General features: G+C 70.8%; 50 protein-coding genes, 2 pseudogenes and 1 riboswitch (1 of these 53 cut by a window edge). Of the genes and pseudogenes, 31 read left to right on the plus strand and 21 right to left on the minus strand.

Annotation, left to right across the window (positions count from 1 at the left end):
• From ABZ079_RS30465 to ABZ079_RS30495, 7 genes and pseudogenes are all read right to left on the minus strand, one after another.
• Positions 1-353, minus strand: a pseudogene (locus tag ABZ079_RS30465) (hypothetical protein); the annotation flags it as partial.
• Positions 350-858 (minus strand): annotated as a pseudogene (locus ABZ079_RS30470) (hypothetical protein). The pseudogenes ABZ079_RS30470 and ABZ079_RS30465, both read right to left, overlap by 4 nt.
• A gap of 200 nt (positions 859-1,058) precedes the next feature.
• Positions 1,059-1,580, minus strand: a complete 522-nt coding sequence (locus ABZ079_RS30475; RefSeq protein ID WP_356942659.1) for a DUF1990 domain-containing protein — start codon at positions 1,578-1,580, stop codon at positions 1,059-1,061.
• A gap of 71 nt (positions 1,581-1,651) precedes the next feature.
• Positions 1,652-3,313 carry a M4 family metallopeptidase gene (locus ABZ079_RS30480; protein WP_356942660.1) on the minus strand — a complete coding sequence of 554 codons (1,662 nt, stop codon included), beginning with the start codon at positions 3,311-3,313 and terminating at the stop codon, positions 1,652-1,654.
• Positions 3,314-3,564: 251 nt separating this feature from the next.
• Positions 3,565-5,604, minus strand: coding sequence for a M4 family metallopeptidase (locus ABZ079_RS30485; RefSeq protein WP_356942661.1), 2,040 nt, complete (start codon positions 5,602-5,604; stop codon positions 3,565-3,567).
• Positions 5,605-5,949: 345 nt separating this feature from the next.
• Positions 5,950-7,713 (minus strand): ABC transporter ATP-binding protein, encoded by a 1,764-nt coding sequence (locus ABZ079_RS30490; protein ID WP_356942662.1) that lies wholly within the window; start codon positions 7,711-7,713, stop codon positions 5,950-5,952.
• Positions 7,710-9,464, minus strand: coding sequence for an ABC transporter ATP-binding protein (locus tag ABZ079_RS30495; protein WP_356942750.1), 1,755 nt, complete (start codon positions 9,462-9,464; stop codon positions 7,710-7,712). Before ABZ079_RS30495 ends, ABZ079_RS30490 begins: the two co-directional genes overlap by 4 nt.
• Before the next feature lie 223 nt (positions 9,465-9,687).
• Here ABZ079_RS30495 and ABZ079_RS30500 point away from each other — a divergent pair, with 223 nt between their 5' ends.
• Both ABZ079_RS30500 and ABZ079_RS30505 read left to right on the plus strand, forming a co-directional pair.
• Positions 9,688-11,538 carry an ABC transporter ATP-binding protein gene (locus tag ABZ079_RS30500; RefSeq protein WP_356942663.1) on the plus strand — a complete coding sequence of 617 codons (1,851 nt, stop codon included), beginning with the start codon at positions 9,688-9,690 and terminating at the stop codon, positions 11,536-11,538.
• A complete protein-coding gene (locus tag ABZ079_RS30505; RefSeq protein WP_356942664.1) occupies positions 11,535-13,394 on the plus strand; it encodes an ABC transporter ATP-binding protein in 1,860 nt (619 codons plus the stop codon). The genes ABZ079_RS30500 and ABZ079_RS30505 overlap by 4 nt, the downstream gene beginning before the upstream one ends.
• A 140-nt stretch (positions 13,395-13,534) precedes the next feature.
• Here the strand turns inward: ABZ079_RS30505 and ABZ079_RS30510 are convergent, their stop codons facing one another.
• Positions 13,535-14,032: an RICIN domain-containing protein gene (locus ABZ079_RS30510; RefSeq protein WP_356942665.1), complete on the minus strand. Its 498-nt coding sequence runs from the start codon at positions 14,030-14,032 to the stop codon at positions 13,535-13,537.
• 608 nt (positions 14,033-14,640) lie between these two features.
• A complete protein-coding gene (gene glgX, locus ABZ079_RS30515; protein WP_356942666.1) occupies positions 14,641-16,884 on the minus strand; it encodes a glycogen debranching protein GlgX in 2,244 nt (747 codons plus the stop codon).
• Between the two features lie 274 nt (positions 16,885-17,158).
• On the opposite strand from glgX, the gene ABZ079_RS30520 reads away from it, so the two are divergent.
• The 6 genes from ABZ079_RS30520 (at position 17,159) to ABZ079_RS30545 (ending at position 23,545) form a co-directional block, all read left to right on the plus strand.
• Positions 17,159-18,328, plus strand: a complete 1,170-nt coding sequence (locus ABZ079_RS30520) for an Ig-like domain-containing protein (RefSeq protein ID WP_356942667.1) — start codon at positions 17,159-17,161, stop codon at positions 18,326-18,328.
• A 217-nt stretch (positions 18,329-18,545) separates the two neighbouring features.
• Positions 18,546-19,721, plus strand: a complete 1,176-nt coding sequence (locus ABZ079_RS30525; protein WP_356942751.1) for an Ig-like domain-containing protein — start codon at positions 18,546-18,548, stop codon at positions 19,719-19,721.
• Positions 19,722-19,800: 79 nt separating this feature from the next.
• Positions 19,801-20,568, plus strand: coding sequence for an enoyl-CoA hydratase-related protein (locus ABZ079_RS30530; protein WP_356942668.1), 768 nt, complete (start codon positions 19,801-19,803; stop codon positions 20,566-20,568).
• A gap of 297 nt (positions 20,569-20,865) precedes the next feature.
• Positions 20,866-21,369, plus strand: a complete 504-nt coding sequence (locus ABZ079_RS30535; protein ID WP_356942669.1) for an ATP-binding protein — start codon at positions 20,866-20,868, stop codon at positions 21,367-21,369.
• 170 nt (positions 21,370-21,539) lie between these two features.
• On the plus strand, positions 21,540-22,358 hold the full coding sequence (locus ABZ079_RS30540; protein ID WP_356942670.1) for a polysaccharide deacetylase family protein: 819 nt from the start codon (positions 21,540-21,542) through the stop codon (positions 22,356-22,358).
• Positions 22,358-23,545 (plus strand): hypothetical protein, encoded by a 1,188-nt coding sequence (locus tag ABZ079_RS30545; protein ID WP_356942671.1) that lies wholly within the window; start codon positions 22,358-22,360, stop codon positions 23,543-23,545. Before ABZ079_RS30540 ends, ABZ079_RS30545 begins: the two co-directional genes overlap by 1 nt.
• Before the next feature lie 7 nt (positions 23,546-23,552).
• On the opposite strand, the gene ABZ079_RS30550 is transcribed toward ABZ079_RS30545, so the two are convergent.
• Positions 23,553-24,191: a GNAT family N-acetyltransferase gene (locus tag ABZ079_RS30550; RefSeq protein ID WP_356942672.1), complete on the minus strand. Its 639-nt coding sequence runs from the start codon at positions 24,189-24,191 to the stop codon at positions 23,553-23,555.
• A gap of 47 nt (positions 24,192-24,238) precedes the next feature.
• Between ABZ079_RS30550 and ABZ079_RS30555 the strand changes: the two genes are divergently transcribed.
• The 3 genes from ABZ079_RS30555 to ABZ079_RS30565 all read left to right on the plus strand — a co-directional run bounded on the left by ABZ079_RS30555 (position 24,239) and on the right by ABZ079_RS30565 (position 25,798).
• Complete coding sequence (locus ABZ079_RS30555; RefSeq protein ID WP_356942673.1) at positions 24,239-24,466, plus strand: hypothetical protein; 228 nt, start codon at positions 24,239-24,241, stop codon at positions 24,464-24,466.
• Between the two features lie 161 nt (positions 24,467-24,627).
• Entirely contained in the window at positions 24,628-24,840 is a 213-nt protein-coding gene (locus ABZ079_RS30560) for an EF-hand domain-containing protein (protein ID WP_356942752.1), read from the plus strand.
• Between the two features lie 295 nt (positions 24,841-25,135).
• The gene (locus ABZ079_RS30565) at positions 25,136-25,798 is read left to right on the plus strand and encodes an NAD(P)-binding domain-containing protein (RefSeq protein ID WP_356942674.1); all 663 of its coding nucleotides are present in this window, start codon (positions 25,136-25,138) and stop codon (positions 25,796-25,798) included.
• A 61-nt stretch (positions 25,799-25,859) separates the two neighbouring features.
• Here the strand turns inward: ABZ079_RS30565 and ABZ079_RS30570 are convergent, their stop codons facing one another.
• The 6 genes from ABZ079_RS30570 to gcvT form a co-directional block, all read right to left on the minus strand.
• A complete protein-coding gene (locus ABZ079_RS30570; RefSeq protein WP_356942675.1) occupies positions 25,860-26,417 on the minus strand; it encodes a glycoside hydrolase family 25 protein in 558 nt (185 codons plus the stop codon).
• Between the two features lie 36 nt (positions 26,418-26,453).
• Complete coding sequence (locus tag ABZ079_RS30575; RefSeq protein WP_356942676.1) at positions 26,454-27,485, minus strand: phosphatidylinositol-specific phospholipase C domain-containing protein; 1,032 nt, start codon at positions 27,483-27,485, stop codon at positions 26,454-26,456.
• 519 nt (positions 27,486-28,004) lie between these two features.
• Positions 28,005-29,372, minus strand: coding sequence for an L-serine ammonia-lyase (locus ABZ079_RS30580; RefSeq protein WP_356942677.1), 1,368 nt, complete (start codon positions 29,370-29,372; stop codon positions 28,005-28,007).
• A 97-nt stretch (positions 29,373-29,469) separates the two neighbouring features.
• Positions 29,470-30,735 carry a serine hydroxymethyltransferase gene (gene glyA / locus ABZ079_RS30585; protein ID WP_356942678.1) on the minus strand — a complete coding sequence of 422 codons (1,266 nt, stop codon included), beginning with the start codon at positions 30,733-30,735 and terminating at the stop codon, positions 29,470-29,472.
• A 14-nt stretch (positions 30,736-30,749) separates the two neighbouring features.
• The gene (gene gcvH / locus ABZ079_RS30590; RefSeq protein ID WP_356942679.1) at positions 30,750-31,127 is read right to left on the minus strand and encodes a glycine cleavage system protein GcvH; all 378 of its coding nucleotides are present in this window, start codon (positions 31,125-31,127) and stop codon (positions 30,750-30,752) included.
• A gap of 117 nt (positions 31,128-31,244) precedes the next feature.
• Positions 31,245-32,363, minus strand: a complete 1,119-nt coding sequence (gcvT, locus tag ABZ079_RS30595; protein ID WP_356942680.1) for a glycine cleavage system aminomethyltransferase GcvT — start codon at positions 32,361-32,363, stop codon at positions 31,245-31,247.
• 185 nt (positions 32,364-32,548) lie between these two features.
• Positions 32,549-32,640, minus strand: a riboswitch (glycine riboswitch).
• 179 nt (positions 32,641-32,819) lie between these two features.
• On the opposite strand from gcvT, the gene ABZ079_RS30600 reads away from it, so the two are divergent.
• The 11 genes from ABZ079_RS30600 (at position 32,820) to ABZ079_RS30650 (ending at position 45,618) form a co-directional block, all read left to right on the plus strand.
• A complete protein-coding gene (locus ABZ079_RS30600; protein WP_356942681.1) occupies positions 32,820-33,500 on the plus strand; it encodes an AAA family ATPase in 681 nt (226 codons plus the stop codon).
• A 90-nt stretch (positions 33,501-33,590) separates the two neighbouring features.
• Positions 33,591-34,382, plus strand: a complete 792-nt coding sequence (locus ABZ079_RS30605) for an enhanced serine sensitivity protein SseB (protein WP_356942682.1) — start codon at positions 33,591-33,593, stop codon at positions 34,380-34,382.
• A gap of 164 nt (positions 34,383-34,546) precedes the next feature.
• Entirely contained in the window at positions 34,547-35,365 is an 819-nt protein-coding gene (locus tag ABZ079_RS30610) for an enhanced serine sensitivity protein SseB C-terminal domain-containing protein (RefSeq protein WP_356942683.1), read from the plus strand.
• 440 nt (positions 35,366-35,805) lie between these two features.
• Positions 35,806-36,801: an ABC transporter permease gene (locus tag ABZ079_RS30615; protein ID WP_356942684.1), complete on the plus strand. Its 996-nt coding sequence runs from the start codon at positions 35,806-35,808 to the stop codon at positions 36,799-36,801.
• Positions 36,802-36,893: 92 nt separating this feature from the next.
• Positions 36,894-38,663: an ABC transporter substrate-binding protein gene (locus ABZ079_RS30620; RefSeq protein ID WP_356942685.1), complete on the plus strand. Its 1,770-nt coding sequence runs from the start codon at positions 36,894-36,896 to the stop codon at positions 38,661-38,663.
• Between the two features lie 126 nt (positions 38,664-38,789).
• Entirely contained in the window at positions 38,790-39,791 is a 1,002-nt protein-coding gene (locus ABZ079_RS30625) for an ABC transporter permease (protein WP_356942753.1), read from the plus strand.
• A complete protein-coding gene (locus ABZ079_RS30630) occupies positions 39,788-40,885 on the plus strand; it encodes an ABC transporter ATP-binding protein (protein ID WP_356942686.1) in 1,098 nt (365 codons plus the stop codon). Before ABZ079_RS30625 ends, ABZ079_RS30630 begins: the two co-directional genes overlap by 4 nt.
• Positions 40,886-40,908: 23 nt before the next feature.
• A complete protein-coding gene (locus ABZ079_RS30635) occupies positions 40,909-42,435 on the plus strand; it encodes a dipeptide ABC transporter ATP-binding protein (RefSeq protein ID WP_356942687.1) in 1,527 nt (508 codons plus the stop codon).
• 100 nt (positions 42,436-42,535) lie between these two features.
• Positions 42,536-43,927, plus strand: coding sequence for a M1 family metallopeptidase (locus ABZ079_RS30640; protein ID WP_356942688.1), 1,392 nt, complete (start codon positions 42,536-42,538; stop codon positions 43,925-43,927).
• 47 nt (positions 43,928-43,974) lie between these two features.
• On the plus strand, positions 43,975-44,634 hold the full coding sequence (locus ABZ079_RS30645) for a trimeric intracellular cation channel family protein (RefSeq protein WP_356942689.1): 660 nt from the start codon (positions 43,975-43,977) through the stop codon (positions 44,632-44,634).
• Positions 44,635-44,721: 87 nt separating this feature from the next.
• Positions 44,722-45,618 carry a thioesterase family protein gene (locus tag ABZ079_RS30650; RefSeq protein WP_356942690.1) on the plus strand — a complete coding sequence of 299 codons (897 nt, stop codon included), beginning with the start codon at positions 44,722-44,724 and terminating at the stop codon, positions 45,616-45,618.
• Here the strand turns inward: ABZ079_RS30650 and ABZ079_RS30655 are convergent.
• Positions 45,605-46,204 (minus strand): TIGR03086 family metal-binding protein, encoded by a 600-nt coding sequence (locus tag ABZ079_RS30655; protein ID WP_356942691.1) that lies wholly within the window; start codon positions 46,202-46,204, stop codon positions 45,605-45,607. The two genes, ABZ079_RS30650 and ABZ079_RS30655, sit on opposite strands and share 14 nt — an antisense overlap.
• Positions 46,205-46,305: 101 nt before the next feature.
• Between ABZ079_RS30655 and ABZ079_RS30660 the strand changes: the two genes are divergently transcribed.
• Positions 46,306-47,283 carry a YafY family protein gene (locus ABZ079_RS30660; protein WP_356942692.1) on the plus strand — a complete coding sequence of 326 codons (978 nt, stop codon included), beginning with the start codon at positions 46,306-46,308 and terminating at the stop codon, positions 47,281-47,283.
• 366 nt (positions 47,284-47,649) lie between these two features.
• Here the strand turns inward: ABZ079_RS30660 and ABZ079_RS30665 are convergent, their stop codons facing one another.
• Entirely contained in the window at positions 47,650-48,276 is a 627-nt protein-coding gene (locus ABZ079_RS30665) for a TetR family transcriptional regulator (RefSeq protein WP_356942693.1), read from the minus strand.
• Between the two features lie 145 nt (positions 48,277-48,421).
• On the opposite strand from ABZ079_RS30665, the gene ABZ079_RS30670 reads away from it, so the two are divergent.
• The 3 genes from ABZ079_RS30670 to ABZ079_RS30680 all read left to right on the plus strand — a co-directional run bounded on the left by ABZ079_RS30670 (position 48,422) and on the right by ABZ079_RS30680 (position 50,488).
• Positions 48,422-48,589 carry a hypothetical protein gene (locus ABZ079_RS30670; RefSeq protein WP_356942694.1) on the plus strand — a complete coding sequence of 56 codons (168 nt, stop codon included), beginning with the start codon at positions 48,422-48,424 and terminating at the stop codon, positions 48,587-48,589.
• A 31-nt stretch (positions 48,590-48,620) separates the two neighbouring features.
• The gene (locus ABZ079_RS30675; RefSeq protein ID WP_356942695.1) at positions 48,621-48,905 is read left to right on the plus strand and encodes a DUF4190 domain-containing protein; all 285 of its coding nucleotides are present in this window, start codon (positions 48,621-48,623) and stop codon (positions 48,903-48,905) included.
• Between the two features lie 413 nt (positions 48,906-49,318).
• Positions 49,319-50,488 (plus strand): cysteine desulfurase family protein, encoded by a 1,170-nt coding sequence (locus ABZ079_RS30680; protein WP_356942696.1) that lies wholly within the window; start codon positions 49,319-49,321, stop codon positions 50,486-50,488.
• Positions 50,489-50,795: 307 nt separating this feature from the next.
• On the opposite strand, the gene ABZ079_RS30685 is transcribed toward ABZ079_RS30680, so the two are convergent.
• Entirely contained in the window at positions 50,796-51,476 is a 681-nt protein-coding gene (locus ABZ079_RS30685) for an N-acetylmuramoyl-L-alanine amidase (RefSeq protein ID WP_356942697.1), read from the minus strand.
• Between the two features lie 60 nt (positions 51,477-51,536).
• Between ABZ079_RS30685 and mnmA the strand changes: the two genes are divergently transcribed.
• Complete coding sequence (gene mnmA, locus ABZ079_RS30690; protein ID WP_356942698.1) at positions 51,537-52,667, plus strand: tRNA 2-thiouridine(34) synthase MnmA; 1,131 nt, start codon at positions 51,537-51,539, stop codon at positions 52,665-52,667.
• A 21-nt stretch (positions 52,668-52,688) separates the two neighbouring features.
• On the opposite strand, the gene ABZ079_RS30695 is transcribed toward mnmA, so the two are convergent.
• Positions 52,689-53,471, minus strand: coding sequence for an alpha/beta hydrolase (locus tag ABZ079_RS30695; protein ID WP_356942699.1), 783 nt, complete (start codon positions 53,469-53,471; stop codon positions 52,689-52,691).
• A 63-nt stretch (positions 53,472-53,534) separates the two neighbouring features.
• Positions 53,535-53,858, minus strand: a complete 324-nt coding sequence (locus ABZ079_RS30700; protein WP_356942700.1) for a DUF427 domain-containing protein — start codon at positions 53,856-53,858, stop codon at positions 53,535-53,537.
• A 65-nt stretch (positions 53,859-53,923) separates the two neighbouring features.
• Here ABZ079_RS30700 and ABZ079_RS30705 point away from each other — a divergent pair, with 65 nt between their 5' ends.
• The 4 genes in view from ABZ079_RS30705 to ligA are tightly spaced (at most 31 nt apart) and all read left to right on the plus strand, a layout consistent with a single transcriptional unit that may run on beyond the window.
• Positions 53,924-54,463 (plus strand): TIGR00730 family Rossman fold protein, encoded by a 540-nt coding sequence (locus ABZ079_RS30705; protein WP_356942701.1) that lies wholly within the window; start codon positions 53,924-53,926, stop codon positions 54,461-54,463.
• Positions 54,464-54,479: 16 nt separating this feature from the next.
• The gene (locus ABZ079_RS30710; RefSeq protein WP_356942702.1) at positions 54,480-55,169 is read left to right on the plus strand and encodes an SDR family oxidoreductase; all 690 of its coding nucleotides are present in this window, start codon (positions 54,480-54,482) and stop codon (positions 55,167-55,169) included.
• A 31-nt stretch (positions 55,170-55,200) separates the two neighbouring features.
• Entirely contained in the window at positions 55,201-56,208 is a 1,008-nt protein-coding gene (locus ABZ079_RS30715) for a methionine synthase (protein ID WP_356942703.1), read from the plus strand.
• Positions 56,209-56,223: 15 nt separating this feature from the next.
• On the plus strand, positions 56,224-56,995 hold the 5' portion of the coding sequence (ligA, locus tag ABZ079_RS30720; protein ID WP_356942704.1) for an NAD-dependent DNA ligase LigA. The gene runs 1,424 nt beyond the window's last position; only the first 772 of its 2,196 coding nucleotides appear in the window; the start codon lies at positions 56,224-56,226; its stop codon lies off the right edge, out of view.

Genomic DNA, 56,995 nt, shown 5'->3' on the forward strand with positions numbered 1-56,995 from the left:
GAGGCGTACGGATTGCCGATGGCCGCGTTCTCGACGACCTTGAAGGTGCCCTCGACGTACTGGTCGGTCTCGTAGTACGTGCCCGCCGCCAGGCCGGTCTTCTGGGCAAACCCGTTGCCCTCGTTGATCAGCGACCGCACCCCCCACTCCCAGCGCTCGCAGAACGACTTGAACTCGTCCGTCAGCCCCTCATGCCCCAGCTCCAGCCCGGACAGCGCGATGTCACCGAAACCGCGACCGGCCCCGGCCTCGCCGACCATGCCGAGTTCCTTCAGCTCCCCCAGCGCCTCGGTCAGGCCCTTGGCGATCAACCCGAGCCCGTCCGCCGTCAGATCCTTGCCGCCACCGCTCACTCCACGTCCCCCGTCCCCGCCTCGATGTCGACCGCCACCTCGCTCGGCACGATCCCGCGCACCGGTGGGAACAGCGCGCCCTCACCCTCGCTGCCCACGTCCAGGGCCACCCCGCACGGCACCCCCACGGCAGGAACCGCGGCCTCCAGCAGACGCGCCCCGAGCCACCGCTGATACGCCCACTCCCGATCACCTTCACCCCGCGCGAGCGCGAAACGGGCCAGCGCATGCTCGTTCGAGAAGGCGTAGATCCAGCGGACGCCGCCATAGTCGGCGGTCAGGAGGCCGACGTTCTCCGCGTCGAGGGGGAGAGTACGGCCGCACGCCGGAACTCGCCCAGCAGTACGGCGAACTCGCGGCGCCTGCGCTCGGCGGAGTCCGGGGGATCGGGAGGGGTCGCTGCATGCTCGAGCGAAGCGGTGCCCTCGGATGCCGCTGGTCCGGTCGTGTCCCGCTGGTCGGTGCGGGCCAGTCCCAGGTAGTCGTACAGCCGCGACCTGGGCATTCGAGCCGTCGAGTCGGCATCGCCCCCGTGGTCAGCCATGATTCAGATCATGACATCGGCCCTTTGCCGACTGCAACGAAGAACGCGGCCGACCGCTCGGATATGGCCGAACACCATCCCCGCACACACGGCAGAGCGCGGGTTCTCTCAGGCCGGCCGCGCGGTAGGGGGGACGGCGGGGGCCGGCAATGCCTGGTACGTCATGCCTCCGTCAGTCCCGCGCACAGCCTCCTCAGTACCACTCCGCACCGCCGCGCGTACGCGTGCTGCAAGCCCCGTGTCGCCGGGCCGCCGGCGCGGGCATACCACTTTGCCGCCCTGCTGAATGCGGCGACCGTCAGCCAGACCGTGCCGTCGCCCGTGCGGTCGACCACGAAGGCCTCCTCGCCGCACTCGGGGTGGCCTTCCAGGGTGCCGTAGGCCCAGCCGGCGCGGCGGGCTTCCTCGACCGTCCAGACGATCCGGCAGGGTGCCTTGACGAGGGCGGCCAGGGTGACCGTGACGTCGACACCGGGGGCCGCGCGGTCGGCCGTGGCGTCGATGCCGACGCCGAGCGCCCGGTGCATCTCCCAGGTCAGCACCGCCTCGGCGGCCCGCCGGAAGACCTCGTGGCCCTCGCCGAGGCGGGTGCGGACGAGCATGGGGTGGAAGCCGGGCGGGCAGAGCGTCAGGTCGTCGCGGGTCGCGCCGACCGGCTCGTAGGTGAAGGGCGCCGAGGACATGGGTCACAAGAGTAGGGCGGCACCCGGGACGCCTTGTTCCCGGGTGCCGCCCTGACACGGCTCACAAGCGGTTAGGCGACGTTGACCGCCGACCAGGCCGCCGCGACCGCCTTGTACTCGGTGCTGGTGGAGCCGTACAGCGCGGACGCCGCGTTCAGGGTCGCCGTGCGGGCGGCCTTGTAGTTGGTCGTCGACGTCATGTACGTCGTCAGCGCCTTGTACCAGATCTGCAGCGCCTTGGCGCGGCCGATGCCGGTGACCGTGGAGCCGTTGGAGGTCGGCGAGTTGTAGGTCACGCCGTTGATCGTCTTCGAACCGCTGCCCTCCGCGAGGAGGTAGAAGAAGTGGTTCGCGACGCCGGACGAGTAGTGCACGTCCTTGTTGCCGACCGTGGAGGACCAGTAGTCGGCGGAACCGCCGTCCTTGCTGGGCTTGTCCATGTAGCGCAGCGGGCTGCCGTCGCCGTTGATGTCGATCTCCTCGCCGATGAGGTAGTCACCGACGTCGGCGGAGTTGGCCGCGTAGAACTCCACACCCGTGCCGAAGATGTCCGAGGTGGCCTCGTTCAGACCGCCCGACTCGCCCGAGTAGTTCAGGCCCGCGGTGTTGGAGGTGACACCGTGGCTCATCTCGTGGCCGGCGACGTCCAGCGAGGTGAGGGGGTTCACGTTGCCCTCGCCGTCGCCGTACGTCATGCAGAAGCAGCCGTCGTCCCAGAACGCGTTGACGTACGCGTTGCCGTAGTGCACGCGGGTGTAGGCGCCGACGCCGTTGTTCTTGATGCCGCTGCGGCCGAAGGTGCTCTTGTAGAAGTCCCAGGTCTTCTGCGCACCGTAGGCGGCGTCGACGGCCGCGGTCTGGTCGGTGCTGGAGCTCGACGCCGCACCGGTGCCCCACACGTTGTCGGCGTCCGTGAACAGCGTGCCGGTGCCGGACGTCTTGTGGGCCAGGTTGTAGGTCTTGTGACCGCCCCGGGTGGTGTCGTACAGCTGGTACGTGGACCCCGACAGGTTGGTGGTGAGGCTGACGGTGCCGGAGTACAGGCTCTTGCCGGTGCCGGTCGCGTTCTCGATGCCCTGGTACGCGTAGAGCTTCTTGCCGGTGGCCGCGTCGGAGATGACGTGCAGCTGGTTCGGGGTGCCGTCGTCCTGCAGGCCGCCGACGATCGTCTCGTAGGCGAGGACGGGCTTGCCGGAGCCGGCCCAGATCACCTTGCGGGCACCGTCCGCGGTGGTCTTGGCGGAGCCGAGGGTCTTGGCGGCGGACACCGCCTGCTTCTCGGCCTTGGCCGCGCTGATCTGCGGCGTGAGCGAGGCCACCTTGATGGCCGACTTGGCCGCTCTGGTGACACCCTCGGTCTTGCCGGACTTGGCGGTGTGGACGATCAGGTCGCCGCCGAGCACCGGCAGGCCCGCGTAGGTGCGCTCGTAGCGGGTGTGCAGCGTGCCGTCGACGTCCTTGACGACGTCCTTGACGACCAGCTTCTCCTTCGCGCCGAGGCCTATCTGCCGGCCGGTCTCGGTCGCGTCGACCTGGGCCTGCTTGATCAGGGTGGTGCGGGCCGCGGCGGACAGCGTGGTCGGGGCGGCGGCCAAGGGCTTGGCGGCGGCGGACCCGGCCGGGGTCTGGGCGCTGGCACTGGTGGTCAGACCGGTGGAGATGAGGGCTCCGGCGGCGACGGCGGTGGCGATGGCCAGAGTGGTGCGCTTGTGACGCGCGTAGAGGGGGCTCACGCAAGCTCCTTCTCGTGGGGGAGTCCGGACAGTGTGGGGTTACTGGCCGGAGTGTGTGGCGTAGCGAAGTTGCTGTGCTGCTGCGGCGGGTGGAGAGAGAGTGACATCAGGGACGCGTACATGTCAGGACCCTGAAGTGATGTTGGCTGAAAGTCGACTGTCCGACAAACATTGCAGGAGTGTGAACGAGGGCCGCCCGAGGGTGTGGGACCCTCGGACGGCCCTGTGTTCTCAGGCCTGTGGCGCGCGGTTTACGGGAACGTCAGCTTCCAGCTGTTGATCGTTCCGGTGTCGTACGCGGCTTGATCCTGCACCTTCAACTTCCAGGTCCCATTGGCCGGTTCCGCCGAGGCGTTGACCGTGTAGGTCTCCTTCACGTTGTCCGCCGAGTCGGAGGAGCTGAAGTTCTTCAGGCGGTACGCGGTGCCCGACGGGCCGACGAGATCGATCACCAGGTCACCCCGCCAGGTGTGGGTGATGTCGACGCTCACCTGGAGGTTGCTCGGCGCGTTTCCGGTCCTGCCGGAGACGGTGATGCTCGAGGTGACGGCCGGCCCGTTGTCCGGGACGGACACCGGCGTGGTGCTCTCGTACGACGTACCGCCGCCACCCCCGCCGCCGGAGCGGGAGCCGACCCCGACGCCCGCCCAGGCGTCCTGCACCGCCTTGTACTCGGCGCTGGTGGTGCCGTACAGCTCACCGGCCGCCGCGAGGGTGCCGGTGCGGGCGCCCGCATAGTTGGTGGTGGACGTCCACTTGGTCGTCAGCGCCCGGTACCAGATCTGCAGCGCCTTGTCCCGGCCGATGCCGGTGACCGGAAGCCCGTCCGCGGTCGGCGAGTTGTAGCTGACGTTGTTGATCACCTTGGTGCCGCTGCCCTCGCTGAGCAGGTAGAAGAAGTGGTTCGCGGGGCCCGACGAGTAGTGCACGTCGACGCCGCCGATGCCCGAGTACCAGTTGTCCTTGGACGCGCCGTCCTTGCTGGGCTTGTCCATGTAGCGCAGCGGGCTGCCGTTGCCGTTGATGTCGATCTTCTCGCCGATGAGGTAGTCGCCGACATCGGAGGAGTTGTTCGCGTAGAACTCCACGCCGGTGCCGAAGATGTCCGAGGTGGCCTCGTTCAGACCGCCGGACTCACCGCTGTAGTTCAGGCCCGCGGTGTTGGAGGTGACGCCGTGGCTCATCTCGTGTCCCGCGACGTCGATCGAGGTCAGCGGCTTGGCGTTGCCGGAACCGTCGCCGTAGGTCATGCAGAAGCAGCTGTCGTCCCAGAACGCGTTCACGTACGCGTTGCCGTAGTGGACGCGGGAGTAGGCGCCGACGCCGTTGTTCTTGATGCCGCTGCGGCCGAAGGTGGTCTTGTAGAAGTCCCAGGTGACCGCGGCGCCGTAGTGGGCGTCCGCGCCGGCGGTCGCGGCGTTGGAGTTGCTGCCGTTGCCCCAGGTGTCGGAGGACTGGGAGAACAGGGTGCCGGTGCCCGAGGAGCCGTGGTTGAGGTTGTACGTCTTGTGGCCCCCGCGCGCCCCGTCGGTGAGCGTGTACGTGGAGCCCGACTGGGTCGTGGTCAGCGTGACCTGCCCGCTGTACTGGGTGTTGCCGATGCCGTTCTTGATGCCCTGGTACTCGTAGAGCTTCTTGCCGGTGGCCGCGTCGGTGATGACGTGCAGCTGGTTCGGGGTGCCGTCGTCCTGCAGACCGCCGATCACCGTCTCGTACGCCAGCACGGGCCTGCCGCTGGCCGCCCAGATCACCGTGCGCACGGAATCCGCGGCCGACTTGGTGCCGCCGAGGGCCTTGGCCCGCTGCACGGCCTGCTTCTCGGCCGCGGCCTTCGACACGGCCGGGGTGAGCGAGGCGACCTTCAGGGTGGCGTTGGTGGCCCTGACGACGTCCATGGTCTTGCCCGACTTGGCCGTGCCCACGACCAGGTCACCGCCGAGCACCGGCAGGCCGGCGTACGTCCGCTCGTAGCGGGTGTGCAGCGTGCCGTCGGCGTCCTTGACGACGTCCCGGACGACCAGCTTCTCCTTGCCGCCGAGGCCGATCGATCTGGCGGTGGTCGCCTTCGTGGCGTCGGCGTGGCGTATCAGCTCGGCGCGCTGCGAAGGGGTGAGCTTGAGAGCCACGTGGGCCGGGTTGACCTTGCCGGCCTGCGGCTTCGCCGGTGCGGCGGTGGCTGCGCCCGCCTGGACGGCGGCGGCGATCAGGGCGGCGACACCGGCGAGGGCGACGGTGGCGGTGCGGCGGTGCGGTATGTGGGAGGTGCGTCCGCGAGAGGAATTGCTTCTCAACACTGACTCCTTCTGCGTGACCGCGGGCTGCGCGGCCAGGGGAGACCGGACGGTGGGTTGGGACGTCCGGGCAGATCAGGGCGTTGCGCGGAACCACGTGCAGGTGCGGAGCCGGCTCACGCGAAGTGTGCAGAAGATGTGGGGTTGCTGTGAGTCGGCCAGGGAAGAGTGACAGGGGATCACCACACCTGTCAGGACCGCGTCACAAACTTGGCCGGAAATGCTCCGTTGACCGGATGTTCATGTTCGGTATGCGAACGGTTGGGGGTGGAGTCGCCGAGGGCGCGGGGACCTCCGCGACCAGCCCCCACGCACCTGCACCCGGCCGACGGCCTCACGCCGCGCTCAGTGTTCCGCGGCGTCCCCGTGCCACGTCCGCCACAGCGCCGCGTACGCCCCGCCGGCCGCCACCAGGTCCTCATGTGTGCCCAGTTCGGTGAGGCGGCCGTCCTCCATGACCGCCACCCGGTCCGCGTCGTGGGCGGTGTGGAGGCGGTGGGCGACGGCGATGACCGTGCGGCCCCGGAGGACCGCGGCCAGCGCGCGTTCGGTGTGACGGGCCGTGGCGGGATCCAGCAGGGCCGTCGCCTCGTCGAGGATCAGGGTGTGCGGGTCGGCCAGCACCACGCGGGCCAGCGCCAGCTGCTGGGCCTGGGAGCCGTCCGTCCGCCGGCCGGACGGGCCGAGGCGGGTGTCGAGGCCGTCCGGTAGCGCACGGACCCAGTCGTCGGCGCCCACCGCCGTGAGCGCCGCCCACAGGTCGGCGTCCGTGGCGGACGGTTCGGCGATCAGCAGGTTGTCCCGGACCGTGCCGAGGAAGACATGGTGTTCCTGGGTGACCAGCACCACCTGGCGGCGCAGCAGCTCCGGCTCCAGTTCGGCGACCGGCACACCGCCCACCGTCACCGTGCCGGCCCCGGGCCGGTCGATGCCCGCGAGCAGCCTGCTGAGGGTCGTCTTGCCGGCCCCGGAGGGGCCCACCACCGCGAGCCGCTCCCCGGGCCGTACCGTCAGATCCACCCCGCGCAGCACCTCGCCGCCACGCTCGTAGGAGTACCGGACACCGCGCACATCGATCCGGTCGTCCGCCGGCACCGGGGACCCGCCCCCGGCTTCGCCGCGCGGCGCCCGCGCCAGCCCCTCCACGCGCGCGAACGACGCGCCGCTGCTCTGCAGTTGCTCCACCCGCATCAGGATCTGGTCCAGCGGTTCGGTGAACTGCCGCAGATACAGCGCCGCAGCCACCACCGCGCCGACCCCGACCGCGCCCCGCGCGTGCAGCCACCCGCCGAGCAGCAGCACCCCCACCACGGGGACCGTGTACGTCACCTCGACCGCCGGGAAGAACACCGTCCGCAGGAACAGGGTGTGCAAGCGGGTCCGGCGGGACGTCTCCAGCGCGTCCCGGCTCGCCGCGATCCGGCGCCGCCGGAGCCGGAACGCCTCGACGGTCCGGGCCCCGGCCGCCGTCGAGGCGACGATCTCCGCGACCTCCGAGGTGGCCGCGCCCTCGGCGAGATAGCCGTCCCTGGCCCGCCGCAGATACCAGCGCAGCGCCAGCCAGATCGGTGTCAGCCCGAGCAGCCCGAACGCCCCGAGCAGCGGGTCGAGCGCGAACACCGCGCCGAGCACGAACAGCGCCTGCACGGTGTTGACCAGCAGCTCGGGGCCGACGTCCCGCAGCGTGGTACCGACGGTCGCCACGTCCGCCGTGCCGCGCGCCGTCAGATCGCCGGTGCCGGCCCGCTCCACCACCGACGCGGGCAGCGCCAGCACCCGTTCGACGTACTCCTCGCGCACCCGGGCCAGCGTCCGCTCCCCGAACCGGTGGCTCACGTAGCGCGCCCAGCGGGCCAGCACCAACTGCACGAGCGAGGACAGCAGGATCCACAGGGCCAGCCGGTCCACCGTGCCGACCCCGTGCCCGGCCCGCACCTCGTCGATGATCCGTCCGACCAGCCACGGCCCGACCAGCCCCGCCCCCGCCGCCAGCGCGTTCAGCAGCAGCGCGGCGGTGAACGCCCGCCCGTCGGCCCGCACCAGCCGCAGCGCGGCCCGCCGTACCTGAGCCCGGTCGGCGACCGGCAGCAGCCCCTCACCCGTCGTCACCGCACGGCCTCCCCGGCGTCCGTCGCCTCCACGGGCCTGTCCTGCGTGTCCTCGGAGTTCTCGAGGTCCCGTGCCACCAGCGCCCGGTAGCCCGGCTCCCGGGCCAGCAGCCGCCGGTGCGGGCCGCTCGCCGCCACCTTGCCGTCGACCAGGAAGACGACCGTGTCCGCGCGGTCCAGCACCAGCGGGGAGGTGGACGTCACCACCGTCGTACGGTCCTTCCGCGCCTCGCGCAGCCGCCCGGCGACCGTCGCCTCCGTGTGCGCGTCCAGGGCGGAGGCCGGCTCCACGGCCAGCAGCACCTCCGGGTCGGCCAGCAGCGCCCGCACCAGCCGCAGCCGCTGCCGCTGCCCGCCGGACAGACTGCGGCCCTGCCCGGCCACCAGTGCGTCCGGCCCGTCCGGCAGTCCGCGTACGACGTCCTCGGCGGCGGCCGCGTACAGGGCCCGGCCGAGGGCCGTGTCACCGGCCGGGCGCTCGGCGGCCACGACCTCTCGCAGCGGCCCCGCGAACAGGTCCGCCTCGTTGTCCGCGACCAGGACGCGTCCGCGTACGGCGTCCAGCGGGACCGCGTCGAGCCGTACCCCGCCCCAGGTGACGTCGGTCGGCCCGTACCGGCCGAGCCGGTCGACCACGGCCGCGGCCTCCGCGGGCCGGGCGGCGGCGAGCGCGGTCAGCCGGCCCGGCACCACCCGCACCCCGGACGCGGGATCGTGCAGCTCGGCCGGCCCGTCGGGCGGCGGCAGCGTGCCGATGTCCGGCTCCGGCTCAAGCCGCAGCAGCCGTACGACCCGGCGCGCGGCCACCACACCCCGGTTCAGGTCGTAGGCCATCTGCACGAAGAACGCCACCGGTCCGATCAGCACCGCCACATAGCCGTACACCGACACCAACTCGCCGACGGTCATCTCCCCCTGGGCCGCGAGGCGCGCCGCGAGCCAGGTCACCACCGCCAGGAACAGGGTGGGCAGGCCCACGCCGAACGCCTGCACCCAGCTGGCCACCGCGCCCACCCGGTAACCCTGCGCCCGCAGCCGCTGCGAGTCCCGCCGGAAGGCGTCCGCGAACAACCCCTTCCCGCCGAGGCCGTTGAGGACGCGCAGGCCGCCCGCGAGGTCGCCGATGCGCGCGGCGAGGACCCCCTGCCGCTCCCGGTACTCGCTCTCGGCGCCCTGCAGACGCAGCGTCAGTGGGCCGGTGAGCAGCGCGATCACCGGCACCCCGAGCAGCACGACCGCGGCGAGCGGTGCCGAGACGGTCAGCAACAGCCCGGCCACCACCGCGTAGACCACGATCGAGCCGACGCCCGGCCCGACCACGGTCAGCGCCTGCGCGAGGGTCTTGACGTCGCCGACCCCGATCGTCACCACCTCTCCGGCCCCGGCCCGGCGCGGCAGCGCCGCCCCGAGGCGCACCACATGCCCCACGACCACCTTGACCGTGCGGAAGTTGGCGTCCATCCGGACCCGGGTCATCGTCCGGTGCCGCAGGATGCTCAGCCAGGCGTTCACCGACCCGACCACGAACATCACCGCTGTCCACCCGGCCAGCACCCCCAGCCGCCCCGGCACCAGACCGTCGTCCACCGCCCGCGCCAGCATGTACGGCTGCGCGGCCAGCAGCACCATCCACGTACTGCCCAGCAGCGCTCCGGCCGCCGACCGGCCCGGCTGGCGCAGCACCAGCCACCACAGATAGCGCCAGCCGCCACGGGTGTCGGGCGTGCCCGGGTCCTCGTAGGCGTCGATCATCCATCCCCCGATCCGCTCGGCCTCGCCGGAAGCGCGCCCCGACACCAAACGTCGAACCTATCCAGGGAGGGGACAGCCGCTCCATGGAATAAAGAGGCCGGTCGACGCCGCGGCGCCCGCCTGGTCCGGCCCCTCGGACACGCAGGTCCCAGGACCGACGGCGGAGCGGGGCCAGGCCGAAAGTCGGTGGCGTTGTCAGTGCCGATCCGTAGGCTCGCGAGTGATGCCCACGACACGTGCAACCACCGAACACCGTTCCGCCGTACGCACCCTGCTGCGGCTGTGGCCGTACGTCCGCCCCGTCCGCGCCCGGCTGTTCACCGCCGCGTTCGTCGCGGTCGTCGCGTCCTGCACCGGGCTGGTGATCCCGCTCGTCCTGAAGTGGATGGTCGACGGCCCGGTCGCCGACCGGGACCCGGCGGGTGTCTGGCGCGGCGCGCTGTACCTTCTCCTGCTCGGCATCGCCGAGGCGGTCCTGTTCGGCATAAGGCGCTGGCTCGTGGCCCGGCCGCTGTCGCACGTCGAGGCGGAGATGCGCGCGGGGCTGTACCGCCATCTGCAACGGCTGCCCGTGGCCTTCCACGACCGCTGGGCGTCCGGCCAACTGCTCTCCCGGGGCACGACGGACCTGATGCTGCTGCGTATGTTCCTCGCCTTCCCGCTGACGTTCCTGCTCGTCAACGGGGTGACCATCCTCGTCGGCGTGGTGATCATGCTGCTGCAGGACTGGGTCCTGGGCCTGGTCATCCTCGGGCCCGCCATCCCCGTGATGTGGACCTGCGTGGTCTTCGAACGGCGGTACGCGGAGGTGGCGCGGCGCGCGCAGGACCAGGTCGGCGATCTGACGACGGTCGTCGAGGAGAGTGTGCTCGGCATCCGCATCATCAAGGGCTTCGGCCGCCACCGCAGCCAGGCGCGGGCGTTCCACCGGCTGTCCGGCACCCTGCGCGGCACCGAGCTGCGCAAGGCGCGGCTGCTGGCCGCCATCTGGGGTGTCATCGTGACACTGCCCGAGGTGGCGATCGGTGCGGCGCTGGTGCTGGGGGCGGTCCAGGTGGCCGACGGTGCCCTGTCGGCGGGCACGCTGGTCGCCTTCCTGAGTACGGCGCTCGCGCTGCGGTGGCCGGTGGACTCGATCGGTTTCCTGCTGGCGATGAGTCAGGAGGCGGCGACGGCGACCGAGCGGTACTTCGAGGTGATGGACGAGCAGCCGGAGGACGTCGTGGGCCGGGAGCCGGCCGCGCGGCCCGGCGCCGACGGGGTGCCGCACTTCTCCGGGACGGGTGCCGTCCCGCGCGGCACGACTGCCCGCGGCCTGTCGGGCTCCGATGGCCTCCGCTTCGAGAACGTCTCCTTCCGCTACCCGGACGCACCTCCCGACTCCCCGCCCCTCCTCACCCACATCGACCTGCACATCCGCCCCGGCGAGTCCATGGCCCTCGTCGGGGCCACCGGCAGCGGCAAGACGACACTCACCGCGCTCGTCCCGCGCCTGCACGAGGTCACCTCCGGCCGCATCACCCTCAACGGCACCGACATCACGGCGATGCCCCGCGCGGAACTCCGCGCGAAGGTCGCCGTGGCCTTCGAGGAACCCACGCTCTTCTCCACGAGCGTCGGCGAGAACGTCCTGATGGGAGCCGCGGACGGCGCCGAAAAGGCGGACCTCGACCGGGCCCTCGCGGTGGCGCAGGCCGAGTTCGCGCACGCGCTCCCGCAGGGCACCGACACCCGCGTCGGCGAGCAGGGCCTCAGCCTCTCCGGCGGCCAGCGGCAGCGTCTCGCCCTCGCCCGCGCGGTGGTCGGCCGGCCGGAGTTCCTGGTGCTGGACGACCCGCTGTCCGCCCTGGACGTGCACACGGAGGCCGCCGTCGAGGCGGCGCTGCGGCAGGTCCTCGCCGACACCACCGCCCTGATCGTGGCCCATCGCCCGTCCACGGTGCTGCTCGCCGACCGGGTCGCCCTGCTGTCCGGTGGCCGGATCGCCGCCGTCGGCACCCATCACGAACTGCTGCGCGGCAGCGCCGAGTACGCCCATCTGATGTCCGGGGAACAGCAGGAGGACTCCCGTTGACCACCACGACCACCTCCACCCCGGCCGTCGCCGAGGACGACGAACACGGCCACCCGCGGGACACGGGCGACCCCTTCGACCGCGACGTCCTGCCCACCCCGCCCGGCGCCACCTGGGCCCTGTTGCGTTCGCTGCTCGTGCCCATGAAGGCCCGGGCGGCACTCACCGCGCTCCTGCTCCTGCTGCAGCAGGCGGCCGTGCAGGCGGGCCCGCTGCTGGTGGCGTACGCCATCGACAAGGCCGTACCGGCGTTCCGGGACCACCGGCACGGCCCGCTGGTCGCGGTCGCCGCCGGCTATCTGCTGTGCGCCCTCGCCTCCGGTGTGCTGCAGTTCGCGTTCATCGAGACCTCCGCCCGGGTCAGCCAGGACGTGCTGCTGGATCTGCGCGGCCGGATCTTCCGGCACGCGCAGGCGCTGAGCGTCGACTTCCACGAGCGGTACACCTCGGGCCGGCTGATCTCCCGCTCCACCACGGACGTCGAGTCGCTGCGGGAACTCCTCAACGACGGGCTCCAGGAGCTGGTGACCGTCGTGCTGTCCTTCGTCTACATCTCGGCGATGCTGCTCTGGCTCGATCTCGGGCTCGGCGCGGTCGCGGTGGCCTCCTTCGTGCCGCTGTATCTGCTCGTCCGGGTCTACCAGCGGCGTGCGGGACGGGTGTACCGGGCGCGGTCCACGGCGATCGCCGCGGTGATCGTGAAGTTCGTGGAGACGATGAACGGCATCCGTCCCGTGCGTGCCTTCCGCCGGGAGGCCGCGAACGAGACCGGGTTCGCCGCCCTCAACCAGCGGCACGAGCGGACGAACGGGGACGCGCTGCTGGAGATGGCCCGCTATGTGGTCGGATCCCGGCTGGTGGCCAACACGGCGGTCGCGGGGATCGTGCTGTGGGGCGCCCACCGGGTGGCGTCGGGCTCGCTGGAGCTGGGTGTGCTGGCGGCGGCGGTGCTGTATCTGCGCCGGCTGTACGACCCGATCGACCGGCTCGGCATGTTCCTGAACTCCTACCAGTCGGCCGCCGCCTCCCTGGAGAAGATCGCCGGGCTGCTGGCGCAGACCCCGTCCGTGCCCGAGCCGACGGCTCCCCGCGAACTGCCGCCGCTGGAGGGCGGGTTCCCGGGCCGTGAGGTGGTCTTCGACGGCGTGCGCTTCGCCTACCGCACGGGCGGCGAGGTGCTGCCCCGCTTCGACCTGACCCTGCCGGCCGGGCAGACCGTCGCCGTCGTCGGCACCACCGGCGCGGGCAAGTCGACCCTGGCCAAGCTCCTCGCCCGGTTCTACGACCCTTCCGAGGGGCGCGTGCTGCTGGACGGGGTCGACCTGCGCGAGCTGCCCGTAACCGAACTGCGGCGCGGGGTCGTGATGGTGACCCAGGAGGCGTTCCTGTTCTCCGGTACGGTCGCGGACAACATCGCCATCGGCCGGCCCGACGCCACCCGGGAGGAGATCGAGCAGGCCGCGAAGGCGATCGGCGCGCACGAGTTCATCGACGCGCTGCCCGACGGCTACGACACCGACGTCCGCAAGCGCGGCGGCCGCATCTCGGCCGGGCAGCGCCAACTGGTGGCCTTCGCACGGGCGCTGCTGGCCGACCCGGCGGTGCTGATCCTGGACGAGGCGACCAGTTCTTTGGACATCCCGGGCGAGCGGGCGGTGCAGCGGGCGATGTCGACGGTGCTGCGGGGCCGTACGGCGGTGGTGATCGCGCACCGGCTGTCGACCGTGGAGATCGCGGACCGCGTGCTGGTGATGGAGCACGGCCGGATCGTCGAGGACGGCCGTCCGGACGAACTCATCGCCGGCACGGGCGGATTCGCCGACCTGCACAGGGCGTGGCGGGAGAGCCTCGCCTGACCCGGCCGGCCGGTTGCCTGGACGGGGAAGGGAGAGGGCCCCGGGGACATCGAATCCCCAGGGGCCCTCTTGATGTTCGCCTTCAGTTACTCACCGGTCCTGCGGCACTTCTCGCAGCGACTCCGGGCCGTTGTTGTTTACTATACCCAGTGCCACTTCTGGTCCTTATTGCCGTTGCAGCCCCACTGGATCGCATTGGTTCCCTTGCCGAAGCTGCCGGACCCGGCAAGGCACTTCTTGGAATTGCGGTTGATAATCTCGGCTCCGCTACCGGACTTCCAGTACCACTTCTGGTCGGGGTTTCCGTTGCAATCCCACACGGAGATCTTTGCGCCCTGCGACTTCGAGCCGCCGGAAATGCCCAGGCATTGGCCGTTGCCGTTGATTATCTGGTAGAAGCTCCCGAGGACGTCCTCGCCGACGTAATTGAAGGTCCAGACCTGATCGCGGTTACCGTTGCACGACCACATGTATCCAACAGTGCGATCTGCCCCGTTAAGGCTTCCCAGGCAATAGCCATAACCGTTCTTCAGGCTGTGACCGCCCGCCGCCGACGCCGTCGGCGCGACCCCGACAACCGTCACCATTGCGGCCGATATGGCACCTGCCGCGATCGACGCGCGCGCAAACTTGTTCATAGTCAAATTCCTTCCGGGAAGTGTCCGTGAGTGCATTTTCGCGATCAGGGCACGGGCAAGCCGCCCCAGGATCGGCCTTGGCCTGTAGGTCCCGGCGCCTCAGCGTGCTGAGCGCCTAGGCCGCACCCCCCATTCACGGGCGAACCTTCATCTCATCGGGCGTCACGCCCGATATCGAGATCATATACTACTGATCTTCAGGTGCCGCGTTAGGCGGCCGGGTCATGCCCGGTATAACCGGACTCGAGTCCTCCGGTAAATGAGCTGGTTGAACTGTGGCGGGGTGTGTGGCGACTGATTCATGAATCGGAGACGGGAGGGCGACCCAGGAGACGTGAGGAAGTCATGCTGGAGCCACCCCATTCATGACACGGAACTGGGCGGTGTTCTTCGGCGGCAAGACCCCTTTTGCCGCCGCTGTCACGCTCAGGCATGGGCGCAGCGGACCGTCACGAACGTGTCGTACTCACCGGCCCGAGCCTGTTCCGTCCCCACGGTCCCCGTTCTCGCCGGCTGTCCACACGAAGAGAAAGGCTCTGAACCGCGGAGGCGTTGCACTGGGCCGGCGTGATCCGCGTCACGCACGGCCGGTGCACAGCCCCAGGGATTCAGGCGACCCGCAGCAGCAGCACCGCCCGCGCCGGAACCGTGATCCGGGTCCCCGCCGGGTGGATCGTTCCCGGTGCCTCCGCCTGCTCCTCGGCGGAGGTGTCCACGACCACCTCGTACCGCTCCGCCCACGGCGGACCGGGCAGCACGAACCCCGTCGGCCGGTCGCCGGCGTGCAGCACCGCGAGGAAGCTGTCGTCCACGACCGGCGCGCCCCGCTCGTCCCGGCCCGGGATGTCCCGCCCGGACAGATACATGCCGAGCGTGGCCGCGGGCGCGTACCAGTCGCCCTCGGTCATCTCCGCGCCCCGCGAGGTGAACCAGGCGAGGTCCCGCAACCCGTCCGCGGTCTGGGACCGGCCGGAGAAGAAGGCCCGCCGGCGCAGCACCGGATGCCGATGACGCAGCGCGATCAGCCGGGAGGTCAGGTCGAACATCGCCCGCCAGCCGGGCTCCTGGAGCAGCGACCAGTCCAGCCAGCTGATCTCGTTGTCCTGGCAGTAGGCGTTGTTGTTGCCGCGCTGGGTGCGGCCCAGTTCGTCACCGGCGACCAGCATGGGCACGCCCGTGGAGAGCAGCAGGGTGGTGAGGAGGTTCCTGAGCTGCCGGCGCCGCAGCGCACGGACACGCTCGTCGTCGGTCTCGCCCTCCGCCCCGCAGTTCCAGGAGCGGTTGTCGTCGGTGCCGTCCCGGTTGTTCTCGCCGTTGGCCTCGTTGTGCTTGCGCTCGTACGACACCAGGTCGCGCAGGGTGAAACCGTCGTGCGCGGTGACGAAGTTGACGGAGGCGTAGGGGCGGCGGCCGCCCCAGGCGTACAGGTCGCTGGAGCCGGAGAGGCGGTAGCCCATCTCGCGCACGTCCGGCAGGGCGTGCCGCCAGAAGTCCCGGACCGCGTTGCGGTAGCGGTCGTTCCACTCCGTCCACAGCGGCGGGAAGGCACCGACCTGGTAGCCGCCCGAGCCGATGTCCCAGGGCTCGGCGATCAGCTTCACCCGGCGCAGCACCGGGTCCTGGGCGATGACCGCCAGGAACGGCGAGAGCATGTCCACGTCGTGCATGGAGCGGGCCAGCGCCGCCGCGAGGTCGAAGCGGAAGCCGTCGACGCCCATCTCCGTCACCCAGTAGCGCAGCGAGTCGGTGATCAGGCGCAGCACCTGGGGCTGGACGACGTGCAGGGTGTTGCCGCAGCCGGTGTAGTCGGCGTACCGGCGGGCGTCGCCCTGGAGCCGGTAGTAGCCGCGGTTGTCGATGCCCTTCAGGGACAACGTCGGCCCCAGCTCGCCCGCCTCCGCGGTGTGGTTGTAGACCACGTCGAGGATGACCTCGATGCCGGCCGCGTGCAGGGCCCGCACCATCCGCTTGAACTCGCCCACCTGCTGTCCGGTCGTGCCGGAGGCCGCGTAGGCCGCGTGCGGGGCGAAGTAGCCGATGGAGTTGTAGCCCCAGTAGTTCTTCAGGCTCCGGCGCAGCAGGTGGTCCTCGTGCGCGAACTGGTGCACGGGCAGCAGCTCGACGGCCGTGACGCCCAGCCGCACCAGGTGCTCGACCGCGGCCGGGTGCGCCAGTCCGGCGTAGGTGCCGCGCAGTTCCTCGGGGATGCCGGGGTGCAGCTTGGTGAAGCCCCGCACATGCAGCTCGTAGATCACCGAGTCCGCCCAGGGCGTCTTGGGGCGCCGGTCGTCGGACCAGTCGTCGTCATCGTGGACGACGACACCTTTCGGCACGTGCGGCGCCGAGTCCCGTTCGTCCCGCACCGTGTCCGCGACCTGCTGCTCCGGCCAGTCCCGGACGTGCCCGTATACCTCCTGCGGAAGCCGGAACTCGCCGTCCACCGCCCGGGCGTACGGGTCCAGCAGCAGCTTGGCCGGGTTCCAGCGGGCGCCGGTCCACGGGTCCCAGCGGCCGTCGACCCGGTAGCCGTAACGCTGTCCGGGCATCACGCCGGGCACGAAACCGTGCCAGATCTCGTGCGTCAGTTCGGTGAGCGGAACCTGCGTCTCCCGGCCCCGCTCATCGAACAGGCACACCCGGACCGCCTCCGCCCCGGCCGCCCACAGTGCGAAGTTGGTGCCCGCGACCCCGTCCGGGCCGACCCGGAACCGGGCCCCCAGCGGGGTCGGCGCACCCGGCCACACCGTCGGGGCGGGCGGTATGGCCCGACGGGCGCCGGTCACCGCCGCCGGTTGCCCGCTCCCGGCGGCCGGCTCCCCGGCCGGTGCCCGCTGCTCGGCTGCGCTCGTCACCTGTCGGCCCCTCTTTCAGTGGCTCGCCCCGGGGCGGCGCAGCAGGCCGCGCCTGAGAGCCGAGCGCGCCTGTCGGCAGACCCGGCCCCCGGCACGGCTGCGCCCCGACGGCTCCGACGCGGGCGCGGCGGCTCCCCACCGTGTCGTCCTTCCCTCTGTTCTGCCCAGTGCGTGCGTCGCACTCACGTTTCCCCGGAGCGGGCCGGTCGTTGAGCCCCGCGTGAGGCACGTACAAGGACGCGCGCGGCGCGCGCGGGCCGCGTTGGCGGCCGTAATGATCGGCACAGCACTGTTGGCCGGCTGCTCTCCGGACGGATCGGGACCGCTGGGCATGGGCGGGGCGCTGGGTAAACCCCGGGCCCCCGAGGACGTCATCCGCGTCACCCCCGAGGACGGCAGCAAGGCCGTACGCTCCGGTGACCGGCTGCGGGTACGGGTGCCCGGCGGGCGCCTGGAGAAGGTGACCGTGGTCAAGTCGCAGGACGCGCAGGACTCCCCGGTCCCCGGGCGTATCAGCGACGATGGCCTGACCTGGCGGCCCGACGAGGACCGGCTGGCGCTCGCTGCCAAGTACACCGTCGACGCGGTCGCGCTGGACTCCCGGGGCCGCCGCTCCGCCCGGCACACCACCTTCACCACCTACGTCCCCGACGAGCGGTTCATCGGCTACGTCACCCCCGAGAACCGTGCCACCGTCGGCACCGGAATGATCGTCTCCCTCTCCTTCAGCCGGGAGATCGACAACCGGGCCGCCGTCGAACGGGCCGTCCACGTCAGCGCACAGCCCCCCGCCGAGATCCGCCCGCACTGGTTCGGCAAGGGCCGCCTGGACTTCCGCCCCGAGCACTACTGGAAGCCCGGCACCGAGGTCACGGTCGACCTGGACCTGCGGGACGTCGAAGGCGCGCGCGGGGTCTACGGGCTGCAGGACAAGACGTTCGCCTTCACCGTCGGCCGCAGCCAGGTCTCCCTGGTCGACGCGGTCAAGCACACCATGGACGTACGGCGCGACGGAGAGCTCCTCGCCACCGTCCCCATCACGGCGGGCGCCCCCAAGCACCCCACCTACAACGGGAAGATGGTGGTGATGGACATGCTGGAGGTCACCCGCATGAACAGCCGCACCGTCGGCTTCGGCGGCGAGTACGACATCCCCGACGTCCCGCACGCCATGAAACTCACCGACTCCGGCACCTTCCTGCACGGCAACTACTGGGCCCCGGACGCCCCCGGCCAGGTCAACGTCAGCCACGGCTGCGTGGGCCTGAGGGACGTCAAGGGCGGCGGTTCGGACACCCCGGCGGGCTGGTTCTTCGACCGCAGCCTCATCGGTGACGTCGTCGAGGTCGTCCACAGTCAGGACAAAACGGTCGCGCCCGACAACGGCCTCGGAGGGTGGAACATGACCTGGAAGGAGTGGAAAGCGGGCAGTGCGGTGAAGTAACCAGGTGAGGGGCCATGTTGGGTGGCGAGGGTGCCCGGCGGAAGTTGCGACGGAACGGTGACCTTCGCCTGACTCCCTGCTCAGAACCCGGCGGTTAATATGCGCGCACCAGTGTGGTGGGGAGCGGGCCTGACCAGGCCCGGCGAGGGGAGACGACTTGAACGTGCGGCCTATACCTGGGGCGTCGACGGGGGGCTGGGGGCGAGGCCGTAAGGGGCTGGTGCTGATATCCGGCGCCCTGCTGGTGGCTGTCACCGCCTGCGCCGGGGGCGGCGACTCGGGGTCCGGCCCGGGCTCGGGCAAGGGCAAGGACGGCAACCAGCAGGGCGAGCAGTCGACGGCCGCCGTCAGCATCTCGCCCAAGTCCGGGGCCACGGGCGTCGACACCAGTGACGCCCTCAGGGTGAACGTCAGCCAGGGCAAGCTGACCCAGGTCACCGTCAAGGACGCCAAGGGCGCGAAGGTCGACGGCGCGATAACCGGCGGCGGCGCCTCATGGGCGCCGTCGACCCACCTGGCCGCCGGCACCAAGTACACGGTGCACGCGGTCGCCAAGGACTCCGAGGGCCGGGAGGCCGCCGAGGACTCCTCGTTCACCACGCTGACCCCGAAGAACACCTTCGTCGGCTACTTCACCCCCGAGGACGGCTCCACCGTCGGCGTCGGTATGCCGTTCTCCGTCCGGTTCACCCGGGGCATCACCCGCCCCGAGGACGTCGAGAAGGCCATCACGATCAGGACCGAGCCGGCCGTGGACGTCGAGGGCCACTGGTTCGGCAACGACCGCCTGGACTTCCGCCCCGAGAAGTACTGGAAGGAAGGCACGAAGGTCACCGTCGACCTCAACCTGGACGGTGTCGAGGGCCGCGACGGCGTCTACGGCGAGCAGCACAAGACCGTGAAGTTCACCATCGGCCGCGACCAGGTCTCCGTCGTGGACGCCAAGAAGCACACGATGAAGGTCACCCAGGACGGCAAGGTCATCAAGACCATCCCGGTCACCACCGGCAAGCCCGGCTACGAGACCTGGAACGGCCAGATGGTCATGAGCGAGAAGCTGACCGTCACCCGGATGAACGGCGAGACCGTCGGCTACGGCGGCGAGTACGACATCAAGGACGTCCCGCACGCCATCCGCCTCACCACCTCCGGCACCTTCATCCACGGCAACTACTGGGGCGGCGGCGCCTTCGGCAACTACAACGCCAGCCACGGCTGCGTCGGCCTGCGCGATGTGCGCGGCGGCTACGACAGCGGCGTCCCGGCGGCCTGGTTCTTCAACCACTCGATCGTCGGTGACGTGGTGGTCGTCAAGAACTCCCACGACCGCACGGTGGACCCGGGCAACGGCCTCAACGGCTGGAACATGTCCTGGGCCGACTGGAAGAAGTGACCCTCACCGATGTACGGGCCCGGTGCTGTGAGGAACGGCACCGGGCCCGTAGCCGTTAGTCCCCGTTAACCTGCTCTGCATGACCGTCACTCTCGAAGTCGCCGAAGGCGTCGGCACCCTGCGGCTCGACCGTCCGCCCATGAACGCGCTGGACATCGCCACCCAGGACCGGCTGAAGGAACTGGCCGAGGAGGCCACGCGCCGCGATGACGTGCGCGCCGTGGTGATCTACGGCGGCGAGCGGGTGTTCGCGGCGGGCGCGGACATCAAGGAGATGCAGAACATGGACCACGCCGGGATGGTCCTGCGCGCCCGCGCCCTGCAGGACTCCTTCACCGCCGTGGCCCGCATCCCCAAGCCCGTCGTCGCCGCCGTCACCGGCTACGCGCTCGGCGGAGGATGCGAGCTGGCCCTGTGCGCCGACTACCGCATCGCCGCAGACAACGCCAAGCTCGGCCAGCCCGAGATCCTGCTCGGCCTGATCCCGGGCGCCGGCGGCACCCAGCGGCTGTCCCGGCTGGTGGGCCCCTCCAAGGCCAAGGACCTGATCTTCACGGGCCGTCAGGTCAAGGCCGACGAGGCCCTCTCCCTCGGCCTGGTGGACCGGGTCGTCCCGGCCGCCGAGGTGTACGAGCAGGCGCACGCCTGGGCCGCGAAGCTTGCCCAGGGCCCGGCGATCGCGCTGCGCGCGGCGAAGGAGTCCATCGACACCGGTCTGGAGACCGACATCGACACCGGGCTCGCCGTCGAACGGAACTGGTTCGCGGGTCTGTTCGCCACCGAGGACCGCGAGCGGGGCATGCGCAGCTTCGTGGAGGAGGGGCCGGGCAAGGCCAAGTTCCTCTGAGTGTCAGCGGTGTGACCTTCCCGCAACTCCCTTGGTGTCACGTGCAGTTGACGCGTCGTCTCTTCCGGTTCCCTCGATGGGGCGGTTATGGGAGCCTTAAGGCAACCTTAAACCTGCCGTGTCGAGGGAGCTTGACGCTTGCCCGGAGGTGGGCTGTCGCCGCAGGTCAGACGGGCCGCATCGGGCGCCGGTATGCCCTCGGCATATGCCGATCGACGGGCGCGCGAAGGGGGCGCGCGGGGGGCGTATTCCTTCAGAACAGCCCCCGAGGCGGCTCCGCGCCGCCATCATGGGGGCATGGCGGGGCTGGAGGGCATCGAACAGCCGCGGGGACACAGCCGTGCGGCCGCGGCACGCTGGTCGCCCGCGGTCGAGGACGAGCAGGCGCTCAAGGCGCTCGAACTGTTCGGTAACCCGGCGGAGGCGGAGGTGCCGCTGCCGTCCCGCCCGGAGTCCGCGGCCACCGCACGCCGGCTCGCCCAGGTCGTCGTTCTGCGCACCTGGCGGCTGGGCCCCAAACTCACCGAGGACGCCGTCTTACTCGTGTCGGAGCTCGTCGGCAACGCCGTACGGCACACCGGCGCCCGGGTCTTCGGCCTCCGGATGCGCCGCCGTCCCGGCTGGATCCGCGTCGAGGTCCGCGATCCCTCACGCGGGCTGCCCTGTCTGATGCCGGTACAGGACATGGACGTCAGCGGCCGCGGACTGTTCCTCGTGGACAAGCTCTCCGACCGGTGGGGCGTGGATCTGCTCCCACGCGGCAAGACGACCTGGTTCGAGATGCGGGTCGCCGACCGCTGAGCGTCCCGAAGGGGCGCGGGGAACCGCGCGACCAGACAGGACGGGCGCGCGGCCGGGCGACGGCCGATCGCGGTGCTTCCCGCGAAGTGCCCGGGGTATTGCCGCCACCGCGACCCGAAATCGCCTCCCGATCGGGCTAATCGGCGGTTTTCTCCCTCATCGCCCCTTAAATGGTGCGGGTGACCACGACCAACCGACGCGGGATGCTGCGCGCGGGCGCCGGGCTCGCCGCCGGCGGCGCGCTCGCCGCCGGTTGCGGCTCCGGCCGGGCCGTACCGCCCGCCACCCCGGCATCCGCGTCCGCCCCCGCCTCCCCGTCCGCCGCCCGCACGTCCGGCCGGCCCGTGGCCACCACACAGGCCGCCCCCGGCCCCCGCGCCTACCCCGGGCAGCCCGTCCAGATCACCCACGGCCCGCGCACCCGCCCCCGGGTCGCGCTCACCTTCCACGGCCAGGGCGACCCCGCCCTCGCCCACTCCCTGCTGAGCGAGGCCGAGAAGCAGGGCGCCCGGCTGACCGTGCTCGCCGTCGGCACCTGGCTGGACGAACACCCCGGCGTCGCCCGGCGCATCCTCGACGGTGGCCACGACCTCGGCAACCACACCCAGCGGCACATCGCCGTCAACGCCCTCGCCGGGGCGGACGCCCGCAAGGAGATCACCGACTGCGCCGACCGGCTCGAGCGGCTCACCGGATCCATCGGCGCCTGGTTCCGCCCCTCCAGGGCGCCCACCGCCTCCCCGCTCGTCGCCCGGCTGGCCCGCGCCGCGGGCTACCCGCACGTGCTGTCGTACGACGTCGACTCGCTTGACTACACCCGCCCCGGCGCCGCCGCCGTCACCCGCAAGATCCTCGCCGACGTGACGAACGGATCGGTGGTGAGCCTGCACTTCGGATATCCGGACACGGTCGCCGCGCTGCCCGACGTCCTCCACGAACTCGACCGCCGTGGACTGCGCGCGGTCACCACCACGGAGCTGCTGAGCTGATGCGAACCACGAAAGCCACCCGCCTGCTGGCCGCCGGCGCCGCCCTCACCGCCCTGACGCTGCTGTCCGCGTGCGGCGGTGGGGGCCGCCACCCGGAGGACGAGGCCCTCGGAAGCAAGGCACCGGTCCAGCCGCAGGTGAAGAAGGCCCAGGTGCACGTGTTGCCCGGGATGCCGCCCGTGGAGGACCCGACCGACGTCTACGCCGCCGACCGACCCAACCGGCTCTCGCCGGTGGTCAGGGACTTCCCGTCCCGGGTGTACGTCCCCAACACCAACTCCGACACCGTCACCGTCATCGACCCCAAGACCTACCAGGTCGTCGAGACGATCCCGGTCGGCGACCAGCCCCAGCACGTCGTACCGTCCTGGGACCTCAAGACCCTCTGGGTCAACAACGACCTCGGCAACAGCCTCACCCCGATCGACCCGAGGACCGGCAGGGCCGGAAAGCCGGTCGACGTCCACGACCCCTACAACCTGTACTTCACGCCCGACGGCAAGTACGCCGTCGTCATGGCCTCCATGGACCGCCGGCTGGTCTTCCGCGACGCGCACACCATGAAGGTCGTCAAGTCCGTGCCGGTCAGCTGCCACGGCGTCAACCACGCCGACTTCTCGATCGACGGCCGCTACTTCATCGTCTCCTGCGAGTTCAGCGGTGAGATCCTCAAGGTCGACACCGCGAAGATGAAGGTCGTCGCCCAGGAGAAGCTGCCGTTCCAGGGCGCCATGCCGCAGGACGTCAAGATCTCCCCGGACGGCAAGCTGTTCTACATCGCCGACATGATGGCCGACGGGCTGTGGATCCTCGACGGGGACAAGTTCACCCGGCCCCGGTTCCTCGCCACCGGCAAGGGCGCCCACGGCCTCTACATCAGCCGGGACTCCCGCGAGATGTACATCTCCAACCGGGGCGAGGGCTCCATCTCGATCTTCGACTTCCACCGGAACCGGCTCACCAAGAAGTGGCATCTGCCCGGGGGCGGCAGCCCCGACATGGGGGGCGTCTCGGCCGACGGCAAGGTCCTGTGGCTGTCCGGCCGGTACAACGCCGAGGTGTACGCCATCGACACCCGCACCGGCGCCGAACTGGCCCGCATCAGGGTCGGCGGCGGCCCCCACGGCCTCGCCGTCTATCCGCAGCCGGGCCGCTACTCGCTCGGGCACACGGGGATCTTCCGCTGACGCGAGGTCAGCCGGCCGGGCCGAGCAGCAGCGCCTCCGCGCCCACCGGACGGTAACCCGCGGCCTGGAACGCCCGCAGACTGCGGGCGTTCCCCGGCGCGACCTGCGCCCACAGCGGCTCTGCGGCCAGACACCGGGCGGCGGTCACCAGCTGCCGCCCGAGGCCCCGGTGCCGTCCGTCCTCGTCCACCTCGACCGACACCTCCAGCCGCCCGGCGACCCCACGCCCCAGCACCAGCACCCCGCCGTCGGCCACCCAGGCGCGCACCTCGTCCCGGCGCCGCCGGGCGTAACGGATCCGGGAATGACCGGCGTCCTCGATCTCCCGCAGCGCGAGCGGCGGCTCACCCGGCAGCGGGGGACCCACGAGCACCGCGTCGATGGTCTCCGTCCGGTGTCCCGTCCGGTCCATGAGCGCGGTCAGAAAGCGCGGGTTCATCGTCGCCGCCAGCGGGTCGCAGTCCATACCGCGCAGTGCCTCCCGCACCCACTCCGGGTCCTCGTCGGTGAAGACCACCGAGTGCCCGGTGAAGGACAACACCCCAGCGTCCCGCGGCGACGGCTGCGGCACGACCGTCGTGCGGCCGTCCGCCGGCGGGAAGACACCCTGTGCCGCCGCGTCCAGAATGTCCCGCAAGGTCTCCAAGGCCGCCCCTTGAGTCTCCACCCACTGGAAGACCCAGACTCGCAGACATGATCGAGGACGGCACCGGACTCATCGCCACCGGCGGGCCGGCCCGTGCCACCGGACTGTCCGTGCGCACCATCCGCTACCGGTCCGACGAGGGCGTACGACCTCGGCCACGGTCCGCTCGCCGCCCGCCCGAGGCGGACGCCTTCCTGGCCGACCTGCTCGGGACCGGCGCCGACCGGGCCACCGTGCCGCGCCGCATCGACCTCGGCCAAGAGGTGGCCCGCTGACGGGAGTTGGCGGCGGTGATCAAGGTCGAGCAGGAGCCCTCGGGGTACCGGGAGGAGTTCGGCTGGGTGGCCGTGGCGCTGCGCGCCTGGCCGGGCCGTTAACCTGACCAGCGTCAGTACGCCAGCACGGCATGAGAAACACGAACAAAAGGGGCGGATCGGTGGCGGACATCGAGGAAGCACGTAAGCAGTTCCAGCGGATCGACGCGAACGGTGACGGATTCATCACTGCCGCGGAGTTCAAGTCCGCCCTGGCTCAGGCGGGTGACTGGAACGTCACCGAGACGGTGGCGGAGGCCATCATCAAGTCCCGCGACCTCGACGGCGACAAGGTCCTGTCGTTCGACGAGTTCTGGGCCTACCTGAGCAAGTGACGTGCTCGTAAGGGGGTGCCCGTCCCGTGCGGGGATGCCGCGGGGAGGGGCACCCCCTTCGGCATGCCCCCACGCCGCCCCGTCGGATCCGCACGCGCCGGCGGGCCTTGTCTCACCGGCGGCGCCCTGCCCGTCACCTGATGGAGCCGAACCGCGGTACCAGCGAGGATCGCCGTACGGCGCTGCCCCCGCCCACGCGATTGCCGCAGGGTCGGAATACACCCCCGCCCCGCCGGGTTGACGCCCACGTACAGACGCATGCACGTGCATGCATCAATGTCTCGGAGGGTGTGTCATGAAGATCGGCATCATCGGCGCGGGCAACATCGGCGGCAACCTCACCCGGCGGCTCACCGCCCTCGGCCACGACGTCTCCGTGGCCAACTCGCGCGGCCCCGAAACCCTCAGGGAACTGGCCGAGGAGACCGGCGCGACCCCGGTCCGCGTCGAGGACGCGGCCAAGGGCGCCCAGGTCGTGGTCGTCACCGTCCCCCTGAAAGCGGTACCGGACCTCCCCTCCGGCCTGCTGGACGGCGCGGCCGAGGGCGTCGCGGTGATCGACACCGGCAACTACTACCCGCAGCAGCGGGACGGCCGGATCGCGGCCATCGAGGACGAGGGCCTCACCGAGAGCCGCTGGACCGAACAGCATCTCGGTCACCCGGTGATCAAGGCCTTCAACGGCACCTACGCCCAGGACATCCTGGAGCGCCCCCGCCCCGCGGGCGACCCCGAGCGCATCGCCCTCCCCGTCGCCGGCGACGACGAGGCGGCCAAGCGGGTCGTGCGCGACCTGATCGACGAGCTGGGCTTCGACACCGTCGACGCCGGCGGCATCGACGACTCCTGGCACCAGCAGCCCGGCACCCCGGTCTACGGCCTCCGGGCAGGCACGGAGGCCGTCGAGAAGGCCCTCACGGAAGCCTCCCCCGAACGCCCGGCGGACTTCCGGGGATGACCTGGGCGACCTGACGGAACGACCGGGGCGGATGCGGCGGTCCGTCGGACGAACGAGCGTGTCAGGCGGCGCGGGCCCACTCCTTGAGTGCGGCCTTGCTCGCGAAGTTCGCCACGTCCTTGTCATGGGGCTCGGACGTGTACTGGTGGAACCGCCACTTCGCCTTGATGCGGGGCTTGCCCGCGGTGACGTAGTCGGCGATCCACAGGCCGTCGCCGGCGTAGGAGGTCGTGTCCACGGTCAGCCAGAAGTTCCGGTTCGCATACAGAAGGACCCGGTTGTCCGGTCGCAGCTGCTTCAGTTTGCGGATGAAGCGGTCCTTCTCCGCGTTGCTCGCGTGGGTGCCGTCACCGGTCGTCTCCCAGTCGACGGCGAGGAGGTCGCCCGGGTGGTCCGGAGCGTGACGGACGAAGTACTCGGCCTGGGCGGTGAGATCGCCCGGCCACAGGAAGTGGTAGAAGCCGACGACCAGTCCGGCATCGCGGGCGGTCTTCGTCTGGGCGGTGAGTCGGGGGTTGACGTACGAACGGCCCTCCGTCGCCTTGATGAAGACGAAGGAGAGGCCGTCCGTGTCGTACGCGGAGGACTGGAAGGCGCTTACGTCGATGCCGTGCAGCATGCTGGAGTTGTGCCCCCTCCGGCCGCATCCGGAACCTCAGCTCCGGGTGGTCACCGAACTCAGAACGGACGCCGGCTTCGCGGCCCAGTCCGAAGTGATGAGACTCGCGTGGTCCTTGGCCAGCAGGGCCGTTCGAGAGGCGATCTCGGCGTCCGTCGGGTCGGTGGAGGAGATGGCGGGGGACACGTTGTGTGCGCCCGTCGCGATCAGGATGTAGTGGTTCGTGGAGTACCACGAGGTGTCGTAGCCGTTGCCGACGTAGGTGGCCGCGTCACCGTCGAAGAACACGAACCAGGGCCGGATGGAGGCGTCGTAGCGACGGGTGCGCGGATCGCCGTTCTCGGCGCCGAGCACGGCGGGGAAGGCCTGGGCGGCCGAGATGTTCCCGGCCGCGTGCTGGTCGCGCAGATGGTCCCCGTACTCCTCGTCCGTCCAGTAGTGGTCGAACGGGTTGGACTGCTCCACCGTGCCGGGGATCAGCTCGAAGAGGAACTTGCCCTTCAGGGAGTCGCGGGCGGGCCAGGCGTTCGCCCTGGCGGCGGCGTCGAGGGAGGGATGAGTCCCGCCCAGCAGGTCGGCCGGCTTGTACACGCTGCTGCCCAGCCTCCGCGAGACGAGCGTGTCGAACTCGTCCGGTCCGAGGCCGGCGCGGTCGTTGAAGCCCAGCTTCATCTCGACCTTGATGACGATCGGCGCGTGGTCGGGGTGGAGCTGGTTCCAGGCGGCGATGTTGTCCAGGCAGCTGCCGAGATCCTGGTTGCGTCTGCTGCCGTACAGCTCGCCCGGGGTCCTGGCGGCTTCGCAGTTGTTGTCGTTGCCCAGCGGGTTGCCGTGGCTGACCCGCCAGCGGTGGCTGAGGGCGTCGGCGTACACGTCCAGCTCCAGCAGCGAGGCGCCGGAGTCCAACGCCTGCGCGAAGTAGGGGTACTTGGCCTTCTCGTACGCGTTGTGCGTGCCGATCGCCGTCGTCTCGGAGAACTTCGCCGGCGTCGCGTGGGCGTTGCCCGGCACCACCGTAAGCAGAGTGGCGGCGCCCACGAGCGCCGCCAGCCGTCTGATCACCCGCATGCTCGAACTCCCTTTCGTTGCCGCTGGGTTGGCGGCAGCGTAGGGGTGAGCGGTTACTGTGCGGTAGCCCCTGGGGGAACATCGGCCTCAGCGCGGGGCGCACGCCGGTACAGGCGCGCCGTCTCAGGGTCGAGGGCGAGCGCGGTGACCTGCTGGGTGCCGGCGTCGAACGGGCGTCCCGGGGACCGCGGGCGGGCGGGTGCCGTAACATCCCGCAGCAGCTCGCCGGCGCTGCCGGCGAGCTGCTGCGTGTGCGGTACTGGGGAGCACGGGGCGGACCGGGCGGCCAGGCCGAATCCGCTCAGGCCCCCGCGCTTTGGACGTGCCGGGACCAGCGCGGGCGTCTTCCGTCCCTTGTCCGGGCCGGAGTCCGGCGGCGGCACCTCGTGCCCGGTGACCACCAGGGCCTCACCGGCTCGACGGCGGGGCGGTGAGGGGGCCACGGCAACAGCCCCCGCGGGTGGCCGCCGCGCTCGGGGCGCTGCGGCCTTCTGCAGTGGAACCGGTGCCGGCCGCCGGTCAGCACTCGATGATGTTCACCGCAAGGCCGCCCCGCGCCGTCTCCTTGTACTTCACCGACATGTCCGCGCCTGTGTCCTTCATGGTCTTGATGACCTTGTCCAGGGACACCTTGTGGGAGCCGTCGCCGCGCATCGCCATCTTCGCGGCCGTGACCGCCTTCACCGCGGCCATGCCGTTGCGCTCGATGCAGGGGATCTGGACGAGGCCGCCGACCGGGTCGCAGGTCAGTCCCAGGTTGTGCTCCATGCCGATCTCGGCCGCGTTCTCGACCTGCTCCGGGGAGCCGCCCAGGACCTCCGCCAGCGCGCCGGCCGCCATGGAGCAGGCGGAGCCGACCTCGCCCTGGCAGCCGACCTCGGCACCGGAGATGGAGGCGTTCTCCTTGAAGAGCATGCCGATGGCGCCCGCGGCGAGCAGGAAGCGGACGACACCGTCCTCGTCGGCGCCGGGCACGAAGTTGATGTAGTAGTGCAGGACCGCCGGGATGATGCCCGCCGCGCCGTTCGTGGGTGCGGTGACGACTCGGCCGCCGGCCGCGTTCTCCTCGTTCACCGCCATCGCGTAGAGCGTGATCCACTCCATCGCATGCGCCAGCGGATCACCTTCGGCGCGCAGCTGGCGGGCCGAGACGGCCGCGCGGCGGCGGACCTTCAGGCCGCCGGGCAGGATGCCCTCGCGGGACATGCCGCGCCGCACGCACTCGCGCATCACGCGCCAGATCTCCAGCAGGCCCGCCCGGATCTCCTCCTCCGTGCGCCAGGCCCGCTCGTTCTCCAGCATGAGGGAGGAGATCGACAGGCCCGTCTCCTTCGTGAGACGCAGCAGCTCGTCGCCCGTGCGGAACGGGTACTTCAGGACCGTGTCGTCCAGCTTGATGCGGTCCGCGCCCACCGCGTCCTCGTCGACGACGAAGCCGCCGCCGACCGAGTAGTAGGTCTTCGAAAGAAGCTCGGCGCCCTGAGCGTCGTACGCCCAGATCGTCATGCCGTTGGCGTGGTACGGCAAAGCCTTGCGACGGTGCAGGATCAGGTCGTCGTCGAAGGAGAAGGGGATCTCGTGCTCGCCGAGGACCTTCAGACGCCCCGCCTGCTTGATCGTCTCCACCCGCTCGTCGGCCGTCTCCACGTCCACCGTGCGCGGGGAAGTGCCCTCCAGGCCGAGGAGGACCGCCTTCGGGGTGCCGTGGCCGTGGCCGGTCGCGCCGAGCGAGCCGTACAGCTCGCAGCGCAGGGACGCGACGGAACCGAGCAGGTCCTCGTTGCGCAGCCGGCGGGCGAACATGCGCGCCGCGCGCATCGGGCCGACCGTGTGGGAGCTGGACGGGCCGATGCCGATCGAGAACAGGTCGAAGACCGAGATGGCCACGGGTGACTCCTCAATACGGGGTGGTGCAGGGCGGTGCAGGGGTGGGGCACCGCGCGCACTGTTCTTCCAGTGTGCGCGGTGCCCCGCAAAAGGTGACTTACTTGTTCAGACCCGGGTACAGCGGGTGCTTGTCGGCCAGGGCCTTCACCCGGGCCTTCAGGGCATCCGCGTCGTAGGACGGCTTCAGCGCCTCCGCGATCACGTCCGCGACCTCGGCGAAGTCGTCGGCCGTGAAGCCGCGGGTCGCCAGGGCGGGCGTGCCGATGCGCAGGCCCGAGGTGACCATCGGCGGGCGCGGGTCGTTCGGGACGGCGTTGCGGTTGACCGTGATGCCCACCTCGTGGAGGCGGTCCTCGGCCTGCTGCCCGTCCAGCTCGGACTCACGCAGGTCGACCAGGATCAGGTGTACGTCGGTGCCGCCGGAGAGCACGTTCACGCCGGCCTCGCGGGCGTCGGCCGCCGTGAGCCGCTCGGCGAGGATGCGCGCACCCTCCACCGTACGGCGCTGACGCTCCCGGAACTCCTCCGAGGCGGCGACCTTGAAGGAGACCGCCTTGGCCGCGATCACGTGCTCCAGGGGACCGCCCTGGAAGCCCGGGAAGACGGACGAGTTCAGTTTCTTCGCGAAGTCCTTCTTCGCGAGGATGATGCCGCCGCGCGGGCCGCCGAGGGTCTTGTGGGTCGTGGAGGTGACCACGTCCGCGTACTCGACCGGGTTCGGGTGCAGACCGGCGGCGACCAGGCCCGCGAAGTGCGCCATGTCGACCCACAGGTACGCGTCGACCTCGTCGGCGATCCGGCGGAACTCGGCGAAGTCCAGCTGGCGCGGGTACGCCGACCAGCCCGCGATGATCACCTTGGGGCGGTGCTCCTTGGCGAGCTTCTCGACCTCGGCCATGTCGACCAGGCCGGTCGCGGCGTCCACGTGGTAGGCGACCACGTCGAACTGCTTGCCGGAGAAGTTCAGCCGCATCCCGTGGGTCAGGTGGCCGCCGTGCGCGAGGTCCAGGCCGAGGATGGTGTCCCCGGGCTGGGCCAGCGCGAACAGCGCGGCCTGGTTCGCGGAGGCACCGGAGTGGGGCTGCACGTTGGCGTACTCGGCGCCGAACAGCTCCTTGAGCCGGTCGATGGCGATCTGCTCGGCGACGTCGACGTGCTCACAGCCGCCGTAGTAGCGGCGGCCCGGGTAGCCCTCGGCGTACTTGTTGGTGAGGACCGAGCCCTGCGCCTCCATCACCGCGAGCGGCGCGAAGTTCTCGGAGGCGATCATCTCCAGGGTCGACTGCTGGCGGTCCAGCTCGGCGTCGACCGCGGCGGCGATCTCCGGGTCCAGCTCGTGCAGGGACGTGTTCAGGACGGTCATGGGACTACGACTCCTCAGCCGGCGGTGTGGGCGGCGTACTCGTCGGCGGAGAGCAGGTCGGCCGGCTCCTCCGTGACGCGTACCTTGAACAGCCAGCCACCCTCGAGGGGGGCGGAGTTGACCAGCGACGGGTCGTTGACGACGTCCTCGTTGATCTCGGTGACCTCACCGCTGACCGGCGAGTAGAGGTCGGACACCGACTTGGTCGACTCCAGCTCACCGCAGGTCTCGCCCGCCTCCACGGTGGAACCGACCTCGGGGAGCTGGGCGTAGACCACATCGCCGAGCGCGTTGGCCGCGAACTCGGTGATGCCGACCGTCGCGACGCCGTCCTCGGCGGCCGACAGCCACTCGTGCTCCTTGCTGTAGCGCAGCTGCTGGGGGTTGCTCATGGCCTGAATTCTCCTGTACGCGCGGGAGTGCTGGTGAAGGGGGGACTGCTGGAGCTGCTCGTGAGCAGGGGGGGATGTGCGCAGGGTCACGTCATCTGGACGCTCCGCGCCCAGTGTCTACTTCTGGCGCTTGTAGAACGGCAGCGCCACGACCTCGTACGGCTCGTGGCTGCCCCGGATGTCCACGCCGACGCCCTCGCTGCCCGGCGCCGCGTGCGCCGCGTCGACGTACGCCATGGCGATCGGCTTGCCCAGGGTGGGGGAGGGGGCGCCGGAGGTGACCTCGCCGATCACCCGGCCGCCCGCGACGACGGCGTACCCGGCGCGCGGCACCCGGCGGCCCTCGGCGACCAGGCCGACCAGGACCCGGGGAGGCTCGGAAGCGGCGCGCTCAGCGGCCTCCGCGAGCGCCTCGCGTCCCACGAAGTCGCCCTCCTTCTCGAACTTGACCACCCGGCCGAGCCCGGCGTCGAAGGGGGTCAGCTCCGTGGTCAGCTCGTGCCCGTACAGCGGCATGCCCGCCTCCAGGCGCAGCGTGTCCCGGCAGGACAGACCGCACGGGACCAGGCCGACGCCCTCGCCCGCCTTGGTCAGCGCCTGCCACAGCTCCACCGCGTGCTCCGGCTTCACGAACAGCTCGAAGCCGTCCTCGCCGGTGTAGCCGGTGCGGGCGATCAGCGCCGGGACACCGGCGACCGTGCCGGGCAGGCCGGCGTAGTACTTCAGGCCGTCCAGGTCGGCGTCGGTGAGGGACTTCAGGATGCCGGGGGACTCCGGGCCCTGGACGGCGATCAGCGCGTAGGCGTCCCGGTCGTCGCGTACCTCGGCGTCGAAGCCGGCGGCGCGCTCGGTCAGCGCCTCCAGCACCACCTGGGCGTTGGAGGCGTTGGCCACGACCATGTACTCGGTCTCGGCCAGCCGGTAGACGATCAGGTCGTCCAGGATGCCGCCGCCGGCCTGGCAGATCATGGTGTAGCGGGCGCGGCCGACGCCGACGGAGGCGATGTTGCCGACCAGGGCGAAGTTCAGGAAGGCGGCCGCCTCGGCGCCGGTGACGGTGATCTCGCCCATGTGGGAGAGGTCGAACAGGCCGGCCCTGGTCCGCACCGCGAGGTGCTCGTCGCGCTCGGAGCCGTAGCGCAGGGGCATGTCCCAGCCGGCGAAGTCGGTCATCGTCGCACCGAGCGAGCGATGCAGCGCATCCAGCGCGGTGTGGCGGAGTTCGGTACTGCTCATCGGTCGGTCGTCTCCCAAGGCGATGGGGTCCCCCGCGCGAGCGCAGCCGAGCGCGGGGAAGGCGAGGAACGTTCCTCCCCATCTGTCATCGGAACCTGAGAGGTTCGCCACGACCGCCACAGGGACGATCACGGCTTGCACCTTGGGTGGAGCCACTGTCACAGCGACCCGCTTTTCAGATGTGCCTCGCCCGCGCGGTAACGGTGCCTGAGAGATTCAAGGGAGGGACTTGCTCCTTCGGCGCCCCAGTGACTGGGGACTCTCCCGCGCGGATTCAAACGGCCGGTATGCAGTTGGCGGGCACATCATTGCACGCCGCGCCCCCGCCCGTCAGGGCCCGCATCTGTAACCGACCTGTGGCACTACGCGCACCGAACCACCGACCGTCCCCCATTACCTTCTCTTTACATACAGCGGGCATGGGTATGACCGAGCCCACAGGGGAGGACGTTCACGGTGAACAGGACCACGGCGTACGCCGCCGCCACCGCCGCCACGACCGGCGTCGCGATGCCGAAGCAGCCCTCCGCCCCCGCTCGCGAGCGCTGCGCGGAGCGCCCCGTCCCGGTCGTCCGCGATCTGCGCGACCGCGACGGCCGCAGCCCCCACGCCCTGGTCTTCGACCCCCATGACGTCGTCGTGATCACCGGCCTGCCCGGCAGCGGCAAGTCCACGCTGATGCGCCGCGCGGTCTCCGGCCGCCGCATCGACTCCCAGGACACCCGCGACCACTTCGCGGCCCGCGTCCCCCGGGGCCTGCCGTACGCGCTCTACCGCCCCCTGGTCCGCCTCGCCCACTACGCCGGACTGCGGCGCGCGCTGCGCACCGGGGAGGGCGTCGTCGTGCACGACTGCGGCACCCAGCCCTGGGTGCGCGCGTGGCTCGCCCGCGAGGCCCGCCGCCGCGGCGGCACCCTGCACCTGCTGCTCCTCGACGTCGCACCCGGGACCGCCCGCGAAGGGCAGCGCGAGCGCGGCCGGGGCGTGTCCCGCTACGCCTTCCGCCGTCACCGCCGTGCGACCGCCCGGCTGCTCGGCGCGGTCGAGCGCGGCGAACTGCCGGTGGGCTGCGGCTCGGCGGTGCTGCTGGACCGGGCCGCGGCGGACACCCTGCGCCGCGTGGGTTTCACCGGCTGAGCACGTCACCGCGCACGGGCACCGGCCGCTGTCCCCGCCACCCGCTAGCCTTCTTGCTCACAGCAGTGGTTCCCGGCAGACGGTAGGCAGATGGACTTCCCGGCGGACATTCCCGCGGACTTCCCGGCACAGGCGCACCCCCACCCGCACGGCGGTTGGCCCGGCAACGAACTGGAGGAGGTGCTCTCGGCCTCCCTCGGCATCCCCTCCGCGGGCGGCCGGATCATCGAGGTCCTCGGCCGGAGCTTCCTGTGGATCCCCCTGCCCAACGGCGGGGGCCCGCACAGCGGCCCGCTGGACCTGCCCACGATGGACATCGACGGCCAGGCGTACGTCCCGGTGTTCAGCTCCGAGGAACAGCTCCGCCAGGTGACCGGCCCCCATATGTCGTACACCATCGCCCCCGCCGTGGAGTTCGCGCAGGGCCTGCCCCCGCAGGCGGGCATAGCCGTGAACCCCGGAGGAGTGGTCGGCATGCCGCTGCCGCCCGAGGCGGTCGCCGAACTGTGCCGCGCGGGCCGCACCCCGCTCGACGGCCCCGGCACCGGCGGCCGGGTCCGCCTCTTCGAGCCCGACTGGCAGGACGACCCGGTCGACTTCCTCGCCGCCGCGTCCGCCGAGTTCGCCGGGACCGGAGTGGTCCTCGCCGCCCGCCGCTGCCTCGCCGCCGTCGAGACGGCCGACCCGGTGATGTTCGTGGGCGTGGAACTCTCCCAGTGGGAGGGCGACCTGCGGGCACTTCCCCTGGAGGCCCTCGGCCGCGCCCTGGGCAAGGTCCCGGTCCGGTGGCCGGTCAACCTCGTCCTCCTCGACGTGGCCGACGACCCGGTGGCCGACTGGCTGAAGACGAACGTGCGGCCCTTCTACCAATACGGTCACTGACGTAGCTCGAAGGGGCGCGGAGCCGGGTCCGGTACGCGGCTCCGCCGCGGGGCGCGAGCGGCCGCCGACCACCCGCACCCGCGCACGGACCCAGAGCCGCACCCCGGTGGGCGCTTAAGCTGTCTCCACACGCGGGGCACTCCACAGAAGGGCCGGTACGACAGGTGAGCGCGAGCCACAGCGGCAGCGTCGAGCACACGCTGCGCCAGGTCACGCCCGGACGCTACGACGCCTACGAGGCCCTGCTGCGCGCCCTCGCCACCCCGTCCTCCGGCCAGATCTGGATGCTCCTGTGGCACGGCCAGGCCGGCTCCCCGGACGCCCAGTACGGGAACATGGAGGTCGACGGCTTCCACTACGCCCCCTGCGTGACCTCCGCCCAGGAGCTGTCGGCCAGCGGCTGGAACCGTTCCTACGAGGTCGTCGACGGACTGGACGTGGCCCGCACCCTCTACCCGGACCACTACGGTCTCTGGCTCAACCCGCACGCCCCGGGCGGCGGCGTCGGCATTCCCTGGCTGGATCTGCGCCGCATCGCCACCGGCCTGGACCGCCAGCCCGCCGGCCCGCTCCGGCTCGCGGAACCCGGTATCGAGATCCCGCAGTTCTACGCCCTGCTCGCGCAGAACGCCCACCGCACCCCGGCCCTGCGTTCCCTGCGCCGCGCCTGGGTGCAGCCGGCGCTCGGGGCGCCGTATCTCGCCCTCGGCCTGGACGTGTACGACACCTCGCCCGCCGCGGTCGACTCGGTGCGCGCGATGATGCAGCAGTCGGTCGGGGCGGTCCCGGAGGGGCTGCCGGTGTCGACGGTCGCGATGACCGACGACCACGACCCGGTGGTGATGTGGATGCGGGCCCACGCACGCCCGTTCTACGACCGCGAGGCCCACGCGGCCCCGCCCCAGCCCCCGCTTCAGGCACCGTCCCCGCCGCAGGCCCCCGCCGCCGGATACGGCTATCCGCCGGTGCCCGGCGGCTACTGACAGTTCTGTGCCCGCCTCTCGCTCGAGAGGCGGGCACAGTCATGTCGCTCGACACTGACACCCACGGTGGAATCCCGGCGAAACGGCTTGTGCTGCCGCAGAGCGGGACAAGCCGACATGTGGTGTGGTGCTCGTCACACGGGTGGCCGGCCGGCCGCGGGTGAGACTTCACCTGCACGGATAGTACGGAATCTCCACTGATGACCAAGATGCTCGGGTTGTAGGTATCCGGTGTCGCCAACTCGCCGTCCGGATAACGGAATCCCCAGCGCAGCATCACGGTTAGGCATCCATTCACCGCCAAGTCTGGTAAGTGATCGCCGCGCCGTTGAAGACTCCCCGCAACAAGGGGTCGCCACCTCTTGCGTATGACGGATGATCAGGCCGCCACAGCGGCAAGCGCGGGCCGGCCACCGCCGGTCGAGAGGGGTCCCTGCCAGATGACGGCGCCACTGCATGACACGACTGCGGAAGCGACCCCGACCGCACCGCCGGAGACGGAGGGCGGCAGGAAGATCGAGGGCCGGTCTCTCAAGCAGATCGCCTGGCACCGCCTGAAGCAGGACAAACTGGCTCTCGCAGGCGGGTGCACCGTTCTTTTCCTCGTACTGGTCGCGATCTTCGCCCCGCTGATCGTCTCTCTGCTCGGCCACCCGCCGAACGCGTTTCACCAGGAGGAACTGGACGAACTGACCAACCTCCCCAAGGGCACGTGGGGCGGCGTGAGCGGCGACTTCCTCTTCGGTGTCGAACCCAACAAGGGCCGGGATGTCTTCAGCCGGATCGTCTACGGCGCCCGCATCTCCCTGCTCGTGGCGTTCCTGGCCGCTGTGGTGGCGGTGGCCTTCGGCACGTTGTTCGGGATCATGGCCGGATACTTCGGCGGCTGGGTCGACTCGCTGATCAGCCGCACGATGGACGTGCTGCTGTCCTTCCCGCAGCTGCTGTTCATCATCTCCCTCGTCTCGGTCCTGCCCGACGACCTGCTGGGCCTGACCGGCACGGGCGTGCGCATCGCGGTCCTCGTCCTCGTCATCGGATTCTTCGGCTGGCCGTACGTCGGCCGTATCGTCCGTGGGCAGACGCTCAGCCTCAGGGAACGCGAGTACATCGAAGCCGCCCGAAGCCTGGGCGGCGGCAGCCGGCACATCCTGTTCAAGGAGCTGCTGCCCAACCTGGTCGCCCCGATCCTGGTCTACGCGACGCTCATGATCCCGACCAACATCCTCACCGAGGCCGCCCTCAGCTTCCTCGGCGCGGGTGTCCGGCCGCCGACCGCGTCGTGGGGCGGCATGCTGCGCGACGCGCTGCAGACCTATGAGCACGACCCGATGTTCATGGTCTTCCCGGGCGCCACGATCTTCATCACCGTCCTCGCCTTCAACCTCTTCGGGGACGGCCTGCGTGACGCGCTGGACCCCAAGGGGACCCGCTGACCCACGACTTGCCCCTGCCGCACTGTCAGGTGGCTCTCTCCATGGTTCTCCGGCTAAGGCCCGGGACCGCGAATCTCGGAGGTTACGAGAAAATGCCCACAGGTTTCCCGAAGCGGCGGCTCGCTGCTGGCGCGGCCCTCGTTGTCGCGGCGCTGGTGAGCACCACTGCGTGCGGCGGCGGTGACGATGACGGCGACGGCAAGGACAAGGGCGCCGGCTACAACGCCGCGCTGAACAAGGTCGTCAACGCGTCCACCAAGAAGGGCGGGACGCTGAGGTTCGTCGGCAAGCAGGACTTCGACTCCCTCGACCCGCAGCGCACCTACTACGGCATGACCTGGGACTTCATGCGGTTCTTCACCCGCACCCTGGTCACCTACGACACGAAGCCGGGCGCGGCCTCCAACAAGCTGGTCGGCGACCTCGCCACCGGCCCCGCGCAGGTCTCGGCCGACGGCAAGACCTACACCTACAAGCTGCGTGACGGAGTGACCTGGGAGGACGGCTCCAAGCTGACCTCCAAGGACGTCAAGTACGGCATCGAGCGCATCTGGGCGACGGATGTGATCACCGGTGGTCCGGCCTACATCAAGCAGACGCTCGACCCCAAGGGCGAGTACAAGGGTCCCTACAAGGACAAGTCCAAGGACAAGCTGGGCCTGAAGGCGATCGAGACGCCGGACGACCAGACCATCGTCTTCAAGCTGCCCAAGCCCAACGGTGACTTCGAGCAGTTCCTCGCCATGCCCACCGGCGCGCCGGTGAAGGCCGACAAGGACACGGGCGCCAAGTACACCCAGCACCCGCTCTCCTCCGGCCCGTACAAGGTGCAGTCGTACAACGCCGGCAAGAGCCTGGTTCTGGTGCGCAACGCCGCCTGGAAGAAGGCTTCGGACCCGATCCGCCCCGCTCTGCCGAACAAGATCACGGTGACGATCTCCGCCAACCTGGAGGAGAACGACAAGAGGCTGATGGAAGGCGACTACGACGTAGACGTCAACGGCACCGGCATGACCCAGTCGGGCCGCGTCACCGCCGTCCAGGACCACAGGGCGGACATCGACAACATCCAGACGTCCTTCGTCCGTTACGTGGCCCTGGTGCACTCGGCGAAGCCGCTGGACAACGTCCACTGCCGCAAGGCCGTCTTCTACGCCACCGACTTCAAGGGCCTGCAGCAGACCCGCGGTGGTGAGATCGCCGGTGGTGAGATCGCCAACTCGGTCTTCCCGAAGTCCATCCCGGGCTACAACGACTACGACCCGTACGGCGTCCTCGCCCGCAAGGGCAAGCCGGACCTGGCCAAGGCCAGGGACGAGCTGAAGCAGTGCGGCAAGCCCGGCGGCTTCTCCACCAAGATCACCGCTCGTACGAACAACCCCGGTGAGGTGGATGCCGCGGAGGCGCTGCAGGAGCAGCTCGCCAAGGCCGGCATCAAGATCGAGGTGGACTCGATCGACGGTGCCCAGTCCTCCAGCATCAGCGGCTCGCCGAAGGTCGTGAAGGAGCGCCGCTACGGCATGACGATGAGCGGCTGGGGTCCGGACTTCCCGACCGGTCAGGGCTACGCCCAGCCGCTGTTCGACAGCCGGTTCATCTTCGACAACGGCAACTACAACGAGTCGCAGATCAAGGACCCGAAGATCGACAAGATCTTCGACGACGCGATCGCCACGACCGACAAGGCCAAGTCCAAGTCGCTGTACGAGCAGATGAACAAGCAGCTGATCGACAACGCCGACTGGATGCCGTTCATCTACGAGAAGAACATCTCGTGGCGCGGCCCGCGTCTGACGAACGTCTACTCGTCCGCCGCCTACAACGGCCGCTACGACTACGTGTCCCTGGGCGTCGTCAAGTAGTCGCCGCACACCCGAAGTGATCGAACCCTTGCCGCCGAAACCCGCCAGTCCGAAGGGCAGGTGATGGCCCGGGCGGCGGCCGGGACCTCCCACAAGGAGGCCCTGGCCGCCGCCGGGCCGCGCACAGTGCTTGCTTACCTCATCCGGCGCCTGTTCGCCGTACTCATCATGGTGCTGGTCGTCCTGCTCGCGACCTTCACCGTCTTCTACATGCTGCCCAAGTGGGCGGGCCAGGACATCGCCGTCCTCTTCGCCGGCAAGGCCACCGGAGCGGAACAGATCGAGGGCATCCGCACCAAGCTCGGCCTCGACCAGCCGCTGCTCGTGCAGTTCTGGGACTTCGTCAAGGGCATTCCGCTGGGACGTGACTACGCCAACGGCAACGACGTCACACACTGCCCCGCCCCCTGCTTCGGCTACTCCTTCGTCACCGAGAAGCCGGTGTGGGACACCCTCAAGGAGGCCATGCCGGTGACCGGCGCCCTTGCCGCCGGCGCCTGTGTGCTGTGGCTCGCGGCCGGTGTCGCCGCCGGTATCGTCTCCGCTCTCAAGCGGGGCTCGATCTGGGACCGCGCCGCGATGATCGGCGCGCTCGGCGGTGTCTCGCTGCCGGTCTTCTTCACCGGCATGGTGGCGATGGGCCTCTTCGTCCACAACCTCGGCTGGATCCACATCGAGGACGGTCTGAACACGGACGACTCCATCGACGTCTGGTTCGAGACGCTGCTGCTGCCATGGATCGTGCTCGCCCTGCTGAACGCCGCGATGTACGCCCGTCTCACCCGGGCCACCATGCTGGATGTGCTCGGCGAGGACTACATTCGCACCGCCCGCGCCAAGGGCCTCGGGGAACGCGCGGTCATCACCCGGCACGCGCTGCGCTCCGCGATGACCCCGATCCTCACGGTCTTCGGCCTGGACCTGGGCGCGCTGCTCGGCGGCGCCGTGCTGACCGAGTCCACCTTCAACCTCCCCGGCCTCGGCCTCGCCGCGGTGCAGGCGATCAGCAGCCACGACCTGCCTGTCATCCTCGGTGTGACCCTGTTCGCCGCGCTGGCGATCGCCGTCGCCAATCTCGCCGTCGACCTTCTGTACGCCGTCATCGACCCGCGAGTGAGGCTGGGATGACCGACCTGAACAAGACCGGAGCCGCCGTCGGGGAACCCGTCGCCGCATCGGCCGCCCCCACCGCCTTCCTCGAAGTGCGCGACCTGAAGGTCCACTTCCCCACCGACGACGGCCTGGTCAAGTCCGTCGACGGCCTCAGCTTCCAGCTGGAGAAGGGCAAGACCCTCGGCATCGTGGGCGAGTCGGGCTCCGGCAAGTCGGTCACCTCGCTCGGCATCATGGGCCTGCACACCACGGGCCAGTACGGCAAGCGCAAGGCGCAGCTCTCCGGCGAGATCTGGCTGAACGGCACCGAGCTGCTCTCGGCCGACCCCGCCGAGGTGCGCAGGCTGCGCGGCCGCGAGATGGCCATGATCTTCCAGGACCCGCTGTCCGCGCTGCACCCGTACTACACGATCGGCAGCCAGATCGTGGAGGCGTACCGGATCCACCACGACGTCGACAAGAAGACCGCCCGCAGGCGGGCGGTCGAGATGCTCGACCGGGTGGGCATCCCGCAGCCGGACAAGCGGGTGGACAACTACCCGCACGAGTTCTCCGGCGGTATGCGCCAGCGCGCCATGATCGCCATGTCGCTGGTCAACAACCCCGAGCTGCTCATCGCGGACGAGCCGACGACCGCCCTCGACGTGACCGTCCAGGCGCAGATCCTCGACCTGATCCGTGATCTGCAGAAGGAGTTCGGCTCCGCGGTCATCATCATCACCCACGACCTGGGTGTCGTCGCCGAACTCGCCGACGACATCCTGGTGATGTACGGCGGCCGATGCGTGGAACGCGGCCCGACCGAGAAGGTGTTCTATGAGCCCCGCCACCCCTACACGTGGGGCCTCCTCGGTTCGATGCCGCGTCTGGACCGCGAACAGCAGGAGCGCCTGATCCCGGTCAAGGGCTCCCCGCCCTCGCTGATCAACATCCCGTCCGGCTGCGCCTTCAACCCGCGCTGTCCGTACGCCGACGTCCCGAAGGACAACGTCACCCGCACGGTCCGCCCGGAACTGACCGAGGTCGGCAGCCGGCACTGGGCCGCCTGCCACATGTCGCAGGAGCAGCGGGAGCGGATCTGGACCGAAGAGATTGCGCCGAAGCTGTGAGTGAGAACGCCAAGGACAAGGCAGTGAAGATCCCTGCCCAGAGCGACGGCGCGGAGCCCGCGTCCGCGGGTGCGGAGCTGGGAACCTCTGGCGCGGCCACCCTTGACAAGGCCGTCGCCCCCGGCGAGATCCTGCTCAAGGTCACCGGCCTGCAGAAGCACTTCCCCATCCGCAAGGGACTGTTGCAGCGGCAGAGCGGCGCGGTGCGCGCGGTCGACGGCATCGACTTCGAGGTGCGCTCCGGCGAGACGCTCGGCGTCGTGGGTGAGTCCGGCTGCGGCAAGTCGACGATGGGCCGGCTGATCACCCGGCTGCTGGAGCCGACCGCGGGGACGATCGAGTTCGAGGGCAAGAACATCACCCACCTCGGGGTGAGCGGGATGCGCCCGCTGCGCCGTGATGTGCAGATGATCTTCCAGGACCCGTACTCCTCGCTGAACCCGCGCCACACCATCGGCACGATCGTCGGTGCTCCCTTCCGGCTCCAGGGCGTCACGCCCGAGGGCGGCATCAAGAAGGAGGTGCAGCGGCTCCTGTCGGTCGTGGGTCTCAACCCCGAGCACTACAACCGCTACCCGCACGAGTTCTCCGGCGGTCAGCGCCAGCGCATCGGCATCGCCCGCGCGCTCGCCCTGAAGCCGAAGCTCGTGGTGGCCGACGAGCCGGTGTCCGCGCTGGACGTGTCGATCCAGGCGCAGGTGGTCAACCTCATGGACGACCTCCAGGAGGAGCTGGGCCTGACCTACGTGATCATCGCGCACGACCTCTCCGTCGTCCGGCACGTCTCGGACCGGATCGCGGTGATGTACCTCGGCAAGATCGTCGAACTGGCCGACCGCACCTCGCTGTACGAGACGCCGATGCACCCGTACACCAAGGCGCTGATGTCGGCCGTGCCGGTGCCGGACCCGAAGCGCCGGGGTCAGAAGAGCGAGCGCATCCTGCTCCGCGGTGACGTGCCCTCGCCCATCGCCCCGCCCTCCGGCTGCCGCTTCCACACCCGGTGCTGGAAGGCGACGCAGATCTGCAAGACGACCGAGCCGCAGCTCGTGGAGCTGAGGCCGGGGCAGCGGGTCGCCTGTCACCACCCGGAGAACTTCGCCGACCAGGCCCCGCAGGACACGGTCCTGCTGTCGGCGGCGAAGAAGGCGTCGGAACTGGTGCCGGACGCGGTAGCCGCCGGCGGCTCGACGGAGAAGGAGCCCGTTGCCGAGGAGGTGGCGGCTGCTGGGGGTGCTGCGGCTTCCGAAGCGGCGAACGCCTCCGTGGAGACCGAGGCCGCCGCGGCCGAGGAGACCGCCGTCGAGGCGGCGCGTTCCGGCGCGAAGACCGGTCCCGGTGCGAGGGTTTCGACCGAGATGGCCGCGGCCGAGGCCGACGAGCCCGCCACCGCCACCGGTGCCGCCGCCGACGCTCCCGCAGAGGGCTCCGGGGACACCGAGGCCGTCGCCGAGGAGACCGGCCGCGCGGCCGAGGCGGAGCGGGAAGCCGATGCCGGGACCGCCGGCGAGGCGCCCGCAGCCGACTCCCAGGAGTCAACCGACAAGTAGCACATGACAACTGGGCAAAGTCATGTACATGCCTGAACGGGGGAGTGCAGAGTCGTCCGTGTCCGACCACTGATCGGCACACGCGCGAAAGGGACGACTCATGGCACTCTCCCGTTCGGCACGTCTCGGCTCGCTCGCCACCGCGGCAGCCTCCTTACTCGCCATCGCGGCCTCCCCCGCCCCGGCCCCCGGCGACCCCGGCATCGGCGACCCCTACTTCCCGCAGCTGGGCAACGGCGGTTTCGACGCCCGCCATTACGACCTGGACATCGACTACGCCCCCGACACCGGCCGCCTGAACGGCCGCGCGACCCTCACGGCCCGCGCCACCCGGAAGCTCTCCTCCTTCGACCTCGACCTGCAGCAGCTGGAGATCACCAAGGTCGAGGTCAACGGCAGACACGCCCGGTTCACGCGTAACGGCGACGAGGTCACCGTCACCCCGAAGCAACGGCTGCGCGGGGGGCGGGACTTCACCGTGAGCGTCACCTACGGCGGCATACCGGAGCCCCTCGGCGGCCCCATCGTGTTCGGCTCCAAGTACGGCTGGATGAAGACCGGCGACGGCGTTTTCGTCGTCTGCGAGCCCAACGCCGCCTCCACCTGGTTCCCGTCCAGCGACCACCCCTCCGACAAGGCCACCTACGACATCCGGATCAAGGCGCCGCGGGGCCTGACCGCCGTCTCCAACGGCCGGCTCGTGTCGACGTACGACAAGGGCGGCTCGACGTACACCCACTGGCGGGAGAGCAGGCCCATGGCCACGTACCTCGCGACCGCCACCATCGGGAAGTTCGACGTGCGCACCGGGCGGACCCCCGGCGGCATCCCGATCTACGTCGCCATCGACCCCGTACTGAAGAACGGCAACAGCGTCGACGTGTACGCCGTCACCGCCGCCGCCACCGACTACTGGTCGCAGGTCTTCGGCCCGTATCCCTTCGAGGAGACCGGCGCGATCGTCGACGACATGCCCGAGGCCGGATTCTCGCTGGAGGTGCAGAGCAAGCCCGCCTACTCGGCCGTGCGCAACGAGACGACCATCGTGCACGAGCTGGCCCACCAGTGGTTCGGCGACTCGGTGAGCGTGGCCCGGTGGAACGACATCTGGCTCAACGAGGGCTTCGCCACCTACGCCCAGTGGCTGTGGGCGGAACACCAGGGCACCCGCTCGGCCCACGACTCCTTCCTGGCCGGCTACCACTCCCGCCCCGCCGACTCCTCCTTCTGGCAGATCAAGGTGGCCGACCCGCAGCGTGACACGATGTTCGCCTCCGCCGTCTACCAGCGCGGCGCGATGACCCTCCAGGCGCTGCGTGAGCGGATCGGCGACACCGCCTTCTTCAAGCTGCTGCCCGCCTGGACGAAGCTTCACCGGTACGGCAACGCGGACACGGCCGACTTCATCCGCCTCGCCGAGCACGTCAGCGGGCGGCAGCTGGACGATCTCTTCGACGCCTGGCTGTTCACCACAGGGAAACCCGCCCTGTGAGCCTGGCTTTGTAAGGTTCAGGCGTTCCATCGGGTAAGAATGTCAGGGTGCAGCTCCAGCAACTCTTCAGTCCCTCCGTCCAGCACGTGCTCGATGTCATCGGCATCTTCGTGTTCGCGATCTCCGGCGCGCTGCTGGCCGTCCGGAAGAACTTCGACGTCTTCGGCATCGCCGTCCTCGCCGAGGTCACCGCGCTGGGCGGAGGACTGTTCCGCGATCTGATCATCGGAGCGGTGCCCCCGGCCGCCTTCACGGACCTCGGGTACTTCGTCACCCCGCTGCTCGCCGCACTCGTCGTCTTCTTCCTGCATCCGCACGTGGAGCGCATCCAGGCGGCGGTGCTCGTCTTCGACGCGGCCGGCCTCGGCCTGTTCTGCGTGAGCGGGACGACGAAGGCGTACTCCTACGGCCTCAACCTGACCGCGTCCGCGACCCTGGGCCTCGCCACCGCCGTCGGCGGCGGCGTGCTGCGGGACGTGCTCGCCAACGAGGTGCCGTCCCTGCTGCGCTGGGACCGGGATCTGTACGCGGTCCCGGCGATCGTCGGCGCCACGATGGTGGTGCTCTGTATCCACTACGACGCCCTGACTCCGTTCACCAGCGGGCTCGCGGTCGTCACGGCCTTCGTGCTGCGGCTGCTCGCGATGCGGTTCCACTGGCGGGCGCCGCGTGCGTGGAACCGCCGGTCGACCGTGACGGAGGAGTAGACCCGGTGGCGCGCTGCGCGTCGGGTCCCCGTCCCCGCCCTCTATCAAAAGCTACCGCTTAGTAATTTCCTGTTGTACCGTTCATCCATGCCAGAAGCAGCTTCCGCACCCTCCCCTACTCTCGGCTTCGCTCGAGCGGGGGGACCCCCCTCGCGGGCCGTGATCGGCGACAGCGAGTTCGACCGTGACACGGCGGTCACCCGGCGCGCCCCCGGTGTCTACGACATCGACCTCTCGGCCGGCTGGACCATCATCAACGCCGTCAACGGCGGCTATCTGCTGGCCGTGCTCGGCCGGGCCCTCGCGGACACCCTTCCGCACGCGGACCCCTTCACCATCTCCGCGCACTACCTGACCGCCTCCCAGCCCGGCCCGGCGGTCGTCCGCACGGAGACGGTCCGCACCGGCCGCACCCTCTCCACCGGCCAGGCCTCGCTCTTCCAGTACGACGAGGAGGGCAACGAGGTCGAACGCATCCGCGTCCTCGCCTCCTACGGCGACCTCGCCGCCCTTCCCGACGACGTCCGTACGACGGCGACCCCGCCCGCCATCCCGCCGCTGGACCAGTGCCTCGGTCCCGACGACTCTCCCGCTCCGGTGCCGGGCAGTTCGGCCATCACCGAGCGGCTGATGATCAAGCTGGATCCCGCCACCCTCGGCTGGGCGCTCGGCGCGCCCTCCGGCAAGGGGGAGATGCGGGCCTGGTTCGGCCTCGCCGACGGCCGTGCCGCCGACCCGCTCTCCCTGCTGCTCACGGTGGACGCCCTGCCGCCCACCGCCTTCGAGATCGGCCTCAAGGGCTGGGTGCCCACCGTCGAACTCACCGTCCACGTCCGCCACCGTCCGGCCCCCGGCCCGCTGCGGGTGTCCATCACCACCCGCAACCTGGCCGGCGGCTTCCTGGAGGAGGACGCCGAGGTCTGGGACAGCGAGGACCGCCTGGTCGCCCAGTCCCGGCAGCTCGCCCGGGTCAGGCTCGGCTGAGCGGCGCGCGGCCCGTCCAGGCCGCCAACTGCTCGTAGGCACCGGCTCCTTCGGGGTCCTCGCGGCGGGCGTCGAAGGGGGTCTCCTGGTCGCGGGGCCGGGAATCGGGCAGTACCCGGCGGGCCGTGGCGAGTGCGAACTCGGCGAGTTCCTGGTCGAGTCGGTGCGGATGGCCGACGGCTTCGGCGAGGTCCCAGGTGTGCGTGACGATCTCCATCACGTAACCCGACAGCGCCGCGTGTCCGGGGACCTCGCCCCAGGGCACACGCACCGGGGCCGTCATCCGCTCGTCGCTCTCCCACGCCTTCAGGACGCGGACCCGCACCTCGTCGTAGGCCGCAGCCCAGCCGTCGTCCTCGACGCCCTCGGCGAACGGGCGCACGGCGAGTCCGTCACCGCCCTCGCCGACGACCGCGATCCGCCGGGTACCGCCGACGATGTGGCTCAGCAGTGTCCGTACGTCGAACTCGGTACAGGGCGTGGGGCCGTCGAGCTGCTCGGGGCGGACCGTCTTGATGAGGGCCGCCGCCTGCTCGGTGGCGCGGGCGTAGACGGGGCGCGGGTCGGTGAAGCCGGTGGTGGTCATGGTGTGCCTCTCTCGGTGGCCGGTGCGACGAGAATCCCGGGAAAACCTGACACCTTCCGTCAACATTTGCGCGGGACACCGCGCGGCGTGATCCTGAGCGCGTGAAGTCCGACCGGCTGCTGTCGATCCTGCTGCTCCTGCAGACCCGGGGCCGCGTCCCCGCGCACGAACTCGCCGACCGGCTCGAGGTGTCGGTCCGCACCATCTACCGGGACATCGAGGCCCTGTCGGCCTCCGGCGTCCCGGTCTACGCCGAACGCGGCCGGCACGGCGGCATCGAACTCCTCGCCGGCTTCCGCACGGACGTCACCGGGCTGACCGCCGACGAGTCCCGCGCCCTGTTCATCCTGGCCGCCCAGGGCGCCCACGCCGCACTCGGTCTCGACGCGGCCCTCGGCTCGGCCCTGCGCAAGGTGATGGCCGCGCTGCCGGCGCCGCACCGGCCCGCCGCCGAGGTGACCAGCCGCCGCATCCTGGTCGACGCCACCCGCTGGAAGAGCGGCCCGCAGCAGGCCGTCGACCTGCGGGTGCTGCAGGACGCGGTCTTCTCCGACCGGCGTCTGAGACTGCGCTACCGGCACAGCGGTGAGCGGGAGCCGCGGACGTACACCGTGGACCCGTACGGCCTGGTGGCCAAGGCCGGCGTCTGGTACCTGGTCGCCGACCGGCGTGGTGCCCCGCGGTTGTTCCGCGCCGACCGGGTGCGCTCGGCCCGGCTGCTGGACGAGCCCGTACGGCGTCGAAGCGGAGTCGAACTCACGGCTGTCTGGGAGGTGTTGCGACGCCAGGTGGAGGACCGGGCGGACGGGGTCGAGGTCACCGTGCGGGTCCGGCGCGAGCTTCTCGACATGTTCCAGCGGATGGTCGCTTCGCAGCTGACGGCCCTGCCGGACGACGACGGCGCAAGCGAATGGGTCACCGCCCGGCTGTCGTACCCGGTGCTGCGCGCGGTGCGCCAACTTCTCGTGTTCTCCGACCGCGTGGAGGTTCTCGACCCGCCCGAGGCCCGCGCGGAACTGCTGGCGGGGGCCCGCTCGGTCACGGCCTTGTACCAGGGGACGAGCCCGGCCGGCGACTGAGATCCCAGGTGGGCGGCGGCGCCTCAGGAAGCGCGCCCATTTCCTCCCGACCGTCGCCCTGCTGTCCGCCTCCCCGCTGCCGCTGACCGCATGCGGCTCCGGCGACTCCTCGCCAGCGGCGACGACTCCGGTCGGCGGCAGGGTTGCCGGACACCGTCCGGGTTGCCGGCGGGCGGTACGTCCGGCCGGCCCAGCGGGTTCCCTTCGGGCCTGCCGAGCGGTGCGCCCGGTGGCCAGAGCGGTCCCGGGGGCGGCTGCGGTGGTCCGGGTCGGGGCAGGCCGGGGCAGGCCCAGCAGAGCGGAGGGCCGCACGACCGCGGGGGCGGCAGGCCGAATATGCCGCCCCCGCCGCATGCCCCAGGTGGCTCAGTCGAGCCAGTGGCTGCGGCCGATGCTGATGAGCCGCAGTTGCCGGGTGGCGAGCTGCGTCACCCGCTCCCGCTCGGCCTCCGGGGCCTCCAGCGCCTCCAGGAACAGGGAGGCGGTGATGAGCATCTGGTCGACATAGAGGTGCGCCAGCATCAGCAGGTCGTCGTCGTTCCAGCCCGCCGCCTCCGCATCCTTGACCAGTTCGGCCTTCACCTCCTCGGCGAACCGGGCGAGTTGGTCCCGGATGGCCTCGCGCACCGGCTGCACCCCGCCGTGCCGCTCGCGGGCGATGAACCGGACGTGTGCCGGATACGCGTCGACGTGGTGGGCGATCAACTCGATGGCGCGGGTGATGCGTTCCTCACTGTCACCCGTCGTTGACACCGTTGTCCGCACCATCGGGTGCAGGCTGCCCAGCGCCTCGTCGACCAGGGCGATCCCGAGGTCGGCGGTCGAGCGGAAGTGCCGGTAGAAGGCGGTCGGGGCGACACCGACGGCCCGGGTGACCTCGCGCAGTCCCAGACTGCTCAGGCTCTGTTCCTCCAGCAGCGCGAGTGCCGCGTCGAGGAACGCCTGCCGGGTCTTCTGTTTCTGGGCCTGCCGGATGCCGAGGGTGTGACTCATGTCATCCAGTTAACAACTGTTCTCTGGAATTGAAAAGCCGTCGGACGCGCTAGACTCAAAGTCAGTGAACAACTGTTACTACAACTGTTCACCCAAACTTCACACCAGCCGAACACGAGGCATCTCGGAGGGGGGATCTGATCCCATGCTGTTCCTCGTCGCCGCACTCATGCTGTTCGGCGTCGTGCTGGGCACCGTGGCCCACGCGCCGCTGACCGTCACTGCCGTGATGGCCGCCGTCATCGCCGTCTGGCTCGGCGTCTTCGCGATCCGCGAACGCCACGGCCGCCGTCGCCGCACTTCGGTCAACTGACCGTCGGAAAGGACTTCAGGAGCTGAGCACCATGCAACTCACCGCACCGGCCACCAGCCGCACCGACCTCGGCACCCGGCCGCGCACGCGCGACGCCGACGGCATGGCCGTCGCGTCCTTCATCCTCGGCCTCCTCGGTCTGCTGGTCCTCAACCTCTTCCTGGGCCCGATCGCCATCGCCCTGGCCGCCGTCGCGCTCTGGCGGGGGACGGCCCGCCGCGGCCGTGCGTACCTGGGCCTGGCCCTGGGCGTGGCCGATCTGGCGGTCCTGCTGACCGCGATGGAGCTGTCCCACACGGTGTCCTGGAGCCTGTGAGGCCGACCCGGCAGGGCTCTGGGGGCGACGGGGCGGTCACGCGGGGCGACAGCCGATCCGCTACCGCACGGCGGGCGCCGGCCGATCCGTCACCGCACGAAGGTCGGCGGTCGATCCGTCACCGCACGGCGGATGACAGCCGAGCCATCACCGCGCGGCGACCGTCAGTCGATCCCGCCACCGCACGCCGGTCCGCGGTCGATCCGCCACCCCACTCCGGCCCGCAGCCGATCCGCCGCCGTGGGCAGTCGTTCCGCTGGGGCGGAACGGGTGGGCGCGGCCGACGGTGCCGGGCGCGGCGCCCCCGACCCCGGGTGCGGCGCCCCCGACCCCGGGTGCGGCCCACGTAAGGCGCCACCCGGCCGACGGCGGCCAGTCGGCCGATGGCAGGGGGGCCGTAGAATCGGCTCACCATGGCTTACCTCGACCACGCCGCCACGACCCCGATGCTCCCGGAGGCGGCAGAGGCACTGACCGCCCAGCTGAGCATCACCGGCAACGCGTCCTCCCTGCACGCCTCCGGCCGCCGGGCCCGCCGCACGGTCGAGGAGTCCCGCGAAACCCTCGCGGAAGCGCTGGGCGCCCGGCCCAGCGAGGTCGTCTTCACCTCGGGTGGCACCGAGGCCGACAACCTCGCGGTGAAGGGCCTGTACTGGTCCCGCCGTGACGCCGACCCGGCCCGCACCCGCGTCCTGGCCAGCCCGGTCGAGCACCACGCCGTTCTCGACGCCGTGCACTGGCTCGGCGAACACGAGGGCGCCACCGTCGAGTACCTCCCCGTCGACCCCTACGGCCGTGTCCACCCCGAGGCGCTGCGCGAGGCCATCGCCCGCAACCCCGACGACGTCGCCCTGGCCACCGTGATGTGGGCCAACAACGAGATCGGCACGGTCATGCCGGTCCGTGAACTCGCCGACGCCGCCGCCGAGTTCGGCATCCCTCTGCACTCCGACGCGGTCCAGGCCTTCGGTCAGGTCCCGGTCGACTTCGCCGCCTCCGGTCTCGCCGCGATGACCGTCTCCGGCCACAAGATCGGCGGCCCGTACGGCATCGGCGCCCTGCTTCTCGGCCGCGAGTACACCCCCGTGCCCGTCCTGCACGGTGGTGGTCAGGAGCGGCACGTACGCTCCGGCACCCTCGACGTCCCGGTCATCGCCTCCTTCGCCGTCGCGGGCCTCCTCGCCGCCGAGCAGCGCGAGTGGTTCGCGCGCGAGATCGGTGGCCTGCGGGACCAGCTGATCGACGCCGTCCGTGGCGCCGTACCGGACGCGATCCTCGGCGGCGACCCGGCCCCCGAGGGCCGCCTTCCGGCCAACGCGCACTTCACCTTCCCGGGCTGCGAGGGCGACTCCCTGCTGCTCCTGCTGGACGCCCAGGGCATCGAGTGCTCCACCGGTTCCGCCTGCACCGCGGGTGTGGCCCAGCCCAGCCATGTCCTGCTCGCCACCGGTACGGACCCGGACCTAGCCCGCGGCACCCTGCGCTTCTCCCTCGGCCACACCTCCACGGAGGCGGATGTCGAGGCGGTCGCCAAGGCGATCGGCCCGGCGGTGGAACGGGCCCGGGCGGCGGGTCTCAGCTGAGAAGACAAGGCGTGAAGTCCGGCTGGGCACAAAGCGACCTACGAGGCGGGTTCCCTTCGCCGGTATTGCCCGGATCAGGTATCTGGGGGTCGCCGTCCGGTCCTGTCCCAGCAACCTTCCGGCCTCTCAGCCCGAGCGTCGACGTCGGCACCAGCGGAGGCGGTGTGCCTCTCGCTGTAGTCGGCTACTCCGCTTGGACTCCCTCACTCGTCTCGTAGGTCTGATATCAGGATAGAACGCCTCATCCCAGACATAAAGGGCTGATTTCTTGATTTTTTGCCGGCCGGGCCCGGATCTGCCGCGCCGGTCAGGCCCCGGCACTGCGCGCACGTCGCACCAGCCCCATGTACCTCCCCCAGTCCCAGTGCGGCCCCGGGTCCGTGTGGTCCGCGCCCGGCACCTCCACGTGGCCGATGATGTGCTCGCGGTCCACGGGCACGCCGTACCGCCCGCATATCGCCGCCGTCAGCCGCGCCGAGGCCACGTACATGGCGTCCGTGAAGGAGGACGCGTCCTCGACGAAGCCCTCGTGCTCGATGCCGACACTGCGTTCGTTGTACTGCCGGTTACCCGCGTGGAAGGCCACGTCCAGTTCCCGGATCAGCTGGGTGACGTGCCCGTCCTTGCGCACGATGTAGTGCGCGGCCGCCCCGTGCGCCGGGTCCTGGAAAACCTTGACCGCCGACCCGTAGCCGCCCTGGGTGACGTGCACGACCACCCGGTCCACCGGATAGTCGTCCGGCCGGTCCGCCCGCCGGTAGTTCGCCGGAGAGGCCGCCACCCAGCGGGCGCCCCGGAAGTCCACCGCGCCCGCCACCCGAGGCCTGTCCACGCCGGGCAGCCGCCACCACAGCCGGGACAGCTCCTCCCGGGCCAGCACGGCCGTGCCCAGGGTGGCCGCGGCCCCGCCGACCAGCAGGGCCCGCCGCCCCAGCCGGCGGCCGGTGTCGTCCTTCGCCGTGCCCACGCGGTCCTCACTCGCCCCCATGTGATCTCCAACGGATATCCGGCGGACCCGGTTCCCGCGCCCCCGTACTCTGGAAGGGCTATGACTGACACCCCGCAGCGCACCCGCCCCCTCCGCGTCCTCGCCGCCATGTCCGGTGGAGTCGACTCCGCCGTCGCCGCCGCGCGTGCCGCGGAAGCCGGCCACGACGTCACCGGCGTCCACCTGGCGCTTTCCGCGAACCCCCAGTCCTTCCGTACCGGCGCGCGGGGCTGTTGCACCATCGAGGACTCGCGTGACGCCCGCCGCGCGGCCGACGTCATCGGCATCCCGTTCTACGTCTGGGACCTCGCCGACCGCTTCCGCGAGGACGTCGTCGAGGACTTCATCGCCGAGTACGAGGCGGGCCGCACCCCCAATCCGTGCCTGCGCTGCAACGAGAAGATCAAGTTCGCCGCGCTGCTGGACAAGGCGCTGGCCCTCGGCTTCGACGCCGTCTGCACCGGCCACTACGCCAAGGTGGTCGTGGGCGAGGACGGCGCCCGTGAGCTGCACCGCGCCTCCGACATGGCCAAGGACCAGTCGTACGTCCTCGGGGTCCTGGACGACAAGCAGCTCGCCCACGCGATGTTCCCGCTCGGCGACACGGTCACCACCAAGGAGGAGATCCGCGCCGAGGCCGAGCGCCGGGGCCTCGCGGTGGCCAAGAAGCCCGACTCGCACGACATCTGCTTCATCGCCGACGGCGACACCCAGGGCTTCCTGGCCAAGCGGCTCGGCAAGGCCGAGGGTGACATCGTCGACGAGGACGGCAACCGCCTGGGCGCGCACGAGGGCGCGTACGGCTTCACCATCGGCCAGCGCAAGGGCCTGCGCATCGGCACCCCGGCCCCCGACGGCAAGCCGCGCTACGTCCTCGACATCTCCCCGGTCACCAACACGGTCACCGTCGGTCCCGCGTCCGCCCTGGACGTCACCGCCCTCACCGCGATCAAGCCGCGCTGGTGCGGCACGGCTCCGACCGGTCCGGGCACCTACACCGCCCAGCTGCGCGCCCACGGCGGCGAGACCGGGGTCACCGCGGAACCGGTCGGCGGCGAACTGCGCGTCACCTTCACCGAGCCGGTCCGCGGCGTCGCCCCCGGCCAGGCGATCGTGCTGTACGACGGCACGCGGGTGGTGGGCTCGGCGACGATCGCGTCGACCACGCGCGCGACGGCAGCGGCGGTGTAGCCCTCACAGGGGTCGCGAGCCTCACCCCGTGACGAAGTCCGCCAGCAAAGGACCGACGACATCCGGGTCCACCATGTGGGTCTGCCCCTCCAGGACCCGGTACGTGCCCCGGGGCACCACGTCCGCGATCGCGCGGGACGCCTCGCGCAGGAACTCCGGGCTCGCCCCGCCCGCGAAGGACAGCACGGGCACGGAGATTCCGGCGAGCCGTTCCCGGGGGAGCAGGCCGTCGCCCATGACCGCGTCGTCGTACGCGAGGCTCGGCGCCACGGCCTCCATACCGGCCCACATCGGCGACCGGCGGGCGCCCCGGATCATCTCCTCGGCCAGGCCCGTCATGCGCAGGAACAGCTCCGCCGCGTCCCCGCGCCGGCCCTCGGCGAGCGCCTTGTCCAGCTGCTCCTTGTACGTGGCCTCGCGTTCGGCGCCGCCCGTCAGGAAGTCGGCGAACGGCACCTCGTAGACCGCGACCCGACGGACCGGCAGCCCGCTCGCCGCCGCCTCCAGGACCAGTGCGCCGCCCGAGGAGACCCCGAACAGCGCCGCATCGCCGCCCACCGCGTCGATCAGCGCCGCCAGGTCCTCCACCTCACGGGCGACCTCGTAGGGCGGCGTGTCACCGCTCGCCCCGCGGCCCCGGCGGTCGTAGACGACGGCCGTGCAGCGGTCCGCGAGCCGCTGGGCCAGGGGCGCCACGGTGCCGCCGGTGGACATCGCGCCGCTCACCAGGATCACCGTGGGACCCTGGCCGCTCACTTCGTACGCCAGAGAGGTGCCGTCGCGGGAAGTCGTGTTCTTGTCCATGGCCGTGCAGACTGCCGTAGAGCACGGAACCGATCGGTCACGACACGGCGATGTCGCCGGCCGTCATGACACGTCGGCCTCGTAGAAACACAGATGGTCCTTGATCCGCGCCACCTCCGGCTTGGGGTCCGGGTACGCCCAGACGAGGTCCGGCGCGTCCGGCAGCGACCAGTAGGACGCCGTGCCCTTGAACGGGCAGACGGTGTGCGTGTCGGAGGGGGTCAGCAGGTCGAGGCGTACGTCCTCGGCGGGGATGTAGTACCGCACCGGACAGCCCGTCTCGCGCAGCGCCAGGGGGCGGTCGGTCTCCGCGAGCACCTGGTCACCGTGCACCACGCGCACGTGCCGCTCGCTCTGCTCGATGGTGATGGTGTGTCCTTGGGTCATATGGGGTGAGCACCGGGCGGGCCGCCCTTCTTCCCGCGCACGGCAACGACCGTACGGTAGGGGCCATGAACATCTGCGTCTTCCTGTCCGCCGCCGACCTCGACGAGCGTTACACGCGCCCCGCGCGCGAGTTCGCGGAACTGATCGGCAAGGCAGGTCACACCCTGGTCTGGGGCGGCTCCAACGTCGGCCTGATGAAGGTGGTCGCCGACGGCGTGCAGGAGGCCGGTGGCAGGCTGCTGGGCGTGTCCGTGGAGTTCCTCGCGAACAAGGCGCGACCCGGTGCGGACGAGATGTTCATCGCCGGTGACCTCGCCGAACGCAAGAAGCTGTTGCTGGAGAAGGCCGACGCCGTGGTGATCATGGTGGGCGGCACCGGCACACTGGACGAGGCCACCGAGATCCTGGAGCTGAAGAAGCACGGCCGCACCACGAAACCGGTCGTGCTGCTGAACACCGCCGGCTTCTACGACGGCCTCAGGGAGCAGTTCCGCCGTATGGAGGACGAGGGCTTTCTGCCACGCCCGCTGGCCGAGCTGGTCTTCTTCGCCGACGAGCCGGTCGGGGCCCTGGCCTACCTGGAGGAGCAGCTCGGCGTCCACTGATGCGAGCATGGCGGGCATGGCTACTCATGTGATCACCGGGGCCGGTTCCGGAATCGGCGCGGCCGTGGCCCGCCGGCTGCACGCCCGCGGGGACGAACTCGTGCTGCACGCGCGCGACGCGGGCCGGGCGAAGGAACTGGCCGCCGAGTTCCCGGGGGCGCGCACCCTGGCCGGCGACCTCGCGGACCCCGACAAGCTCTCGTGGGCGTTCTCCCACCAGACACTCCCGGACCGTGTGGACTCGCTCCTGCACATCGCCGGAGTCGTGGACCTGGGCGAGGTCGGCGACCTGACCCCGAAGTCCTGGCGCCACCAGCTCAACGTCAACCTGGTCGCCCCCGCCGAGCTGACCCGGCACTTCCTGCCCCAGCTCCGCGCGGCCCGTGGCCATGTGATCTTCGTCAACTCGGGTGCCGGACTCAACGCGCACGCCGGCTGGTCGGCGTATGCCGCTTCCAAGCACGGCCTGAAGGCCCTCGCCGACTCCCTGCGCCACGAGGAGCACGGCAACGGCGTCCGCGTCACCTCCGTCTACCCCGGCCGCACGGCGAGCCCCATGCAGGCCAAGGTCCACCAGCAGGAGGGCAAGGAGTACGACGCTTCGAAGTGGATCGACCCCGAGTCGGTCGCCACGACGATCCTGATGGCCCTGGATCTGCCGGGTGACGCGGAGGTCAACGACCTGACGGTACGGCCGGGGCGCTGATCTCGGCCGGAGGGTTCCGTAGGCTTCCCTGGTGAGCGAAAACAGCGTGTTCAGGTTCGGTGGTGCCACCGGCGTCGGGTCCCTGCCCGGTGGCGATGCCCGCGAGGCCGCCAAGACCGCCACCGGGTCCTTCGAGGACTTCCCCTTCCTTGCCGAGCTGCCCGCTCGAGGCCCCGGCGCCGACATGATCGGCCGCACCGCCGGGATGCTGGTCGAGCTGTACGCGCGCGTGGAGCCCAGCGGCTGGCGGATCGGGGACCGGCCCGGCCGGGACACCAAGCGTGCCCGTTCCTGGCTGCGGGAGGACCTGGACGCCCTGGAGGAGTACACCCAGGGCTACGAGGGCGACCTGAAGGTCCAGGTGGTCGGGCCGTGGACGCTGGCCGCCGCCCTGGAGCTGAGGAACGGCGAGGCCGCGCTGTCGGACCCCGGTGCCTGCCGCGACCTCGCAGCCTCACTCGGGGAGGGCCTGCGCCTCCACCTCGCCGAGGTGCGGCGGCGCGTGCCCGGCGCCCGGCTCGTGCTGCAGCTCGACGAACCCTCCCTCACCGCCGTACTGCGCGGGCAGGTGAAGACCGCCAGCGGCTACCGCACGCACCGGTCCGTGGACCGGCAGGTGGTCGAGTCCACTCTGCGGGACGTGATCGGGGTGCACGGCGGCGGACCCGTCGTGGTCCACTCCTGCGCCCCCGACGTCCCCTTCGCCCTGCTGCGCCGCGCGGGCGCGGCCGCCGTCTCCTTCGACTTCGCGCTTCTCACCGAGCGTGACGACGACGTGATCGGCGAGGCCGTCGAGAGCGGGACGCGGCTGTTCGCCGGTGTCGTCCCCGCCACGGACGGCCCATTGTCAGACCCTGCCGGTAGCGTCATGGGTGTCAGGACGCTGTGGCGCAGGCTGGGGCTGCGTCCGGGGCTGCTCGCGGAGGCGGTCACGGTCACCCCGGCGTGCGGTCTGGCGGGGGCTTCCCCCGCTTACGCACGCCAGGCGCTCGCCCACTGCGTCCGGGCGGCGAGATCCCTTGAGGACAACCCAGAGTAACGGAAGGACAACACGGTGGCCGGCGACAAGCAAGCGGAGACGACGGCGGTGCCCGCCGAGGCCCGCGAGAAGCACGCCCAGCTGGCGGAGCAGGTCGAGGAGCACCGCTTCCGGTACTACGTGAAGGACGCTCCCGTCATCAGCGACGCGGAGTTCGACAAGCTCCTGAAGACTCTGGAGGCATGGGAGGAGGAGTACCCGGAGCTGCGCTCCCCGGACTCGCCGACCCAGAAGGTCGCGGGGTCGTACGAGACGGAGTTCACGTCCGTCGAGCACCGCCAGCGGATGCTCTCCCTGGACAACACCTTCAACGACGACGACCTCGCCGCCTGGGCCGACCGCATCGCCAGGGAACTGGGCGACCAGGAGTACCACTTCCTGTGCGAGCTGAAGGTCGACGGCCTCGCGGTCAACCTCACGTACGAGAACGGCCGCCTCACGCGCGCGGCGACGCGGGGCGACGGCCGCACCGGCGAGGACATCACGCCGAACGTCCGTACGATCGCGGAGATCCCGGACCGGCTGCACGGTGACGAGGTCCCCGACCTCGTGGAGATCCGCGGTGAGGTCTACTTCCCGATGGAGAAGTTCCTCGAACTCAACGAGCGCCTGGTCGCGGCCGGCGACAAGCCCTTCGCCAACCCCCGCAACGCCGCCGCCGGTTCGCTGCGCCAGAAGGACCCGCGGGTCACCGCCACCCGTCCCCTGCACATGGTCGTCCACGGTATCGGCGCCCTGGAGGGCTTCACGGGCATGACCCGCCTATCCCAGGCGTACGACCTGCTCA

Source organism: Streptomyces sp. NPDC006314 (assembly GCF_040613075.1).
Lineage (GTDB): Bacteria > Actinomycetota > Actinomycetes > Streptomycetales > Streptomycetaceae > Streptomyces.

What these genes read in the sequence shown, in the direction of transcription:
- ABZ079_RS30475 (WP_356942659.1), bottom strand. Translation starts at nt 1,580, where the DNA reads ATGTCCTCGGCGCCCTTCACCTACGAGCCGGTCGGCGCGACCCGCGAC.
- ABZ079_RS30495 (WP_356942750.1), bottom strand. Translation starts at nt 9,464, where the DNA reads ATGATCGACGCCTACGAGGACCCGGGCACGCCCGACACCCGTGGCGGC.
- ABZ079_RS30500 (WP_356942663.1), top strand. Translation starts at nt 9,688, where the DNA reads ATGCCCACGACACGTGCAACCACCGAACACCGTTCCGCCGTACGCACC.
- ABZ079_RS30510 (WP_356942665.1), bottom strand. Translation starts at nt 14,032, where the DNA reads ATGAACAAGTTTGCGCGCGCGTCGATCGCGGCAGGTGCCATATCGGCC.
- ABZ079_RS30520 (WP_356942667.1), top strand. Translation starts at nt 17,159, where the DNA reads ATGATCGGCACAGCACTGTTGGCCGGCTGCTCTCCGGACGGATCGGGA.
- ABZ079_RS30530 (WP_356942668.1), top strand. Translation starts at nt 19,801, where the DNA reads ATGACCGTCACTCTCGAAGTCGCCGAAGGCGTCGGCACCCTGCGGCTC.
- ABZ079_RS30535 (WP_356942669.1), top strand. Translation starts at nt 20,866, where the DNA reads ATGGCGGGGCTGGAGGGCATCGAACAGCCGCGGGGACACAGCCGTGCG.
- ABZ079_RS30540 (WP_356942670.1), top strand. Translation starts at nt 21,540, where the DNA reads ATGGTGCGGGTGACCACGACCAACCGACGCGGGATGCTGCGCGCGGGC.
- ABZ079_RS30545 (WP_356942671.1), top strand. Translation starts at nt 22,358, where the DNA reads ATGCGAACCACGAAAGCCACCCGCCTGCTGGCCGCCGGCGCCGCCCTC.
- ABZ079_RS30555 (WP_356942673.1), top strand. Translation starts at nt 24,239, where the DNA reads ATGATCGAGGACGGCACCGGACTCATCGCCACCGGCGGGCCGGCCCGT.
- ABZ079_RS30565 (WP_356942674.1), top strand. Translation starts at nt 25,136, where the DNA reads ATGAAGATCGGCATCATCGGCGCGGGCAACATCGGCGGCAACCTCACC.
- ABZ079_RS30570 (WP_356942675.1), bottom strand. Translation starts at nt 26,417, where the DNA reads ATGCTGCACGGCATCGACGTAAGCGCCTTCCAGTCCTCCGCGTACGAC.
- ABZ079_RS30575 (WP_356942676.1), bottom strand. Translation starts at nt 27,485, where the DNA reads ATGCGGGTGATCAGACGGCTGGCGGCGCTCGTGGGCGCCGCCACTCTG.
- glyA (WP_356942678.1), bottom strand. Translation starts at nt 30,735, where the DNA reads ATGACCGTCCTGAACACGTCCCTGCACGAGCTGGACCCGGAGATCGCC.
- gcvH (WP_356942679.1), bottom strand. Translation starts at nt 31,127, where the DNA reads ATGAGCAACCCCCAGCAGCTGCGCTACAGCAAGGAGCACGAGTGGCTG.
- gcvT (WP_356942680.1), bottom strand. Translation starts at nt 32,363, where the DNA reads ATGAGCAGTACCGAACTCCGCCACACCGCGCTGGATGCGCTGCATCGC.
- ABZ079_RS30605 (WP_356942682.1), top strand. Translation starts at nt 33,591, where the DNA reads ATGGACTTCCCGGCGGACATTCCCGCGGACTTCCCGGCACAGGCGCAC.
- ABZ079_RS30615 (WP_356942684.1), top strand. Translation starts at nt 35,806, where the DNA reads ATGACGGCGCCACTGCATGACACGACTGCGGAAGCGACCCCGACCGCA.
- ABZ079_RS30620 (WP_356942685.1), top strand. Translation starts at nt 36,894, where the DNA reads ATGCCCACAGGTTTCCCGAAGCGGCGGCTCGCTGCTGGCGCGGCCCTC.
- ABZ079_RS30630 (WP_356942686.1), top strand. Translation starts at nt 39,788, where the DNA reads ATGACCGACCTGAACAAGACCGGAGCCGCCGTCGGGGAACCCGTCGCC.
- ABZ079_RS30640 (WP_356942688.1), top strand. Translation starts at nt 42,536, where the DNA reads ATGGCACTCTCCCGTTCGGCACGTCTCGGCTCGCTCGCCACCGCGGCA.
- ABZ079_RS30650 (WP_356942690.1), top strand. Translation starts at nt 44,722, where the DNA reads ATGCCAGAAGCAGCTTCCGCACCCTCCCCTACTCTCGGCTTCGCTCGA.
- ABZ079_RS30655 (WP_356942691.1), bottom strand. Translation starts at nt 46,204, where the DNA reads ATGACCACCACCGGCTTCACCGACCCGCGCCCCGTCTACGCCCGCGCC.
- ABZ079_RS30665 (WP_356942693.1), bottom strand. Translation starts at nt 48,276, where the DNA reads ATGAGTCACACCCTCGGCATCCGGCAGGCCCAGAAACAGAAGACCCGG.
- ABZ079_RS30670 (WP_356942694.1), top strand. Translation starts at nt 48,422, where the DNA reads ATGCTGTTCCTCGTCGCCGCACTCATGCTGTTCGGCGTCGTGCTGGGC.
- ABZ079_RS30675 (WP_356942695.1), top strand. Translation starts at nt 48,621, where the DNA reads ATGCAACTCACCGCACCGGCCACCAGCCGCACCGACCTCGGCACCCGG.
- ABZ079_RS30680 (WP_356942696.1), top strand. Translation starts at nt 49,319, where the DNA reads ATGGCTTACCTCGACCACGCCGCCACGACCCCGATGCTCCCGGAGGCG.
- ABZ079_RS30685 (WP_356942697.1), bottom strand. Translation starts at nt 51,476, where the DNA reads ATGGGGGCGAGTGAGGACCGCGTGGGCACGGCGAAGGACGACACCGGC.
- mnmA (WP_356942698.1), top strand. Translation starts at nt 51,537, where the DNA reads ATGACTGACACCCCGCAGCGCACCCGCCCCCTCCGCGTCCTCGCCGCC.
- ABZ079_RS30695 (WP_356942699.1), bottom strand. Translation starts at nt 53,471, where the DNA reads ATGGACAAGAACACGACTTCCCGCGACGGCACCTCTCTGGCGTACGAA.
- ABZ079_RS30700 (WP_356942700.1), bottom strand. Translation starts at nt 53,858, where the DNA reads ATGACCCAAGGACACACCATCACCATCGAGCAGAGCGAGCGGCACGTG.
- ABZ079_RS30705 (WP_356942701.1), top strand. Translation starts at nt 53,924, where the DNA reads ATGAACATCTGCGTCTTCCTGTCCGCCGCCGACCTCGACGAGCGTTAC.
- ABZ079_RS30710 (WP_356942702.1), top strand. Translation starts at nt 54,480, where the DNA reads ATGGCTACTCATGTGATCACCGGGGCCGGTTCCGGAATCGGCGCGGCC.